The 57,098-nt window shown below is 72.8% G+C and carries 49 protein-coding genes (1 of these 49 running past the window's edge); 29 read left to right on the top strand and 20 right to left on the bottom strand.

Annotation, left to right across the window (positions count from 1 at the left end; translation table 11 throughout):
* Positions 1-61: 61 nt before the first annotated feature.
* Complete coding sequence (locus WJM95_RS06130; protein ID WP_339135378.1) at positions 62-751, top strand: transglycosylase family protein; 690 nt, start codon at positions 62-64, stop codon at positions 749-751.
* On the opposite strand, the gene WJM95_RS06125 is transcribed toward WJM95_RS06130, so the two are convergent.
* Genes WJM95_RS06125 through WJM95_RS06115 form a run of 3 tightly spaced genes read right to left on the bottom strand, consistent with a single transcriptional unit; the run spans position 639 to position 4,716 of the window.
* The gene (locus WJM95_RS06125) at positions 639-1,367 is read right to left on the bottom strand and encodes an ATP-binding cassette domain-containing protein (protein ID WP_339128456.1); all 729 of its coding nucleotides are present in this window, start codon (positions 1,365-1,367) and stop codon (positions 639-641) included. The genes WJM95_RS06130 and WJM95_RS06125 overlap by 113 nt on opposite strands.
* Positions 1,364-4,219, bottom strand: coding sequence for an ATP-binding cassette domain-containing protein (locus tag WJM95_RS06120; RefSeq protein ID WP_339128455.1), 2,856 nt, complete (start codon positions 4,217-4,219; stop codon positions 1,364-1,366). The genes WJM95_RS06125 and WJM95_RS06120 overlap by 4 nt, the downstream gene beginning before the upstream one ends.
* Positions 4,219-4,716: a hypothetical protein gene (locus WJM95_RS06115; protein WP_339128454.1), complete on the bottom strand. Its 498-nt coding sequence runs from the start codon at positions 4,714-4,716 to the stop codon at positions 4,219-4,221. Before WJM95_RS06115 ends, WJM95_RS06120 begins: the two co-directional genes overlap by 1 nt.
* 122 nt (positions 4,717-4,838) lie before the next feature.
* On the opposite strand from WJM95_RS06115, the gene WJM95_RS06110 reads away from it, so the two are divergent.
* From WJM95_RS06110 to WJM95_RS06095, 4 genes are all read left to right on the top strand, one after another.
* Positions 4,839-5,375 carry a hypothetical protein gene (locus WJM95_RS06110; protein ID WP_339128453.1) on the top strand — a complete coding sequence of 179 codons (537 nt, stop codon included), beginning with the start codon at positions 4,839-4,841 and terminating at the stop codon, positions 5,373-5,375.
* 6 nt (positions 5,376-5,381) lie between these two features.
* On the top strand, positions 5,382-6,662 hold the full coding sequence (locus WJM95_RS06105) for an ABC transporter substrate-binding protein (RefSeq protein ID WP_339128452.1): 1,281 nt from the start codon (positions 5,382-5,384) through the stop codon (positions 6,660-6,662).
* Between the two features lie 54 nt (positions 6,663-6,716).
* Positions 6,717-7,733 carry a YafY family protein gene (locus WJM95_RS06100; RefSeq protein ID WP_339128451.1) on the top strand — a complete coding sequence of 339 codons (1,017 nt, stop codon included), beginning with the start codon at positions 6,717-6,719 and terminating at the stop codon, positions 7,731-7,733.
* 358 nt (positions 7,734-8,091) lie between these two features.
* Entirely contained in the window at positions 8,092-8,307 is a 216-nt protein-coding gene (locus WJM95_RS06095; RefSeq protein WP_339128450.1) for an I78 family peptidase inhibitor, read from the top strand.
* A gap of 144 nt (positions 8,308-8,451) precedes the next feature.
* Here the strand turns inward: WJM95_RS06095 and WJM95_RS06090 are convergent, their stop codons facing one another.
* Both WJM95_RS06090 and WJM95_RS06085 read right to left on the bottom strand, forming a co-directional pair.
* Positions 8,452-9,471: a phosphatase PAP2 family protein gene (locus tag WJM95_RS06090; RefSeq protein WP_339128448.1), complete on the bottom strand. Its 1,020-nt coding sequence runs from the start codon at positions 9,469-9,471 to the stop codon at positions 8,452-8,454.
* 251 nt (positions 9,472-9,722) lie between these two features.
* The gene (locus WJM95_RS06085; protein ID WP_339128447.1) at positions 9,723-10,901 is read right to left on the bottom strand and encodes a glycosyltransferase family 39 protein; all 1,179 of its coding nucleotides are present in this window, start codon (positions 10,899-10,901) and stop codon (positions 9,723-9,725) included.
* 256 nt (positions 10,902-11,157) lie between these two features.
* Here WJM95_RS06085 and WJM95_RS06080 point away from each other — a divergent pair, with 256 nt between their 5' ends.
* On the top strand, positions 11,158-12,948 hold the full coding sequence (locus WJM95_RS06080) for an MFS transporter (protein ID WP_339128446.1): 1,791 nt from the start codon (positions 11,158-11,160) through the stop codon (positions 12,946-12,948).
* Between the two features lie 548 nt (positions 12,949-13,496).
* A complete protein-coding gene (locus WJM95_RS06075; protein WP_339128445.1) occupies positions 13,497-14,687 on the top strand; it encodes an acyl-CoA dehydrogenase family protein in 1,191 nt (396 codons plus the stop codon).
* Positions 14,688-14,738: 51 nt separating this feature from the next.
* On the opposite strand, the gene WJM95_RS06070 is transcribed toward WJM95_RS06075, so the two are convergent.
* A complete protein-coding gene (locus WJM95_RS06070; protein ID WP_037628578.1) occupies positions 14,739-15,176 on the bottom strand; it encodes a cell division protein SepF in 438 nt (145 codons plus the stop codon).
* A 262-nt stretch (positions 15,177-15,438) separates the two neighbouring features.
* Here WJM95_RS06070 and WJM95_RS06065 point away from each other — a divergent pair, with 262 nt between their 5' ends.
* The 6 genes from WJM95_RS06065 to WJM95_RS06040 all read left to right on the top strand — a co-directional run bounded on the left by WJM95_RS06065 (position 15,439) and on the right by WJM95_RS06040 (position 24,991).
* Positions 15,439-16,722, top strand: a complete 1,284-nt coding sequence (locus WJM95_RS06065; protein ID WP_339128442.1) for a DUF5685 family protein — start codon at positions 15,439-15,441, stop codon at positions 16,720-16,722.
* 84 nt (positions 16,723-16,806) lie between these two features.
* Positions 16,807-17,589 (top strand): DUF1684 domain-containing protein, encoded by a 783-nt coding sequence (locus WJM95_RS06060; RefSeq protein WP_339128441.1) that lies wholly within the window; start codon positions 16,807-16,809, stop codon positions 17,587-17,589.
* Between the two features lie 263 nt (positions 17,590-17,852).
* Positions 17,853-18,752 (top strand): S1 family peptidase, encoded by a 900-nt coding sequence (locus WJM95_RS06055; RefSeq protein ID WP_339128440.1) that lies wholly within the window; start codon positions 17,853-17,855, stop codon positions 18,750-18,752.
* A 488-nt stretch (positions 18,753-19,240) separates the two neighbouring features.
* Positions 19,241-20,323 carry a S1 family peptidase gene (locus WJM95_RS06050; protein ID WP_339128439.1) on the top strand — a complete coding sequence of 361 codons (1,083 nt, stop codon included), beginning with the start codon at positions 19,241-19,243 and terminating at the stop codon, positions 20,321-20,323.
* Between the two features lie 223 nt (positions 20,324-20,546).
* Positions 20,547-24,020, top strand: a complete 3,474-nt coding sequence (gene dnaE / locus WJM95_RS06045; RefSeq protein WP_339128438.1) for a DNA polymerase III subunit alpha — start codon at positions 20,547-20,549, stop codon at positions 24,018-24,020.
* Positions 24,017-24,991 carry a hypothetical protein gene (locus WJM95_RS06040; protein ID WP_339128437.1) on the top strand — a complete coding sequence of 325 codons (975 nt, stop codon included), beginning with the start codon at positions 24,017-24,019 and terminating at the stop codon, positions 24,989-24,991. Before dnaE ends, WJM95_RS06040 begins: the two co-directional genes overlap by 4 nt.
* Before the next feature lie 6 nt (positions 24,992-24,997).
* Here the strand turns inward: WJM95_RS06040 and WJM95_RS06035 are convergent, their stop codons facing one another.
* Entirely contained in the window at positions 24,998-25,372 is a 375-nt protein-coding gene (locus WJM95_RS06035; RefSeq protein ID WP_339128436.1) for a cupin domain-containing protein, read from the bottom strand.
* Positions 25,373-25,500: 128 nt separating this feature from the next.
* On the opposite strand from WJM95_RS06035, the gene WJM95_RS06030 reads away from it, so the two are divergent.
* A complete protein-coding gene (locus WJM95_RS06030) occupies positions 25,501-25,947 on the top strand; it encodes a MarR family winged helix-turn-helix transcriptional regulator (protein WP_339128435.1) in 447 nt (148 codons plus the stop codon).
* 170 nt (positions 25,948-26,117) lie between these two features.
* Positions 26,118-26,978, top strand: a complete 861-nt coding sequence (locus WJM95_RS06025; protein ID WP_339128434.1) for an alpha/beta fold hydrolase — start codon at positions 26,118-26,120, stop codon at positions 26,976-26,978.
* A gap of 237 nt (positions 26,979-27,215) precedes the next feature.
* Here WJM95_RS06025 and WJM95_RS06020 read toward each other — a convergent pair whose 3' ends face one another.
* On the bottom strand, positions 27,216-28,304 hold the full coding sequence (locus WJM95_RS06020) for a lytic polysaccharide monooxygenase (protein ID WP_339128433.1): 1,089 nt from the start codon (positions 28,302-28,304) through the stop codon (positions 27,216-27,218).
* A gap of 203 nt (positions 28,305-28,507) precedes the next feature.
* Here WJM95_RS06020 and WJM95_RS06015 point away from each other — a divergent pair, with 203 nt between their 5' ends.
* Positions 28,508-28,981, top strand: coding sequence for a GNAT family N-acetyltransferase (locus WJM95_RS06015; protein WP_339128432.1), 474 nt, complete (start codon positions 28,508-28,510; stop codon positions 28,979-28,981).
* Positions 28,982-29,051: 70 nt separating this feature from the next.
* Here WJM95_RS06015 and WJM95_RS06010 read toward each other — a convergent pair whose 3' ends face one another.
* The gene (locus WJM95_RS06010) at positions 29,052-29,186 is read right to left on the bottom strand and encodes a hypothetical protein (RefSeq protein ID WP_339128431.1); all 135 of its coding nucleotides are present in this window, start codon (positions 29,184-29,186) and stop codon (positions 29,052-29,054) included.
* 159 nt (positions 29,187-29,345) lie between these two features.
* On the opposite strand from WJM95_RS06010, the gene WJM95_RS06005 reads away from it, so the two are divergent.
* Complete coding sequence (locus WJM95_RS06005; RefSeq protein ID WP_339128430.1) at positions 29,346-29,969, top strand: class I SAM-dependent methyltransferase; 624 nt, start codon at positions 29,346-29,348, stop codon at positions 29,967-29,969.
* 65 nt (positions 29,970-30,034) lie between these two features.
* Here the strand turns inward: WJM95_RS06005 and WJM95_RS06000 are convergent, their stop codons facing one another.
* Both WJM95_RS06000 and WJM95_RS05995 read right to left on the bottom strand, forming a co-directional pair.
* Entirely contained in the window at positions 30,035-30,535 is a 501-nt protein-coding gene (locus WJM95_RS06000) for a DUF402 domain-containing protein (protein ID WP_339128429.1), read from the bottom strand.
* Positions 30,516-31,445, bottom strand: coding sequence for a GNAT family N-acetyltransferase (locus WJM95_RS05995; protein WP_339128428.1), 930 nt, complete (start codon positions 31,443-31,445; stop codon positions 30,516-30,518). Before WJM95_RS05995 ends, WJM95_RS06000 begins: the two co-directional genes overlap by 20 nt.
* A gap of 71 nt (positions 31,446-31,516) precedes the next feature.
* Here WJM95_RS05995 and WJM95_RS05990 point away from each other — a divergent pair, with 71 nt between their 5' ends.
* Positions 31,517-31,888, top strand: a complete 372-nt coding sequence (locus WJM95_RS05990) for a GntR family transcriptional regulator (protein WP_339128427.1) — start codon at positions 31,517-31,519, stop codon at positions 31,886-31,888.
* Between the two features lie 444 nt (positions 31,889-32,332).
* Here WJM95_RS05990 and WJM95_RS05985 read toward each other — a convergent pair whose 3' ends face one another.
* Positions 32,333-33,427: a DUF5925 domain-containing protein gene (locus tag WJM95_RS05985; protein WP_339128425.1), complete on the bottom strand. Its 1,095-nt coding sequence runs from the start codon at positions 33,425-33,427 to the stop codon at positions 32,333-32,335.
* A gap of 452 nt (positions 33,428-33,879) precedes the next feature.
* Here WJM95_RS05985 and WJM95_RS05980 point away from each other — a divergent pair, with 452 nt between their 5' ends.
* On the top strand, positions 33,880-34,686 hold the full coding sequence (locus tag WJM95_RS05980) for an SGNH/GDSL hydrolase family protein (protein WP_339128424.1): 807 nt from the start codon (positions 33,880-33,882) through the stop codon (positions 34,684-34,686).
* Between the two features lie 87 nt (positions 34,687-34,773).
* Here the strand turns inward: WJM95_RS05980 and WJM95_RS05975 are convergent, their stop codons facing one another.
* From WJM95_RS05975 to WJM95_RS05960, 4 genes are all read right to left on the bottom strand, one after another.
* Positions 34,774-36,414 carry a serine/threonine-protein kinase gene (locus tag WJM95_RS05975; protein ID WP_339128423.1) on the bottom strand — a complete coding sequence of 547 codons (1,641 nt, stop codon included), beginning with the start codon at positions 36,412-36,414 and terminating at the stop codon, positions 34,774-34,776.
* A gap of 45 nt (positions 36,415-36,459) precedes the next feature.
* Positions 36,460-38,457, bottom strand: a complete 1,998-nt coding sequence (locus WJM95_RS05970) for a nickel transporter (protein WP_339128422.1) — start codon at positions 38,455-38,457, stop codon at positions 36,460-36,462.
* Positions 38,454-40,052: a hypothetical protein gene (locus WJM95_RS05965; protein WP_339128421.1), complete on the bottom strand. Its 1,599-nt coding sequence runs from the start codon at positions 40,050-40,052 to the stop codon at positions 38,454-38,456. The genes WJM95_RS05970 and WJM95_RS05965 overlap by 4 nt, the downstream gene beginning before the upstream one ends.
* A gap of 112 nt (positions 40,053-40,164) precedes the next feature.
* A complete protein-coding gene (locus tag WJM95_RS05960) occupies positions 40,165-41,706 on the bottom strand; it encodes a DUF4331 domain-containing protein (protein WP_339128420.1) in 1,542 nt (513 codons plus the stop codon).
* A gap of 329 nt (positions 41,707-42,035) precedes the next feature.
* Here WJM95_RS05960 and WJM95_RS05955 point away from each other — a divergent pair, with 329 nt between their 5' ends.
* From WJM95_RS05955 to WJM95_RS05945, 3 genes are all read left to right on the top strand, one after another.
* Positions 42,036-42,578 carry a sigma-70 family RNA polymerase sigma factor gene (locus WJM95_RS05955; protein ID WP_339128419.1) on the top strand — a complete coding sequence of 181 codons (543 nt, stop codon included), beginning with the start codon at positions 42,036-42,038 and terminating at the stop codon, positions 42,576-42,578.
* A gap of 55 nt (positions 42,579-42,633) precedes the next feature.
* A complete protein-coding gene (locus tag WJM95_RS05950; protein WP_339128418.1) occupies positions 42,634-43,422 on the top strand; it encodes an anti-sigma factor in 789 nt (262 codons plus the stop codon).
* Between the two features lie 115 nt (positions 43,423-43,537).
* Positions 43,538-43,807, top strand: a complete 270-nt coding sequence (locus tag WJM95_RS05945; RefSeq protein ID WP_339128417.1) for a hypothetical protein — start codon at positions 43,538-43,540, stop codon at positions 43,805-43,807.
* A 159-nt stretch (positions 43,808-43,966) separates the two neighbouring features.
* Here WJM95_RS05945 and WJM95_RS05940 read toward each other — a convergent pair whose 3' ends face one another.
* The 4 genes from WJM95_RS05940 to hmgA form a co-directional block, all read right to left on the bottom strand.
* Positions 43,967-45,175, bottom strand: a complete 1,209-nt coding sequence (locus WJM95_RS05940) for a CaiB/BaiF CoA-transferase family protein (protein ID WP_339128416.1) — start codon at positions 45,173-45,175, stop codon at positions 43,967-43,969.
* A 125-nt stretch (positions 45,176-45,300) separates the two neighbouring features.
* Positions 45,301-46,515 carry a type ISP restriction/modification enzyme gene (locus WJM95_RS05935; protein WP_339128415.1) on the bottom strand — a complete coding sequence of 405 codons (1,215 nt, stop codon included), beginning with the start codon at positions 46,513-46,515 and terminating at the stop codon, positions 45,301-45,303.
* Positions 46,516-46,556: 41 nt separating this feature from the next.
* Positions 46,557-47,306, bottom strand: a complete 750-nt coding sequence (locus WJM95_RS05930; RefSeq protein WP_339128414.1) for a GntR family transcriptional regulator — start codon at positions 47,304-47,306, stop codon at positions 46,557-46,559.
* A gap of 49 nt (positions 47,307-47,355) precedes the next feature.
* Positions 47,356-48,696: a homogentisate 1,2-dioxygenase gene (gene hmgA / locus WJM95_RS05925; protein WP_339128413.1), complete on the bottom strand. Its 1,341-nt coding sequence runs from the start codon at positions 48,694-48,696 to the stop codon at positions 47,356-47,358.
* Positions 48,697-48,888: 192 nt separating this feature from the next.
* Between hmgA and WJM95_RS05920 the strand changes: the two genes are divergently transcribed.
* The 7 genes from WJM95_RS05920 to WJM95_RS05890 all read left to right on the top strand — a co-directional run.
* The gene (locus WJM95_RS05920) at positions 48,889-49,398 is read left to right on the top strand and encodes a hypothetical protein (RefSeq protein ID WP_339128412.1); all 510 of its coding nucleotides are present in this window, start codon (positions 48,889-48,891) and stop codon (positions 49,396-49,398) included.
* Between the two features lie 137 nt (positions 49,399-49,535).
* Entirely contained in the window at positions 49,536-50,153 is a 618-nt protein-coding gene (locus WJM95_RS05915; protein WP_339128411.1) for a TetR/AcrR family transcriptional regulator, read from the top strand.
* A 543-nt stretch (positions 50,154-50,696) separates the two neighbouring features.
* Positions 50,697-52,955 (top strand): molybdopterin oxidoreductase family protein, encoded by a 2,259-nt coding sequence (locus WJM95_RS05910; protein WP_339128410.1) that lies wholly within the window; start codon positions 50,697-50,699, stop codon positions 52,953-52,955.
* Positions 52,956-53,104: 149 nt separating this feature from the next.
* Positions 53,105-53,830: a hypothetical protein gene (locus WJM95_RS05905; protein ID WP_339128409.1), complete on the top strand. Its 726-nt coding sequence runs from the start codon at positions 53,105-53,107 to the stop codon at positions 53,828-53,830.
* Positions 53,817-54,581 carry a class F sortase gene (locus tag WJM95_RS05900; protein WP_339128408.1) on the top strand — a complete coding sequence of 255 codons (765 nt, stop codon included), beginning with the start codon at positions 53,817-53,819 and terminating at the stop codon, positions 54,579-54,581. The genes WJM95_RS05905 and WJM95_RS05900 overlap by 14 nt, the downstream gene beginning before the upstream one ends.
* Before the next feature lie 238 nt (positions 54,582-54,819).
* The gene (locus tag WJM95_RS05895) at positions 54,820-56,166 is read left to right on the top strand and encodes an ABC transporter ATP-binding protein (RefSeq protein ID WP_339128407.1); all 1,347 of its coding nucleotides are present in this window, start codon (positions 54,820-54,822) and stop codon (positions 56,164-56,166) included.
* A gap of 135 nt (positions 56,167-56,301) precedes the next feature.
* Positions 56,302-57,098, top strand: the 5' portion of a protein-coding gene (locus tag WJM95_RS05890) for an aldehyde dehydrogenase family protein (RefSeq protein WP_339128406.1). The gene runs 592 nt beyond the window's last position; only the first 797 of its 1,389 coding nucleotides appear in the window; the start codon lies at positions 56,302-56,304; the stop codon falls past the right edge of the window.

The raw sequence follows: 57,098 nt of genomic DNA, 5'->3' as shown, positions 1-57,098 counted from the left end.
TGCCGGGCGCGGGCTGGGCGGGCGGGCCGGACGCGCTGCTTAGCGTGGCCCGATGCCACTCATGCCGTCCCGGCGTACCCCGCCGGCCACACCCACCGTGTCCCGGCCGTCGAGCGGACGTGTGCGGTACGCGGCCGTCCTCGCCGCCGTACTGGCCGCCCTCGTTCCCCGCACCGCGGAGGCCGCGGCCCCGCCCCCGCTTCCCGGTCCGGGCGCGCTCCGGGGAGCCTACGACTGCGCGAACGACGAGTGGCCCTGGACCTGTCTGGCCCAGTGCGAGAGCAGCGGCCGCTGGCACGCCAACACCGGCAACGGCTACTACGGGGGACTCCAGTTCTGGCAGCCCACCTGGATCCGGTACGGAGGGCTCGCCTACGCCCCCCGCGCCGATCTCGCCACCCGCGCCCAGCAGATCAAGGTCGCCGAGAAGGTGCTGGCCGACCAGGGCTGGGGGGCCTGGCCCGACTGCTCCAGGTCGTACGGACTCCAGGGTCCCTTCCACGTGGTGAAGACCGGCGAGACGCTCGCCTCGATCGCCCGCAAGTACCGGGTGAAGGGCGGCTGGCAGACGCTCTACAACGTCAACAGGAAGAAGATCGGCAGCAGCCCGGGCCGACTGGTCAAGGGCCTCAAGCTCGTCATCCCGAAGGCGGCGGGCGCCTCCCGTACCGGAGCCCCCGCGCTGTTCGGCCCGCCGCTGGATCCGGCCGCGCGCCGCTCCGTACCGCTGTTTCCCGGCCTTCTCCGCTGAACACGACCGCGCCGCGGCGCAGTTCATGGACGTACGTCGTCCGGCCCGGCAGTCCGCGCAGCGCCGGCGGCAGCCGTTGCTCGGCGACCACCACACACGCGTCGAGGGCGCCCAGGAGCGCGTAGGTCCTGGCCGCGACCGCCGGCGACATGCCCTGCGCCGGTTCGTCGACGAGCAGTACGCGGGCCCGGGAGGACAGGGCGCGGGCCAGGGCCAGCACGCGCTGTTCCCCGCCGGAGAGGGTGCCCGCCCGGCGGGGCAGGAGCGGTTCCAGGGACGGGTAGGCGTCCAGGGCGGCCGGGAGGCGTGCCGCTCCCAGTTCCAGGTTCTCGCGGACGGTCAGTGAGCCGAACACGGCCCGGCGGTCGGGGACGAGGCACAGCCCGCGCCCGGCCCGCTCGAACGCGGGCAGCCGCGTCACCTCGGCGCCGTCCCAGACGACGGCACCGGCCGACAGCGGCACGGTTCCGGCGAGGGCGCGCAGCACCGTCGTACGGCCGGAGCCGTTGCGGCCCAGCAGCACGGTGAGTCCGGGGCCCGGCGCGACCAGGCTCACGCCGTGCAGGGCCTCCAGGGGGCCGTAGCGCACGCGTGCGTCGCGCAGGGCGATGCTCATGCGCCGGTCCTCGTGTCCAGTACGCGGTCGGCGGGACCCGAGGCGACGATCCGCCCGGCCGCCATGACATGGACGGTGTGGGCCAGGCCGGCCACCAGATCGAGGTCGTGCTCGACGACCAGGAGGGCCGTGCCGTCAGCGGCCAGCGCCCGCAGCACCCGGGCCAGTGCCGCCACCTCGCCGGTGTCGAGACCGGCCGCGGGCTCGTCGAGCAGCAGGACGCGGGGGCTTCCGGCGAGTGCCCGGGCCAGCTCGACCCGCCGCAGCGTCCCGGTCGGCAGCCCGGCCGCGGGCAGCGATCGCACCGGTCCGTCGAGGCCGAGCAGCCGCAACGCCCGCTCCGCCGCCCCGGGATCGGTGATCCGGCCCTGTTCCGCGCCCACGCGCACGTTCTCCGCCACGGTCAGCGACGGGAAGACCGCCAGCTCCTGGAAGGTCCGTGCGATCCCCAGCCGCGTCCGCGCGTGCGCGGCCAGCCGGGTGATGTCCCGCCCTCCCAGCAGCACCTGTCCGCCCGAGGGGCGCAGTGTGCCCGCGAGACAGTGGAAGAGGGTGCTCTTGCCGGCCCCGTTGGGTCCCACGACCGCGGTGACCCGCCCCACAGGGACGTCGAGCGTCACCCCGTCCAGAGCGGTGAACCCCCCGTGCTCGACCCGCAGCCCCCGACCCTCCAACGGCCGGGCGCCCAGGCCGCCGACGCGCCCGGGCCCACCCACCCGCGCTCCCGCCCCGGCACCGGGCGCGGTGGTCCCCGGCCCGCCGGACGCGACGGGCACCGGGCCGGGCCAGGCGCCCTGTCCGGGGCCGGCCGCCGGCGTCGCGTCCGGCGGCTGCGCGGCCCCGCCGGCGTCACGGACGGTTCCACCACTCGCCCCCCGCGCCCCTGCCCGTGGCGCGCCTCCCGCGCCGCCCCTGGCGGACCCGCCGGCCCCCCGCGCTCCCGCCCCGGTGCCGGTGACCGGGGTCCTTCCGACGCCGGACCCCGCCCATGGTGCCGCCGCCGCGCGCAGGCGGGTGCGGGTGCGGACGCCCAGGGGGGTCAGGGTCGCGTGGTGGGTGGGGCGCAGGTGGGACAGCGTGGTGCGCAGTGCCTCGTACGGGCCCTCGGGGAAGCGGCCGACGAGGACGGCGAGGAGTCCGATCAGGGCCGCGGCCACCCCGCCACGGGCTCCCGCGTCGAGCCCGACCAGCAGAGCGGCGGCGACCAGCGCGCCGAGAACGCTGTCGGCGCCCAGCACGACGACCGCCGCGAACCACAGGAGACTGCGCACCGGGTCGTACTCGGTGGCGTCGAAGGCGCGCAGGCCCATGCCGAGCATGCCGCCGCCCAGGGCGGCCAGCGCGGCCCCCACGACGAACGCCGTCAGTTTCAGGGCCGGGACACGGACGCCCGCGGCCGAGGCGCCCGCCTCGTGGTCCCGCATGGCGGCCAGGGCCCGGCCCGTCCGGCCCCGGCGCAGCGTGTGCGCGGCGAGCAGGGCAGCCGCGAGCAGCACGAGTTCGAGCGCGTAGTACGCGCGGTCGCCGCCGAACCCGGCCGGGCGGTCCAGGGTCAGTCCCGCCACCGCGTACGGCTGCTCGAAGACGAACCGGCTGACGCCCACGCCCACCGCGAAGGTGGCCACCGCGAGCGCCAGTCCGTGCCGTTCGATGGCCGGCCACCCGGTCAGCAGACCCAGCGGGGCCACCAGCAGCACCGCCACCGCCAGCGCCGCCAGCTCGGGCAGCCGCGGCAGCCCCGGGAACCGCCCCGCGGCCAGCAGCGCCGTGAACAGCGCGCCCAGACCGGCGTACGCGGCCTGCCCCAGCGAGATCTGGCCGCCCCGGCCGGTGACCACGACGAGCGACAGCAGGACGACCCCCAGCGCGGGCACCTGCACCGACGTGGACAGGTCCGAGCCCGCGAACCCCAGGGGGAGCAGGAACAGCACGACGGCGACCACCCGGGTCCCGGGCGGTGCCGGCACCCGGGCCGCCGCCGGACGCGGGAGCGCGTCACGGCCGCCGATGCCGGGCAGCACGAGCGCGGCGACGAGGAGCGCGACCACGAACAGGTTGGCGCCGACCGCCTCCAGCAGCGGCTCCGCCCAGCCGGTGGGGTGCAGCCGGGTCAGCTGGCTCTGGGCGACACCGATGCCGAGCGCGACCAGGACGGCGACGGGCAGACTGCGCATCCGGGCCGCCACCGCGACCGCCATCACCTCGATCACCAGCAGCGGCAGACCGTACGGGTCGAGCCGCACGTACGGAGCGAGGAGCACGCCCGTCAGGCCCGCGGTGAACGAGCCGAAGGCCCAGCCCGCGGCGGCCACCCGGTCGGCGTCGACACCGCCGAGCACCGCGAGGGGGCGGTCGTCGACGACGGCCCGCGACTCCGTGCCGAAGCGGGTCCAGCGGGTCACCGCGCCCACGCCCGCGGCCAGCGCGACGGCCACCGCGAGCTGCCCCCACGGATCGGCCGACACCAGCGTCGGCGCGTCCGCCCTGGCCCCGGTGCCCCACACGAGCGCGGCGCCGCCCACCAACAGGACGAAGACGCCGATGCTCGCGACCAGGGTCTGCGCCGGGTCGCCGCCGCGCAGGGACAGCGGCCGGAACACGAAGCGCTCCAGGGCCGTCCCGATGGCCGGGGCCACCACGAGCAGCGTCACCGCGGCGGCCGGCGCGAGCGGCCAGCCCCATCCGACGGTGAACTGGCGCAGCAGATACGCGCACACCATCGCGATCGCGCCGTGCGCGAAGTTGAGGACCCCGGTGGCCCGGTAGGTGACGATCAGCCCGATGCCGGTGAGCGCCGCGGCGGCGCCGACCGAGAGACCGGCGAGGGTGAGGTCGTACGTCAGCGAGGACATCAGTCGTCCGGACCGGCGGAGGGGCCGTCCTCGGTGTCGGGTTCGCAGATCGGGCACGGCCCCAGGTCCCCGCTCGCCAGGACACGGGAGTCGGCCGGCACGGCCTCCGGCTTCCCCGCCACCAGCGGGCAGTCCGCGCGGTGGTACAGGGTGCCGCCCGGCACCATGAGCAGATCGCCGCTGACGGCCACGGGCGCGGTGGCCGCCGGCCCCGGTTCCCCGGCGTCCTCGGCCCCGGCGGCCACCAGCAGCCCGTACAGCTCCTCGACACGGGCCGCCGCCGAGGCGTTCCTGCCGTGGGCCAGCAGCACCGCGCCGGCGACGATCAGCGCGGCACCGGGCACCGTGCAGGAGGCGAGGTAGGGCAGCTGGCGCTCCGCGTACCGCTCGCCCGAGACGCCGTACCAGCCGATCACGCACAACACCGCTCCGGCGGCCAGGGCGGCCCAGCCGGCCCACAGGAAGGGGTGCACGCTGCGCGGTCGAGCTGTCCGCATCCGGACTCCCACACGTCGGGTATCTGTCCAAGTCAGCCGATGGCTTGCACTATGCCCCCTGGAAGCCGACCCTGAAAGCGACGGGCGCATTCGGCCCGGACCGACACCCGGTGGTGAGCCAGATGGTTCTCGGGAGCGACCTCAGGCGGGGGAACGTCAGGGCGATGGCGGGTGCGGCGGTCCTGGTCCTCGCCGCCGCCCTCACGGCCTGCGCGGACAACGGCGGCGGGAGTTCCGCGTCGTCCACACCCTCGGCGCAGCAGTCCACCAGCCTGCCCTCCGCCACGGCTCCGGCCGATCCGGCCGCGGCCCGGAAGGAGATCCAGCAGAACTGGGAGAAGTTCTTCGACCCTGCCGTCTCCGCCAAGGAGAAGCAGGCCGTCCTGGAGAACGGCGACCGGATGGCCCCGGTGCTCCAGGGCTTCAACGGCGACCAGCGCGGGCAGCAGGTGAAGGCCACGGTGAACAAGGTCGAGTTCACCTCCCCGACCGAGGCGAACGTGACCTACACGCTGACCCTGAAGGGCGCGACCGCCCTGCCGAACGCCTCCGGCACCGCCGTCGAGCAGAACGGCACCTGGAAGGTCTCCGTCAACACGCTCTGCGCGCTGGTCCAGCTGAGCGGCAACGGGTCGTCGAGCCCCGTCCCGGGCTGCTGACCCGCGGTGCGGCACACGGCGACCGGTGCCGCCGTCGCGGGCCTGCTGCTCCTGCTCGGCACGGCCTGCGGCAGCCGGCTCCCCGAGAGCGACTTCGAGAACCGGGCCACACCCACGCCCGCGCGGTCCGCCGAGCCGATCCGGGTCGGCATCATCAGCAGTGCCACCAGCCCCGTCGGCGCCGCCGCCTTCACCGGACCGCGCGACGGGGCGAAAGCCTTCTTCGACCGGCTCGACGCCCACGGCGGCATCGGCGGCCGGCCCGTCGAGGTGCGGGTCTGCGACGACGGCGGCAGCGGTGTCGGCGACAGCGCGTGCGTGCACCGGCTGATCGACGAGGACAAGGTCGTCGCACTCGTCGCCACCACCGCCCTCGACTACGCGGGCGCCCCCCAGGTGTCCCGAGCGGGAGTGCCCGACATCGGCGGCCAGCCCATCGGCGCCGCCTACGACACCTACCCGCACCTGTACGGGATCTACGGCAGCCTCGCACCGCGCCGGGGCACGCCCGGCTGGAACGGCGAGCTCTACGGCGGCACCGAGGTCTACCGCTACTTCAAGCGCGTCCACGGCGCCCGCACCGCCGCCGTAGTCTCCTACAACCAGTCCGCCTCCGCCGCCTACGCCCGGCTGGTCACCCAGGGGCTCAGGACCGAGGGCTACCGGGTCGTCACCGAACAGGTCGACTTCGCGCTGCCCGACTTCCGCGCCGCCGCGGCCGACCTCAAGGCCCAGGGCGCCGACCTCGTCTTCGACGCCCTGGACACCCACGGCAACGCCCAGCTCTGCAAGGCCATGGACGGCGTCGGCGCCCGTGTCATCGCCAAGGTCACCAACGTCCAGAACTGGACCTCCACCGGGCCCGGGGACTACAAGGACGCGCCGCGCTGCCGCAACGCGCTGTGGGCCACGGGGGCCGGCCGCAACTACGAGGACGTCGGCGACCCCGCCGTACGGGAGTTCCGCGACGCGACCAAGGGGCTGCCGGTCCACTCCCAGTGGCAGCTGGAGGGATGGGCCGCGGCACGGTGGTTCACGGACGCGGCGAAGTCCTGCCCTCCGTCGGGCGTCACGCGGGCCTGCGTCGACGCGTTCATGAACCGGGGCAGGCCCTACACCGCGGGCGGGCTGCTGCTCCCCGTCACCTACGAGCGGCTGCCCGAGCCGCCGAAGACGCGCCGGACCTGTCTGTCGGTGGCCCGCTGGCGCGACGGCAGGGGCTGGGTCACCCAGGGCGACATGAACACGAACTGCTTCGACGTACCGCAGATCGCCTACCGCCCCTGAGGAACGTCCCCTCGCGGACAGGAGTTGTCCGCAAGCACTGGCAGACTCGGCGCCATGCTGGAGACCTCCGCACGACTGCTGCGCCTGCTCTCACTGCTCCAGGCCCACCGTGAATGGTCGGGCGCGGACCTCGCCGGGCGGCTGGGCGTGACCGCGCGCACGGTCCGCCGTGACGTGGAGCGGCTGCGCGAGCTGGGCTATCCCGTCAACGCCACCCCGGGCACGGGCGGCGGCTACCAGCTCGGAGCGGGGGCCGAGCTGCCGCCGCTGCTCCTGGACGACGACGAGGCCGTCGCGGTGGCCGTGGGGCTGCGCACGGCGGCGGGGCAGGGCATCGAGGGCATCGGCGAGTCCTCCGTACGGGCGCTCGCCAAGCTGGAACAGGTCCTGCCCGGCCGGCTGCGGCGCAGGGTCGGCGCGCTGAACGCCTTCACCGTGCCGATGCTGCGCGGGCCGCTGCCCTCCGCCGTCGACCCGGCCGTCCTCACCGAACTGGCCAACGCCTGCCGCGACAGCGAGCGGCTGCGCTTCGAGTACCGCGACCACGCGGGCTCCGCGACCCGCAGGAGCGTCGAGCCGTACCGGCTGGTGTGCACCGAGCACCGCTGGTACCTGGTCGCCTGGGACGTCGACCGCGAGGACTGGCGTACGTTCCGGGCCGACCGCATCACGCCCCGGCCGCCGCACGGACCGCGCTTCACGCCCCGTACACCACCCGCCGACGACCTGGCCGCGTACGTCTCCGAGGGAGTGTCCGTCGGCGCCTACGCCAGGAACGCCGTGGTGCGGCTGCTGGTGCCGCTGGAGGAGGCCGCCGCCCGGATCTCGCCCTCGGCCGGGACCCTGGAGGCCGAGGGGGACGGCAGCTGCGTCATGCGCGCCGGGGCGGCGAACCTCGACGTCATGGTCATCCACGTGATGATGACCGGCTTCGAGTTCGAGGTCCTGGAGCCGGCCGAACTCCGCGACACGATCAGGACCGCCCGGGACCGGCTGTCCCGGGCGGTGGAGCGGCCGGGGCCCGAACGGCGGGGCCCGGAGGGGGATCCGGGCCCCGCCCCTGTTCCGTAGAGCGGGTCCCGCCGTGAGCGTGCGGGGGTTCTGTGTTCGAGGCGTGTATTTCCTATGCGGCGTCAGCTTCCGCGGTGCGCGGCGGAATCGGGCGGACCGGAATGGGGAAATTACCGCCGGGTACGCACCGCCGCACCGCGGCACGCATTTCGCCGGGCTATTGGGGAGTGTCCGGGCGGTCACTCCGAATTACGTTCGAAGGCGTGCGGAACACGGAAGCGGCCCCTCAAACGGGTGATGCAGTTCGCCGAAACACATGTCGTGATCCTGTGACAGAAGCGTGACCGGCGGGGTACAGGTGACGCTTCGTCGCCGATCGGGCTTCCCCGGCCCCGGCGTGCCGCCTACCGTGGCGGTCATGGCACCCATTCCCCCCTCGCGCGCAGAACCGCAGGACAGTCCGGAGAGCTATGTCGGCCTGGAGGCGAGCCGTGCGCAGGAACGCGCGCACGAGCAGGGCTGGCCCACGGTCCGCTCGCTGCCGCCCGGCGCGATCGTCACCATGGAGTACCTGGTGGGGCGGCTGAACTTCGAGGTCACGGACGGTACGGTCACCCGCTGCTGGAAGGGCTGAGCGCCCGGCGGCGGACGACGGCCCGTTCGGACCGGGTCCGCCGTGTCGGGGACGCGCGGCCCGAGGACGTGCGAAGGCCCCCGGCTCGACGAGCCGGGGGCCTTCGCGATGCGGGGAGAGGTGTGCGTACCGGCCCCGCGGTTCTCAGCCGCCCGTCAGCGGGCGGGCCGAGGCGGCACCGGCCGCCGCGCGGGCGGGACGGTCCGGGTGCGGCGGGCGGCGGCTGCCCGCCGGGGTGACAGGCGTGCGCTCCGAGCGGGCGGTGTGCGGGCCCGGGGCCAGGTGGACGGGGGACCGGGACGGGCGGGACGCGACGGGCTCGCGGGCCGGCATCTCGCCGTCCACCGCGGCGGGCCGCGGCGACAGGACCGGTGCGTGGACCGGGACGGGGGCCGTACGGCGGCCGCGACGGTCGCGCCACAGGTCGCGCAGCGCGAAGATCCCGGCCTCGGAGCGGGCGATCAGCGGCTCGCACCAGGGCAGCGCCAGCAGGATCAGCAGGCCGGCGGCCCAGCCCAGCAGGACATCGCTCAGCCAGTGCGTACCCAGGTACACGGTGGTGAGGCCGACGCCGAGCGAGGTCACGGCGGACAGCGCCGAGAGCCAGCGTCTGGCTCGCGGGGTCGACGCCAGATAGGCCAGGATTCCCCAGGTCACGACGGCGTTGGCGGTGTGGCCCGAAGGAAATATATCGCCGCCCAGGCCCATCTCGTTCGAGCCGATGGTGATGGCGTAGTGCGGGCCGAGGCGGCCCATGCCCAGCTTCGCGGCACCGACGGTGATGTTGAGCAGCAGCAGGGACGCGCCCAGGGTGAGCAGCGGGCGCAGGGTGTGCTGGCGCCAGGAACGCCAGCCCAGCCACGCGGCGACCATCACGGCGGTGGGGCCGCGCTGGCCGAGCACCACGTAGTAGTCCAGGAACGCGTGGATCTCCGGCCACTGCTGGTAGGGCCGGAAGAACATGACCTGCCAGTCGAACCGGACCAGCCACGACGTGATCGCCACGGCCCACACGATCGCCAGATAGAAGGCCAGGGTCGCCGCGAAGAGGACGGCCCTGTGCCGGCTCATCTTCGGCACATCGATGTGGGCCGGTCGTTCCGGCTCACGGTCCAGCCGGGCGAAGACCCGGTCCAGACGGGTGAGGTTTCGTTCGGTACGCACTCAATCGACGTTACAGCGAGTGAGCTGCGTTCCAGGCCGATTCACTCGGTTTGTGATGACGATGTGATGTGGGATTCCTCTCAGGATCATGTTCATTTCCAATGAATCGCTAATACCGGAACGGTGGAGCCTTCAATTCCATTGATCGCCGAGAGGCCTCGCGTTTATGGCACTTTTATATTCGTTCACCGGGTGATGGCGTGGAATTCGCTGCCCGCTCACCGGTCCGGAGCGGGCCGCCGCGCGGCGGGTCAGGGAGGCCCGGAGCCGTTCAGCCAGATCGCGCCGTACACCGCCGAGGCCACCGCCAGACCCCCGAGCACCAGCGCCGACCTGGAAGGACGCAGCCGGGCCAGGGCCCTCGCCGGAGGGAACAGAAGCGGGAAGGCGGGCAGCAGCAGACGCGGCTTCGAGCCGAAGTAGCTCGACGCGCACAGGGCGAGAGCGACGACGATCCCCGCGTAGACCAGGAGCGCCGGCGGCTGGCCCTGGCGCACGCACGTCACGTAGAGCCACAGGACCAGCACGACCCCGGCGATCAGGGCGGCGCCGGCCAGGGCCGAAGGGAACGAAGTGAACTTTTCGGCCACGAAGCGCCCGAAGGCGTACCCGCCGTCGAAGCCGTTCCGCCAGCCCGCCTGGACGTCGAGATAACCGAACGGGCCCCTGCCCGTGCGGTGCCCCACCCACAGCACGTAACCGGCGGCGCCGAGCGGCGCGATGATCATGGCCAGGGCGCGCCGCCCCCCACGCGCGCCGTCCGTCCGGGGCGTGCTCCCGCCGCGCCGGCGTTCTCCCACGAAGGATGTAATCGCCGCCACCCACAGCGCCGCCACCACCGCCACCCCCACCGGCCGCGTCAGCCCCGCCAGCGCGGCGAGCAGCCCGGCGGTCGCCCAGCGGCCGGTCAGCACCGCGTACAGCGACCACGCGGCGAGCGCCGTGAACAGCGACTCGCTGTACGCCATCGACTGCACGACGCCGACGGGCAGCACCGCCCACAGCAGCACCGCGCACACCCCCGTGCGGCCGCCGTGGACGTGGTCGGCGACCGCGAAGATCCCCCACGCCGCGGCGAGCGAGGCCACCGCGGAGACCAGCAGACCCGCGTCCGCGTACGACAGCGGTGACACCGCGTGCAGGAACCCCTCCAGCCAGGGCAGCAGCGGGAAGAACGCGAGATTGGAGTGCACGTCCCCGTCCGGGAGGCGGACCTCGTAGCCGTAGCCGAGCCCGGCGACCCTGGTGTACCAGAGCGAGTCCCACCGCTCCGACAGCAGCCGGTGCGCGCTCGCGCCGTTCGCCGCGCTCCACACGGCGAGCGTGACCAGACCCAGCGCGCGCACCGCCGCGTACCCGAGCAGGGCGGGCGCGGCTCTGCGCAGGGCGCCCCCGGGGGGCGTCTCGGCGGGACTCTGCGGATCGGTCACGGGCTCGATTATCGGCAGAGCGCGGAACCGGCCGGGTGTGTACGGCGTGTCGACATGCGGGCGGCGTGGCGTACACCACATGCCTGGTCAGCGAACGTGAGAGGTCCGCCACGTGTCCCCGGAGAGAACTCGCGTACGCTGACGGCTCACTCGCCTTTGCTGCGTGGGCCCGGGACTCCGCTCTCCGGGCCGCAGCCCCAGGGAGTCCCCACCCTGCGGATCCGCAGAACGCGAGGGAACCTCTGGAGGTACGTACATGTCCGGGACGACCACGGCCGCCGCGCGATGCCGTCGGGAGACCGGAGCCGGTGCCAACCGCTGGGTCGTCCTCGTCGTCCTGTGCGTCAGCCTGCTGCTGGTCGCCCTCGACGCCACCGTGCTCCACGTCGCGGTGCCCGCCGTCACCGAGGACCTGAAGCCCGGCGCGATGGAACTGCTCTGGATCGTCGACGTCTACCCCCTCGTCTGCGCCTCGCTCCTCATCCTCTTCGGCACGCTGGGTGACCGGATCGGCCGACGGCGGGTCCTCCTCCTCGGATACGCCCTCTTCGGCGTCGCCTCCGGCATCGCGGCCTTCTCCGGGAACGCGCAGCTCCTGATAGGCGCCCGCGCCCTGCTCGGCGTCGGCGGCGCGATGATCATGCCCGCCACCCTGTCGATCCTGCGCGAGGTCTTCCCCGACCGGCGCGAGCGGGCGCTGGCCATCGGCATCTGGAGCGCCGTCGCCGCCGTCGGCGCGGCGGTCGGGCCGCTCCTCGGCGGTTTCCTCCTCGAACACTTCTGGTGGGGATCGGTCTTCCTCGTCAACATCCCGCTGATGATCGTCAGTCTGCCGATCGGACGGCTGCTGCTGCCCGAGTCCCGCGGCGACCGCGACGGCCCCTGGGACGTGGTCGGGGCGCTCATGGCCGCCGCCGGCCTGTTCGGACTCGTCCTCGGCGTCAAGCGTCTCGGCGGCGGCGAGGCACCGCTCAGCCCCTTCACCCTCGGTTCCCTGCTCGTCGGCGCGGTGCTGATGGCCGCCTTCGTACGACGGCAGCGGCGGCGCCGGCATCCCCTTGTCGACCTGCGCCTGTTCGCGCGCCCGGCCTTCAGCACGTCGGTGGGCTGCATCGTGCTCGCGATGCTCGCGCTGGTGGGCCTCGAACTGATCGCCGCCCAGTACCTCCAGCTCGTACTCGGCCTCTCCCCGCTCCAGACCGGGCTGCGGCTGCTGCCGCTCACCGTCGCCGCGATGGCCGCGGGTCTCGCGGGGGCGAAGCTGCTGCGCAGGTTCGGGCCCCGCGCGATGGTCTCCTTCGGGTTCTGTCTCACCGCCGCTGCCGTGGTCACGCTCACGCTGATGGGGGGGAACGACAACACCGGGCTGCTGCTCTTCGGCTTCGTGCTGCTCGGCTTCGGCCTGGAGACCACGCTCTTCGGGGCGTACGAGTCCATGCTGAGCGAGGCCCCGCAGGCGCAGTCGGGCGGTGCCGCGGCGATCGGCGAGACCTCGTACCAGCTCGGCGCGGGCCTCGGCATCGCGCTGCTGGGGAGCGTGATGAACGCGGCGTACGCCCCCGGGCTGTCGTCCGTCCCCGGGGTCGGGAGGGCCGATTCGACGGCGGCGGCACACTCGCTGGGCGAGGCGTACCAGGTCGCCGACCGGCTCGGCGGTGCCTCGGGCGGCGCCCTGCGGCACGCCGCCCGTGACTCCTTCGTGCACGGACTGCATGTGACGCTTCTGGTGAGCGCGGGTCTGCTGCTGCTGGGCGCCGTGATCGCGCTGCGGCTGCCACGGGTCATGGACTGCGGGGCACCGGCGGCGGACGTGTCCGGGACCCCGGCCCCCGCGACGGACGCCGCCGGCCTCCCGGCGCAGACTCCGGCTCCTTCCGGCCGTCCGACTCCGGCTCAGTCCGGCCTCCCCGCTCCGGCGATCCCGGCTCCGGCGACGGCTGCCGGTGTCCGCTCCGCCGCCGCGACTCCGGCGCCCGCGACGGACCCCGCCGGCATCCCGGCTCCCCGGGACGTCGCCGGGACCCCGGAGACCCGGGTCTCCGCCTAGCCCACGGCTTCCGGGCCCGCCGAGCGGCGCCGCGGGTGCGGCGGCCCGGTCCTCGGGCGGAAAGGCTCGTCGTGCTCGCTCGCGCAGTTCCTCGCGCCCCCACGGCGCCCCCGCAGGGGCGCGAGGAACTGCGCGGCCGAGCGAAGACGGCCCGCGGCCCGCAAGCGGCAGCCCGCTGGGCGTACCCGGCCGGATGGGTTGCCGGGCCGTGCTACGGGGCGCCCTCGCAGGGGCGCGAGGAACTGCGCGGCGCCCGCGGGCGGCCCGCGGGCGCCCACGGTCCGCAAGCGGCAGCCCCGTGGGCGTACCCGGCCGGATGGGATGCCAGGCCGCGCTACGGGGCGCCCCCGCAGGGGCGCGAGGAACTGCGCGGCCGGCCGAGGACGGCCCGCAGGCGCCCGCGGGCCGCGCGTGGCAGCCCCGTGGGCGTACCTGGTGGGCGGGCCGCCAGGCCGAAGTGCCCTGGACTTGCGGCGCACCGCGCCGTAACGTCGGGCCGAGATCCTTAACTAGCGGTGCTAGTTGTCACCCCTGCCGGAGGCTGTCGTATGTCCGCGTCCTCGAAGCTGCCGCCCTTCGACCCCGCCGACCCGCTGGGGATCGACGACCTGCTGGACGCGGAGGACCTGGCCATCCGCGACACCGTGCGGACCTGGGCCGCGGACCGCGTCCTGCCGTACGTCGCCGACTGGTACGAGAAGGGCGAGCTGCCCGGCATCCGGGAACTGGCCAGGGAGCTCGGCGGCATCGGCGCCCTCGGCATGTCGCTCCAGGGATACGGGTGCGCCGGGGCCAGCGCCGTCCAGTACGGCCTGGCCTGTCTGGAACTCGAAGCGGCCGACTCCGGCATCCGCTCGCTCGTCTCGGTGCAGGGCTCGCTCGCCATGTACGCGATCCACCGGTTCGGCAGCGAGGAGCAGAAGCAGGCCTGGCTGCCCCGGATGGCCTCGGGCGAGATCATCGGATGCTTCGGACTGACCGAGCCCGACCACGGATCCGACCCCGCCTCCATGCGCACCCACGCCAAGCGCGACGGCGGGGACTGGGTCCTGAACGGGCGCAAGATGTGGATCACCAACGGATCCGTCGCCGGTGTCGCCGTCGTCTGGGCCCAGACCGACGACGGCATCCGCGGCTTCGTCGTCCCCACCGACGCGCCCGGTTTCTCCGCCCCCGAGATCAAGCACAAGTGGTCCCTGCGGGCGAGCGTGACCAGTGAGCTGGTCCTCGACGACGTGCGGCTGCCGGCCGACGCCGTCCTGCCCGACGTCGTCGGCCTGAGGGGCCCGCTCGGCTGCCTCTCGCACGCGCGGTACGGGATCGTCTGGGGTGCCATGGGCGCGGCGCGCTCCAGCTTCGAGTCCGCCGTCGCCTACGCGAAGACACGTGAGCAGTTCGGACGCCCCATCGGCGGCTTCCAGCTCACCCAGGCCAAACTCGCCGACATGGCCGTCGAACTGCACAAGGGCATCCTGCTCGCCCATCACCTGGGGCGCCGTATGGACGCGGGACGGCTCCGCCCCGAGCAGATCAGCTTCGGCAAGCTCAACAACGTACGCGAGGCCATCGAGATCTGCCGTACCTCGCGCACGATCCTCGGTGCCAACGGGATCTCGCTGGAATACCCCGTCATGCGGCACGCCACGAACCTGGAGTCGGTGCTCACGTACGAGGGCACCGTCGAAATGCATCAGCTCGTGCTGGGCAAGGCGCTCACCGGGCTCGACGCCTTCCGGTGAAGACCCCGGTCGTGAAGCCCCGGTGAGGCGGGGCCGGTGAGCGGCCCCGCCTCAGCTCTGGTTGAAGAAACCGTCCGTCTGACGGCCCGCGGCCTCGCCGCTGACGATCTCCGTGTGCGCCGGGGTCAGCAGGAAGACCCGGGTCGCCACCCGCTCGATGGTGCCGCGCAGGCCGAAGGTCAGACCGGCCGCGAAGTCCACCACCCGCTTGGCGTCGGCGGCCTCCATGGACGTGAGGTTGATGATGACCGGGACGCCGTCCCGGAAGAGTTCGCCGATACCGCGCGCGTCCCGGAAGCTGTCCGGGGTGACCGTACCGATCCGGCGGCCCTTCTCCTCCGCCGTCTCGGAAGCAACCTTCACCCGCGGGTCGGTGACCCACGCGTCGCCGGAGTCCTGACCCTCGGCGTAGTCGTCGTCGTAGTAACGCTCGTCATCGTTGTCGTCGACGAGGCCAAGCCAGGCACTCGCCTTGCGCACCGATCCCATGGACGCCTCCTCTCACAGCGGTCTTTCGTGCTTCCGCATCCCCATGGTCGTCCATGATGCGGATGTCGCGCCAAGTGGATAGACGCCGCGTGGGGGTTTCGTGACGGTACTGGTGCACAGCGAATCCGTCGAGAGCCCGCGCCCCCCAAGGGTCGTACGGGGTAAGGCTGCTGACTGAGAGTGAAATATGATTTCTCTCGGCGACCGGGTGACGAGCGGTGCGTACGGGTGAACGGAAGGGTCGATACGATGCCGGACTTCAATGTCGTACGGGTCACGGGGGAGTGTCGTGTTCGGAATCGTGAGGCCCTGCGTCCACCGGCTCGGTGAAGGGCTCAAGGCGCAGTGGATGGCGCATTTGTGCGGGCTGTGTCTCGCACTGCGCGGGGACCACGGCCAGTTCGCGCGGGTGGTCACCAACTATGACGGCCTGCTGATATCGGTTCTGACGGAGGCTCAGACCGCGAAGGCGGCGGGAACGCGGCGCACCGCGGGGCCCTGCCCCCTGCGCGGTATGCGGACCGCATCGGTCGCGCAGGGCGAGGGCGCGCGGCTCGCCGCCGCCGTCTCGCTGGTCCTCGCCTCGGCGAAGGTGCGCGACCATGTCGCCGACGGCGACGGTCTCCTCGCGCGCAGACCCGTCGCGCTCGCGGCGCGCCGGGTCGCCACGAGCTGGGGCAGGGCGGGCGCCCGGACGGGAACCGCCGTGGGCTTCGACACCGCGGTGCTCGTCGACGCGGTGGACCGCCAGATCGGGATCGAGGCGCTGGCCGGGCCCGGAACGCCGTTGCTGACGGTCACGGAACCCACCGAGACCGCCACCGCCGCCGCGTTCGCGCACACCGCGGTCCTCGCGGGCCGCCCCGGCAACGCCGCCGCGCTGGCCGAGGCCGGGCGGCTCTTCGGGCGGCTCGCCCATCTGCTGGACGCCGTGGAGGACAGGGAGGCCGACGCGGCGTCGGGGGCCTGGAACCCGCTCACGGCCACCGGGACCCCGCTCACCGAGGCCCGCAGGCTCGCCGACGACGCCCTGCACGGGATACGGCTCGCCCTGCGCGAGGCCGAGTTCACCGACAGCGGGCTGGCGCACATGCTGCTCGTCCACGAACTGGGCCGCTCCGTCGACCGCGCGTTCGGGACGTCGGGGTGCGGGCACACGGGGGGCGGAGCGCACGGCTCCGCCGGGTCCGGTGTCCTCCTCGACGCGACGGGCTCCGCACTGGTGCCGGGGCCCGAGGGGTCCTTCGGGCCGCCCCAGCACGGCGGGAACCCGTACGCCGGCGGTGGGAACCCCTTCGGCGGCGGCCCCGTCCTTCCGCCGCCTCCCGGCAAGCGCGGATTCTGGGCGGGCTGCGCCGCGGCCGTCGGGCTGTGCTGCACCTGCAAGGTGTGCTGCGCCGACCAGTACGAGGGCCCGTGGTCGCGCAAGAAGCGCGAAGGGTGCCTGAACAGCTGCGACTGCGACGGCGGTTGCTGCGACGCGTGTGAGTGCTGCGAGTGCTGCGAGTGCTGCGAATGCTGTGAGTGCTGCGACTGCGGATGCTGACCGCGCGCGGGGGCGATGTCCCGTCATGACACGGGGCCGCTCCCGTACCCCGGTCAGGCGAGCCCGTGTGCAAGGGTTGATCACATGACGACGGACGCACCCGAGGACTGGAAGCGCTGGCAGGAACACCGTGTGGCGACGGTGTCCGCGCCCTACGGCCCGCTCGCCCTGATCGCGACCCACTGGATCGAGGACTATCCGGAGGGGCGACTTCCGGACATCCCGGGGCATTGGGCCGTCAAGGGCGACGGAGTGGCTCTGACGGCGCTGGCCGAGGAAGGGCTCACGGTCGACGGCGAGCCGTTCACCGGCGACATCGTGCTGGACGCGGACTACGGACCGGCCGGCGACGCCCGCCTCGGGCGCGGAGGGCGGCGGTTCGTCGTGCTGGTGCGCGAGGAGATCTGGGGCGTCCGCGCGTACGACCCCGAGTCGCCCGCCCGGAAGGCCTTCGCGGGCATCGAGGCGACCCCGTACGACCCGCGCTGGTCGGTGCCCGGACAGTTCACCCCGTACGGCGAGGGCCGTACCGTGCGCGTCGAGAACGCCGACGGGGTGACCCGCGGGCTCCCCCTCGGCGGAGTCCTCGCCTTCACCCTGGACGGCCAGGACCTCACCCTCCAGGTGTCGGTGGAGAGCGACGGCTCGCTGTGGGCCGTGTTCGCCGACACCACCAGCAGGGACGGCAGTTATCGCTTCCGGTTCCTGCGGCCGGCCGCGCCCGACGCCGAGGGACGCACGACGGTGGACTTCAACCGGACCCTGCTTCCGCCGTGCGCGTTCGCCGATCATTTCGTCTGCCCGTTCCCGCCGCCCGGGAACACGCTGCGCGTCGCCGTCGCCGCGGGGGAGCGCCGACTGGCCTGAGGCTCCCGGGACTTCCGGGGGCGCGCGGGACATCCGGTGCCTTCAGTGGTCCGATGATCAACCTCCGTTGCATGAGGGCAAGTTGAACGCTGCACGGCCGAAAGGCGCCCTTGCGTCTGTCGGCCGCGCAGCCGAATACTCCCCCTCAGCGCCTTGTCAGGGGCATGCCTTGTTCGGAATCCGGACGAGCGGCTCCCGGCTGCGCCTCACGGGCCCCGACCCCACGAGATGGGGCCCCTAACTTCCCTTCGGAGGAATGAAACGTGAGGATCAAGCGCACAACCCCCCGCGGCGGCATCGCGAGACGGAGCCGGCTGATCGCCGTGGCCACCGGACTCGTCGCCGCGGCAGCGTTCGCGGTCCCCAGCGCGAACGCGTCCGACGCCCACACGTTCAGTGCGACCCAGCTGAGCAGTGCCGGGAAATCGGTGCTCAAGTCCGACATCGCGGGCACCGCCTGGGCGGTCGACGCCAAGACGAACCGCGTGGTCGTCACCGTCGACAGCACGGTCTCGAAGGCGGAGATCGCGAAGATCGGGCGCGAGGCGGGCGGCAACGCGGCCGCCCTCACCATCAAGCACACACCGGGCACCTTCAAGAAGCTGATCACCGGCGGCGACGCCATCTACGGCGGTTCCTACCGCTGTTCGCTCGGTTTCAACGTGCACAGCGGGAGCACCTACTACTTCCTGACCGCCGGCCACTGCGGTCAGGTCGCCTCCACCTGGTACTCCAACTCGGGGCACACCACGACGCTGGGCACGAACGTCAGCTACAGCTTCCCGACCAACGACTTCGCGCTGGTCCGCTACACCAACTCCTCGGTCGCGCACCCGAGCGCGGTCGGCAGCCAGACGATCAGCAGCGCGGCCACGCCCAGCGTGGGCACGACGGTCTACCGGCGCGGCTCGACCACCGGTACGCACAGCGGCAAGGTCACCGCTCTGAACGCCACGGTCAACTACGGCAGTGGTGACGTCGTCTACGGCATGATCCAGACCACGGTCTGCGCCGAGGGCGGCGACAGCGGCGGCCCGCTGTACGGCGGCAGCGTGGCGTACGGTCTGACCTCCGGCGGCAGCGGCAACTGCACCTCCGGCGGCACGACCTTCTTCCAGCCGGTCACCGAGGCGCTGAGCTACTACGGCGTGAGCGTCGGCTGACCTTCCGGTCGCGCGACGGACCGGCCGTTCATCGACTCGTCGACTCCTCGACCGGTCGATCCACCAGGCCGGCACCCCCCACGGGTTTCCGCGCGACCGGACCCACGGCAGACCGAACGGCGGGCGAGCCCCCGCACGCAACCGGCGTGCGGGGGCTCGCCTTTTTCATGTCACCCAAGGGCGATTTCAAGACACCCCAGGTCCCGCCGACCGTGACGATGTTATGTGCGCGCTGTGTTTGCGGTGCGAATCCCCGGGTGTGACCACGCATGGTCAAGACGTAGAACGCGTACGGCTGTTGTCGTACGGACGTCCTGAAGTCGACCTTGTGTGTTCCCTGTGCGTCTCGGAATAGTGGTCCGAGGAACAACTGACATGGACGCGACGGTACGGACTTTTCGCCGTGCTCGGAGCCCGTGTCCCAACGCCTTCAGGTCCCGGGGGGTCCCCACAACCTCCCGGACCGACCCCCCACAGGAGGACGTGAGTTGAAGCACCGACGTATATCCAAGAGGCCTGCGCTCGTGACGGGTGCGGGCATCGCCGCGCTGGTCGCCGCCGGAGTGACGTTCCAGACTGCGAACGCGAGCGAGGTCCCGAAGAACCCCGAGCCGCACACCCTCTCCGTCACGGCGGCCGGAAAGCTCGCCTCGACCCTGGGTGAGGACCTGGGGTCCGGCGTCGCGGGAACGTACTACGACACGAAGTCCCGGCACCTCGTCGTCAACGTGCTCGACGAGAGCGCGGCCGACGCGGTCGCGGCGGCCGGGGCCAGGCCGAGGATCGTCGAGAACTCCCTCGCCGAGCTGACGAGCGCCCGCGCCACGCTCAAGAAGGACGCGACCGTCCCCGGTACGTCCTGGGCGACCGACCCGCGGACCGACAAGGTCGTCGTCACCGCCGACCGCACGGTCTCCGACGCCCAGTGGGCCAGGCTCGCCAAGGTCGTCGACGGTCTCGGCGCCAAGGCCGAACTCAGGCGGACCAAGGGGGAGTTCAAGCCCTTCATCGCCGGTGGTGACGCCATCAGCGGTTCCGGCGGGCGCTGTTCGCTCGGCTTCAACGTGGTCAAGGGCGGCCAGCCCTACTTCATCACCGCCGGGCACTGCACCCAGGCGATCTCCACCTGGTCGGACTCCAGCGGCAAGCAGATCGGCACGAACGAGCAGTCCAGCTTCCCCGACAACGACTTCGGCCTGGTCAAGTACACGGCGACCACGGACCACCCGAGCGAGGTCGACCTCTACAACGGCTCCACGCAGCCCATCACCAAGGCGGGCGACGCCACCGTCGGCATGAAGGTGACCCGCAGCGGCTCCACGACCCATGTGCACGACGGCACGGTCAAGGGTCTGGACGCCACCGTGAACTACGGCAACGGCGATGTGGTCAACGGTCTCATCCAGACCGACGTCTGCGCCGAGCCCGGCGACAGCGGCGGCTCGCTGTTCTCCGGCGACACCGCGATCGGCCTCACCTCCGGCGGCAGCGGGGACTGCACCGCGGGCGGCGAGACCTTCTTCCAGCCGGTACCCGAGGCGCTCTCGGCCTTCGGGGCCCAGATCGGCTGACGGCCGCACCGGGCCCGCCGACGGCCTTCCCGGCCGGCCTTCCCGGGAGGGCGGAGCCCCGTCCCCGCGCGTGTCGCGGGGACGGGGCTCCCGGCGTTCGCGCAGGTGGCACCGGGTCCGGGCGGATGTCGTACAAGCGTTCGAGAATTGGTCTATGGTGGGGGTGAGATAGATGGGAACGAATGTTCGAGAGCCGTAAAGGCTCACAGGTCGGGAGGTGTGCGTGCCGGGATTCACGCATCTGCACACCGCCTCCGGGTTCTCCCTGCGGTACGGGGCCTCGCACCCGGAGCGCCTCGCCGAGCGCGCCTCCGAGCGGGACATGGACGCCCTCGCGCTCACCGATCGGGACACCCTCGCGGGCTCGGTCCGGTTCGCCAAGGCCTGCGCGAAGGCGGGCATCCGGCCGCTGTTCGGCGTGGACCTGGCGGTCGGCGAGCCCGTACGGGGAGAGCGGCGCCGCACCCCGGTGCGCGGCGGCGCCTTCGTCGACGAGTCGGCACCCCGTGCGACCTTCCTCGCCCGGGACGGCGCCGACGGCTGGGCCGACCTGTGCAGAATCGTCACGGCGACGCATGCGGGCGGCAAGGCGGACGGCCCCCCGCTGCTGCCCTGGTCCGACAACCACGCCGAAGGCCTTGTCGTGCTACTCGGCCCCGGCTCCGACGTCGGCCGCGCGCTCGCCGCGGGCCGCCCCGACCGCGCGGCCACGCTGCTCGCGCCCTGGCGGGAGATCTACGGCGACGCCCTGCGCCTCGAAGCCGTCTGGCACGGCCGCCAGGGCACCGGCCCCGGCTCCCTGCGCCTGGCCGCCCGCACGGTCGGCTTCGCCGCCGAGCAGCGGGTGCGCCCCGTGCTCAGCAACGCCGTCCGGTACGCCGACGCGGGACTCGGCCCCGTCGCCGACGTCCTGGACGCCGCCCGCCGGCTCGTCCCCGTCGACCCCCGGGGCGAACTGGACTCCGGCGAGGCCTGGCTCAAGGACGAGGCCGCCATGCTGGCCGCCGCCGAACGGATCGTCGAGGCGGCGGGCTACCGCCGTGACACCGCGCTCCGGCTGCTCGAACAGACACGGGCCACCGCCGCGGCCTGCCGTGTCGACCCCGAGGGCGACCTCGGCATCGGCGGCGTCCGCTTCCCGGAACCGCGTCTCGTCGGCGCGGACCGGCGTACCGCCCAGCGCGTCCTGGCCTCCCGCGCGGCGGCGGGCATGGTGCTGCGCGGCTACGCGGGCCGGCGCGCCTACTGGGAGCGGATGCACCACGAGCTGGACATCATCGCCCACCACAACTTCGCCTCCTACTTCCTGACGGTCGCTCAAGTGGTGGACGACGTCAGGGAGATGGGAATTCGGGTCGCGGCCCGCGGTTCGGGGGCCGGCTCCCTGGTCAACCATCTCCTCGGCATCGCGCACGCCGACCCCGTCGAGCACCGGCTGCTGATGGAGCGCTTCCTGTCCAAGCGCCGCCCGGTACTGCCCGACATCGACATCGACGTGGAGTCCGCCCGCCGTCTCGAGGTCTACCGCGCGATCATCGGCCGGTTCGGCACCGAGCGGGTCGCGACCGTCTCCATGCCCGAGACCTACCGCGTCCGGCACGCCGTCCGTGACGTGGGCGCCGCCCTCTCGCTCGACCCGGCCGAGATCGACCGGATCGCCAAGGCGTTCCCGCACATCCGGGCCCGTGACGCCCGCCTGGCCATGAAGGAACTCCCCGAACTGCGCGAGCTGGCGGGGGAGAAGGGCAGATACGGCAAGCTGTGGGACCTCGTCGAATCCCTCGACGCCCTTCCGCGCGGTATCGCCATGCACCCGTGCGGGGTGCTCCTCTCCGACGCCTCCCTGCTCGCCCGTACGCCGGTCATGCCGACCAGCGGCGAGGGCCTGCCCATGTCGCAGTTCGACAAGGAGGACGTCGAGGACCTCGGCCTGCTGAAGCTCGACGTGCTGGGCGTGCGGATGCAGTCCGCGATGGCGCACGCGGTGGCCGAGGTGGAGCGGGCCACCGGCGACCGGCCGGACCTCGACGCGGTGGCGCCGGGCGACCCCGCGACGTACCGGCTGATCCGGTCCACCGAGACGCTGGGCTGCTTCCAGATCGAGTCGCCGGGGCAGCGCGACCTGGTCGGACGGCTTCAGCCCGCCACCTTCCACGACCTCGTCGTCGACATCTCGCTCTTCCGGCCGGGGCCGGTCGCCGCCGACATGGTGCGGCCGTTCATCGAGGCGCGGCACGGCCGGGCGCCGGTCCGCTACCCGCACCCGGATCTGGAGGGGCCGCTGAAGGAGACGTACGGGGTCGTCGTCTTCCACGAGCAGATCATCGACATCGTCGACATCATGACCGGCTGCGGACGCGACGAGGCGGACCGGGTGCGGCGCGGGCTGTCCGACCCCGAGTCGCAGGCGCGCATCCGGTTCTGGTTCGCGCAGCACGCGGCGGTGAAGGGGTACGACGCCGAGACCATCGCGCGCACCTGGGAGATCGTCGAGGCCTTCGGGTCGTACGGCTTCTGCAAGGCGCACGCCGTCGCCTTCGCCGTCCCGACCTACCAGTCGGCGTGGCTGAAGGCCCACCACCCGGCCGCCTTCTACGCGGGGCTGCTGACGCACGACCCCGGGATGTACCCGAAGCGGCTGCTGCTGGCGGACGCGCGGCGGCGCGGGGTGCCGATCCTGCCGCTGGACGTGAACCGGTCGGCGGTCGCTCATCGTATCGAACTGGTGTCCGACCCGAAGGGGGATGGTTCCACCGGTTCCGCCGTCTCCCGTGGCCGGTGGGGCGTCCGGCTGGCGCTCTCCGACGTGCACGGCATCAGCGAGGCCGAGGCGGCGCGGATCGCGGACGGGCAGCCGTACGCCTCACTGCTCGACTTCTGGGAACGGGCCCGGCCGAGCCGGCCGCTCGCCCAACGGCTCGCGCAGGTCGGCGCGCTGGACGCGTTCGGCGCCAACCGCCGTGATCTCCAGCTGCACCTGACCGAACTGCACCGCGGGTCCCGGGGCGCGGGCGGCGGCCAACTCCCTTTGTCCGGAGGGCGGAACACCGCCTCCGCCGGGCTGCCCGACCTGTCCCCGGCGGAGCGGCTGAGCGCCGAACTGGGCGTGCTCTCGATGGACGCCTCGCGCAATCTGATGGACGACCACCGCGCGTTCCTCGGGGAGTTGGGCGTGGTCACGGCCCGTCGGCTGCGCGAGGCACGGCACGGTGAGACGGTCCTGGTCGCGGGTGCCAAGGCGGCCACCCAGACCCCGCCGATCCGGTCCGGCAAGCGGGTCATCTTCAGCACGCTGGACGACGGGACGGGCCTGGTCGACCTCGCCTTCTTCGACGACTCCCACGACGCCTGCGCCCACACCGTCTTCCACTCCTGGCTGCTGCTCGTACGAGGAGTGGTCCAGCGCCGCGGCCCGCGCAGCCTCAGCGTGGTGGGCGCGGCGGCCTGGAATCTCGCCGAACTGGTCGAGTTGCGCGCCGAGGGCGGCCTCGACGTGGTGGCGGCGCGTCTGGCCGAGCCCGCGCCGGAGCGGCAGGGGGAGCCGGGCGGTCCGGGGGAGCCGGGGGAGTCCGGGAGCCGGACGATCCGGATGTCCACGGGGTACGAGATGAATCCCTGGGCCGATCTGCGTCCCGCGGGCGAAGGGCCCGCGGGGGGAAAGAAGTTGTGGCACCAGAGCCCGGGGAGTGCGGGATGACCGTCCTTTGTGTACGTTTCCAGCTGCCGTCGATGCACGAGGCCGCCCTGCCCCGGCTCCTCGGCGTCCTGGGGGAGTTCACCCCCGTGGTCGAGGCGCTGCCGCCCGACACCGCCCTGCTCGATCTGCGGGGCGCCGAGCGGTACTTCGGGCGCGGCGCCGTCGAGTTCGCCTCGCTGATCCGGGTGCGGACCCTCGCCCTGTACGGGATCGACTGCGTGATCGGCGCAGGGCCCGGACCGATGCTCGCGCGGATGGCGCTGCGGGACGCCGTACCCGGAGTGCCCCGGGTGGTGTCCCAAGAGCCGGACGCCGTAACGGAGTTCCTCGCCGACCGGCCCGTCGCCGCGCTGCCAGGCGTCGGCGGCGCCACCGCCCGCACCCTGTGCGAGTACGGCCTCGACACCATCGGCAAGGTCGCGGCCGCGCCCCTGTCCACGCTCCAGCGTCTCACCGGCGTCCGGCCCGGCCGCGAACTGCGCGAGAAGGCGTCCGGCGTCGACCGCGGCCGGGTCGTACCGAACGCCACCTCACGCTCCCTGGCCGCCGAACGCACCTTCCCGCACGACGAGTTGGATCCCTCCGGGCATCGCAGGGCCCTGCTCTCCGCGACCGAGGAACTCGGCACCCGGCTGCGTTCCCTGGAGAAGGTCTGCCGCACGCTGACCCTCACCGTGCGGTACGCCGACCGCTCCGCGACCGTCCGCGGCCGTGCTCTCAGGGAGCCCACCGCCCACTCCTCGACGCTGACCGGCACCGCGTACCGCATGTACGAGGCGCTCGGCCTCCAGCGCGCCCGGGTCCGGGTGATCGCGCTGCGGGCCGAGGGGCTGACCCCCGCGGCACAGGCCTCCCATCAGCTCACCTTCGACCCGGTCGACGAGAAGGTCCGCCGGATCGAGGAGGTCGCCGACCGGGCGCGGGCCAGGTTCGGCCCGCATGTGATCGGCCCGGGGACGCTGGCCGCGTGAACGGCGTCAGTTGGCCCAGGGCGGAGTGAGGGACGAGCCGTCGGCCAGCTCGGCCCGGAGGCCGACGGACGTGGTGACCCAGGCGAGCGCGGTCTCCTGGGCCGGGTTCTCGATGCCGAAGGCCACGCCCGGGGTGACGATCACGGTGTCGCCCGAGGAGACCCGCTCGGTGCTGCCGCCGAGCGTGACCAGCAGCTCCCCGGAGAGGAGCAGGAAGATCTCCTCGCGGTCGACGGTGTGCACGGGGGCCTGATGCCCCGCGGGGATCTCCACGCGCCAGGCGCACAGCTCCTTGCTGCCGCTGCGGGGAGAGGCGTACGAGAGGAAACGGCCGCCGTGGATCTCGTGGACGACGGCTTCGGACGAACGGACGACGGGCACGGGGGCCTCCAGGATCAGGGTTCGCGGGGCGGTCGGGCGCTCGACATATGGTCAAGTTGCTTGACTATGTTCTGCGAGATTATGGTCAAGCAGCTTGACTGAATAGTCAAGGGTGTTTCAATGCGTGCGTGCAGAATTCCGAGGCCATGGCCCTGTCCGCCGCCCTGCTCGCCGCCGCCGGCGAGCTGACGCAACGTATCCACGAAGGTGTCGTCGCCCGCGGATTCGAGGGGTTGCGGCCCGCGCACGGCTTCGCCTTCGCGCGGCTCGCGCCGGACGGGGCGACCGTCACCGACGTCGCCGCCCATCTGGGGGTCACCAAGCAGGCCGCAAGCCAGCTCGTCGAGGAACTCGTCCGCAAGGGGTACGTCGAGCGGCGGCCGCACCCCGAGGACGCGCGGGCCCGGCTCGTGGTGCTGACCGAACTCGGGTGGGCCTGCACCCGCGCGGCGGAAGAGGCGGCCGCGGACGCCGTGGGGGCGTGGGTCGAAGTGCTGGGCGAGGGTGAGATGCGCGCGTTGCGCACGCGTTTGACGCGTATCGCGCCCTACGGTCCGATCAGGCCCACCTGGTGACGTTCCGTCACCGGTGGTGACCGGCGTGGTTATCACTGGAAGTTTTTACTGACGCGTAACTTCACACGTCTGCTACTCGACCGTAACTTGACGAGTGAACAGCATCCTCGTGATCCGGATCACAGGGCGTACACCCCCACAACTCCCTTGAGCCGCAAGGAGATCACCCGATGCTGCCCTGGAAGCGAGTGCTCAGACCCCTGGCCGCGCTGCTCCTGACCGCCACGGTCGCGATCGTCCCCGCCGCCGCAGCACAAGCTGATTCCGCCCCCAGCAGTGGCTGGAACAACTACTCCTGCAAGCCCTCCGCCACACACCCGCGTCCCGTCGTGCTCGTCCACGGCACCTTCGGGAACTCCGTCGACAACTGGCTGGCCCTCGCCCCCTACCTGACCAGCCGCGGGTACTGCGTCTTCTCCCTCGACTACGGGCAACTGCCCGGCGTCCCGCTCTTCAACGGCCTCGGCCCGATCGACGCCTCGGCCGCGCAGCTCCAGGTCTTCGTCGACAAGGTGCTCGCCGCGACCGGCGCCGCCAAGGTCGACCTGGTGGGTCACTCGCAGGGCGGCATGATGCCCCGCTACTACCTCAAGTTCCTCGGTGGAGCGGCCAAGGTGAACGCCCTCGTCGGCATCGCCCCCGACAACCACGGCACGAACCTCAACGGGCTCACCAACCTGCTCCCGTACTTCCCCGGGGCCAAGGACCTGCTGTCCGCGGCGACCCCCGGACTCGCGGACCAGATCGTCGGCTCCGCGTTCCTGACCAAGCTCAACGCGGGCGGCGACACCGTGCCCGGCGTCCACTACACGGTCATCGCCACCAAGTACGACGAGGTGGTCACCCCGTACCAGTCCGAGTTCCTGAGCGGATCCGACGTCCACAACGTCCTGTTGCAGAACCTGTGCTCCCTGGACCTGTCCGAGCACGTGGCCATCGGGATCCTCGACCGGATCGCGTACCACGAGGTGGCGAACGCGCTCGACCCGGCGCACGCGTCCACCACCACCTGCGCGTCCGTGTTCAGCTGACCGGCTCGGCGGACCACTCGTCCATGGTGGTCCGCCCGAGCATGCCGGCGTGATCGTCCGTCCGTCCGTGCTCCGCCCGCATGCGGAGCGCGGACGGCGGACCACGCCGCCGGGGGCTGTCCGGCCTGAGCCGCCGGTCAGCCCCCGGAGTCGTTCCGGCCTTCCGGCCTGGTCTTCCGGCCTTCCGGGTCCCTCGGGTCCTCGGGTACTCCGGGTCCCTCGAGCCTTCTGGTCGTCCTAGCGCCCGTGTCCGTGTCCGCGACGGCTGCCCGGTGTCGCGCGTCGCCGCACCGAGGCGAACAGCGCCGCGGCACCGAGCGCGAGCGCGGCGGCACCGCCGATCGCGACGTACGAGGTGGAGGAGTCGCCGCCGGTCTCGGCGAGGCTCCGGGGCGAACCGGCGGCCTCCGGCCGGCTCTGCGCGGAGTCCGCGGACCCGGCGGAATCGGTGGTGTCCCGGGTCTCCCCGGCCGGTTCGCCCGACGCGGTGTTCCCGGCCGCATCGGCCTCGGCCGCGTCCGAACCCGCGGCAGGCTCCGCGGAGGCGCCGGCGTCCTCGTGACCGTTGCCGTGATCGTGGTGCACGGTCGACTTGCCGTTGCCGTCCTCGATCTGCCTCTCCGACGGAGCCGAGGCGCTCGGCGCGGGAGCGCTGCCGCCGCCCGAGCCCGAGCCCTTGCCGCCGCCCGCGCCCCCGAACGCCACGTCGGAGCAGGAGTAGAAGGCCTCCGGGCTGTCCCAGCGCTGCCAGACCGCGTACAGGAGCTGCTTGCCCGAGCGCTCCGGGAGTGTGCCGGAGAACGTGTAGAAGCCGCCCGAGGCCGTCGGGTCGGTGGCCGTCGCGACCGGACGCGCCAGGTCGAGATCGCCCCAGGCCAGCGGTCGCGACGGGTCGTAGCCCTGCTTGGTCATGTAGACCTTGAACGTGCCCTTGTGGGGCGCGGTGACCCGGTACCTGAAGGTGTACGGGCCACTGCTCACGCGCGTCGCGGGCCAGTCGGAGCGCGCCAGGTCGAGCCCCTTGAACTCGGCGTTGCCGGCGCTGCACAGCTTGCCGTCCGGGATCAGCTGTTGGTGCCGCCCGTTCGCGTCGCCGATGCGGATGCCGTTCCAGTCGTACAGCGCCTGCGTTCCGCCCGCCGCGACGGCCGCCTTGCACGCGGCCGACCTCGGGTTCTCCGGGCCCTCCGCGTAGCACTGGGACACCCGGCTCACCGGGTCCCCCATCGAACCGTGCGCCGAGGCCGGCACCGCGGCCAGCGCGGACAGGGCGAGCGGTGCGACACCGAGGACGGCGACGCCGGCGGCCTTGCGGCGTGCGGACATGGGGAACTCCTCGAACGGTCCTGATACGTGGGGCGAGTCCCCGCACGGCGCTCCGTGCGGGGATCCCGTGGGGGATCCCGTGGGGGTGATCAGAAACTAGCCCGAAGAAACCGAGGAATCGCCTGCTGGAGCCGGGGGACGGAGATCCTTATGGTGGCTTTAAGGGAGTGCTGAGACTGCGATCAGGTAGGTGGGGTGTGGGTATGGGCCCGGTGTCCGGAGGGGCCGTCGAGGGGTTTGGGGTGCGGGGGGCCGTTGCTGCTGATGTGCCTGCCGTGAAAGCCGTGATCGATGCCGCGTTCCAGCCCTATGTGGAGCGCATCGGGCTCGTGCCGGTGCCCATGGAGGCGGACCACGCGGCGAACGTGGCGGCGGGGCGGGTGTTCGTCACGGGGGAGCCGGTCCTCGGGCTCGTGGTCGTCGAGGAGCGCCCCGACCATCTGTACCTCGACATCATCGCGGTCCGGCCCGAGGCGCACGGCCGGGGCATCGGCGGGCTGCTGCTGCGCTTCGTGGACGCGCACGCGCGGGCGCTCGGGCTGGACGAGATCAGGCTCTACACCAACGCGATGATGTGGGAGAACCAGAAGATCTACCCGCGGTACGGGTACGAGACGACCGACCGGCGCATGAACGGGCCCTACGACCGGATCCACTACCGCAAGCGACTGGTCTGACGCGGGCCGTCGCGGGCTGCCGGGGCCCGCTGGGGCTTTCGGCACGCGTTCGGCGACGGCCCGCGGTGGCTCAGCCGTCCGGCCACCAGGTGCGCGCGATGTCCTTCCGGACCTCGGGGCGCTCGGCCGGGCGCTCGTCGGGCTCGTCCCGTACACGGCGGGATTCGGGCTTTCTCAGGGGCTTCTGCATGGTCACACGGCGCATGGCTGCCTCCTCGTGTCCACCTGAATCCGCGGTTGTACGGAGGTAGACCGTTCCGGGGAGAGTTCCTCATCGGTCGCGAAATGTCTGTGGCGCCGGTCACCCTCGGGCCCTGTGGCGGGCGCGGGCCGATTGTCAGTGGCGGGTGACATGGTGGAACGCATGGTGAACGAGGGCGGGACGAATCCAGGGGCGGGCGTCGACTGGGACGCGGAGTCCGGAACCTTCGACGAGGAGCCCGACCACGGGCTGCGCGACCCCGAGGTCCGTGGGGCCTGGGCCGCGCGGCTGCGGGACTGGCTGCCCGGGACGCCCGGTGATCTGCTCGACGTGGGATGCGGCACCGGCAGCCTCTCGCTCCTGGCGTCCGAACAGGGGCACCGGGTCACCGGGGTCGATCTCGCCCCACGCATGGTCGACCTGGCCCGGGCGAAGCTGGCCGGGCGGGACGCCGCGTTCCTCGTCGGCGACGCGGTGGCACCGCCCGTGGGCGAGCAGCGCTTCGACGTCCTGCTCAGCCGACACGTTCTGTGGACGCTGCCCGATCCCGGGCGCGTGCTGCGGCACTGGCGCGGACTGCTGCGCCCGGGAGGGCGGCTGGTGCTCGTCGAAGGGGTGTGGGGAACCGTGAGCCCGGTCGGGATATCCGCCGATCAACTGGCCACCCTGCTCCGGCCCCTGCTGTCCGACACCGCCGACCTGCGCGTGGAGCCGTTGTCGGACGACGGGCTGCTGTGGGGCCGGAAGGTCGACGACGAGCGGTACGCGGTGGTGGCCCGCTTCTGACAGCGGCGTCCGCCGAGTGGAACGGTGGCCGTCGCGGGCCCTGGGCGGTGTCCTGGGACACCCACCTAGGTCAGGAGTGCCTCGAAGCCGCCCTCGCGGGCGAGGCGTTCGAGGTCGTCCAGGGCCTTCTCGGCCGCGGCCGCGGCGGCCGGGTCGGTGGTCGACAGACCGCTCTCCGCGAACTCGTCCTCGTCCAGACGCAATACGTCCGTGCCGTCGGCCGAGCGCCACAGGTCCAGGTCGAGGTCCTCGACGACCAGCCGGCCCTCGGAGACGGTGGCCGGGCGGGTGATGTCGCAGTACCAGCCCTTGCGTTCACCCGTGGAGTCCCGGACCTCCTTCACCGAGTACCAGCGGTCCCGCCAGTAGTACTCGGTGAAGACGTCGCCCTTCTCGAACCGCACGAAGCCGAAGTCGCGGACGCCGTCTCCCGCCCAGGGGGCCCGTACGACCACCCGGGTGCCGTCGTCGGCGAGCAGCTCGGCCGGGTAACTGATCTTCGTACGGCCCGCCTTGACGAGCACGACCTCCAACGAGCCGGGCGTGTCAGCCGAGGTCACGGACATACTGCACCTCCGTTGCGCGGATTTCGTAGCCGAACCAGGCGTTGATCGCCAGCATCGGTCCGTTGCCGGCGTCGTTGCCGGTGAGTGCTTCCGTGAACCCGGCCGCGCGGGCCCGGTGCAGGGAGTGGTTCTTGGCGAGCTTGGCCAGACCGCGGCCCCGGAAGGCGCGGCCGGTGCCCGTCATGACGGTGGCGTAGCGGGTACCGCCGTCGGTGCGGGCCGCGCTGAACGCCGCCGGGCGGCCGTCCACGAGTGCCACGGACGTGAGCTCGTGGCTCAGGAGGGGGTGGTGCCAGGTCTCCGTCAGCCAGGCGTCGTAGTCCGTGAACTCGCGGTCGATGTCGCTCGGTTCGTCGCGGAGCGTCTCGGCGTCGAGCCTGAACAGCGGCCGGGGGTCGTCCGCGAAGTCGGCTCCGCTGCGCAGCTCCACGCCGTCCGGCGGGGGCTGAAGGGGTGGCAGGGTGCCGTGCTCCAGGTCGAGACGGAGGAAGTGCGCCGAGCGGGAGGCGCGGTAGCCCCGCTTCTCGGCGAAGGCGCGGCAGCCGGGTTCGTCCAGCACCCAGCTGTGCAGCCGGGTCGCGCCGAGGGCGGCCAGCCTCTCCTCCGCGGCGCGGGCCAGCAGCGAACCGGCGCCGCGTCCCTTGCGGTCAGGGCGCACGTAGATGTTGAGGCTTGCCTGACCGGGGTCCGGGCTGTCGTACACGAGGCTCACCTGCGCGGTGCCGATCGGCTCCCCGTCCTCCTCGGCCAGCAACGGCTGATAGTGGGCGTCGGGATGGGTCCGCTCCAGGTCGTACGCGATGGACTCCGGGGTGAAGAGGATGAACGGGAGGGCCTGTTGACGAATGCGCGCGAACCCCGCCGTGTCGGCCGGGTCGTCGTGCCGCAGTTCGCGAACGATCACGGTCATGTGATCGCACGTTACGCGGGCGCCGCGGGCGGATGCCTCTCATTTTCGCGTGGGTACGGGACAATCGCCGCGTGACCCTGAAGATCCGCATCGCAGAGGGGGCCGCGCCGTACGAACAGGTGCGCGCCCAGATTTCCGAGCAGGCCCGGTCCGGCGAGCTGCCGGTCGGCTACAAGCTGCCGACGGTACGGGGGCTGGCCGAGTCGCTGGGCCTCGCGGCCAACACCGTCGCCAAGGCCTACCGTGCCCTTGAGTCGGACGGGGTGATCGAGACGCGGGGCCGCAACGGCACGTTCGTGGCGGCCGCCGGGGACGCGGCGGCGCGCGAGGCGGCGTCGGCCGCGCAGGCCTACGCCGAGCGCGTACACCGGCTCGGCCTGACCGAGGCCACCGCGCTGGCCGCCGTACGAGACGCACTGCGGGCCGCGTACGAGGCCGCTTAACCGCACGCCACGCAGTCCGGCCCGGGCGGCCCCGACCCAGGGCTCAGCCCGAGGCCGCGATTGGCCCCGAGGCTGACCCGATCCGGGCTGAGCCGAACCCGAGCCGAGGCCGAGCCGGGCCCGAACCCGAGCCGGCCCCATGGCTGAGCCCGAGCCGGGCCGAACCCGAAGCTGAGCCGAACCCGAGTCCGAGGATGACCCGATCCGAGACCGGGCCGAGCGTGGCCGGAAGCTGAGTCCGAAGCCGCGCCGAGCCCGAACCCGAGCGTGGGCCGAGCCCGAGCGTGGGCCGAGCCCAACCCGAGGCGGGCCGGCCCCGAGGCTGAGCCCGAGCGTGAGCCGAGCCGGGCCGAACCCGAAGCTGGACCGAACCCGAGCCCGAGCGTGAGCCGGGCCCGAAGCTGGACCGAGCCCGAGCTCCAGCCGGGGCGGTCGTGGCTTCCGCTACAGGTACAACCCCGCATCCGCCCCCTCGCGTTGGTCCGGGACCGATGTCGGGGTCGTTCCGCGGCGCAGTGCGTACAGCTCTGCCAGGGTCGCGCCCTCGCGGGAGACTCCTTCCTCGGTGCCCAGCCAGCCCACCGCCTCCCGGCGGGTGAGCGCTCCGACCTCGATCCGGGCGAGGCAGCGGCCGGGGCGGACGACCGCGGGGTGCAGACGCTCCAGGTCCTCGTTGGTCGTGACGCCGACGAGGACGTTGCGGCCCTGGCCGAGCAGCCCGTCGGTGAGGTTGAGCAGCCGGGACAGGGCCTGGCCCGCGGTGTGCTTCGCCTCGCCGCGGATCAGTTCGTCGCAGTCCTCCAGCAGGAGAAGCCGCCAGCGGCCCTTGCCGGTGCCGTCCTCCTCGCCGATCGCGATGTCCATCAGATAACCGACGTCGGAGAAGAGCCGCTCGGGGTCCAGCACACAGTCCACCTGGCACCAGTCGCGCCAGGAACGGGCCAGTGTGCGCAGTGCGGAGGTCTTCCCGGTGCCGGGCGGCCCGTGGAGCAGCAGCAGCCGGCCCGCGATGTCCTCCGGGGTCGTCTTCATCAGCCGGTCCATGGCGTCCGCCACCGGCGCCGTGTAGTTGGGGCGGACCTCCTCCCAGGTGCCCGCCGAGATCTGCCGGGTCGTGCGGTGCGGTCCCCGGCGCGGCGACACGTACCAGAAGCCCATCGTCACGTTCTCCGGCTGCGGTTCCGGTTCGTCCGTGGCGCCGTCCGTGGCCTGCTTCAGTACCTTCTCGGCCAGCTCGACGCTGGTGGCCGTCACCGTGACGTCGGCGCCGCGGTTCCAGCGGGACACCAGAAGCGTCCAGCCGTCGCCCTCGGCGAGGGTGGCGCTGCGGTCGTCGTCGCGGGCGGAACGCAGCACCCGGGCACCGGGCGGGAGCAGGGTGGCCCCCGACCGTACGCGGTCGATGTTCGCCGCGTGCGAGTGCGGCTGCTCGCCCGTCGCGAAGCGACCGAGGAACAGCGCGTCGACGACGTCCGACGGCGAGTCGCTGTCGTCGACGTTGAGCCTGATCGGCAGAGCGTCGTGTGGGTTCGCAGACATGCCGCCATGATCTGCCACCCGGGCGTCCCGTGCACCCGGTTTCCGCTGTGCGTCGCGTGTGTCGCGCCCGGTCCCGCTCTTCCGGTGTACCCCGCACCTCCCCTCCCGGGGCGTGCCACGACGAGACCCGGCCCGCGCCGAACGTCTCCCGCTGTCCGGGTTCGGAAGCGCGGGACGCGCAACTCCTGCACGGAGAAGTGGAGTTGGAACTCCTCGGGGGAGAGCCGGCGGGCCTGCCTCCGATCCGCCCCGACCGTGCCCTTCGGGAGTTGACGCGTAACCGTGCTCTGTAACCCTGCCGCTGCCCGATCGTCATGGGCATGAAATGACATAGGTGATGAACAGTCATATATCGGCTGGTTGATGCATAAGAGTCTTGGCATGGACACTTCCTGTCAACACGCGTAGCTGCTACCAAAGTTGTGGCAGAGATCCTGCTAAAGGGAGGTTCCATGAGACGTCCCAGATTTTCGGCATACGTGACCTCACTCCTCCTGGCCGCCGGCCTCGCCCTCACCGGGGCGGCGGCGGCTCAGGCGCAGACAGCGGCGGCCACCGGCTATGTGGCCCTCGGCGACTCCTATTCCTCCGGTGTCGGCGCGGGCAGCTACATCAGCTCCAGCGGCTCCTGCGACCGCAGCACGAAGGCGTACCCCTATCTCTGGAACGCCGCCCATTCACCCTCGTCGTTCAACTTCACCGCCTGCTCGGGCGCTCGTACGGGTGATGTCACGGCGAACCAGCTCGGCCCGCTCAGCTCCTCCACGGGCCTGGTCTCCATCACCATCGGCGGCAACGACGCCGGGTTCTCCGACGTCATGACGACCTGCGTCCTCCAGTCCGAGAGCACCTGCCTCTCACGCATCGCCACGGCGAAGGCGTACGTCGACTCCACGCTCCCCGGCAACCTCGACTCGGTCTACTCCGCGATCAGCGCCAAGGCCCCGGCCGCCCATGTGGTCGTCCTCGGCTACCCCCGCTTCTACAAGCTCAACGGCAGCTGCCTGACCGGGCTTTCGGACACCGAAAGGTCCGCCATCAACGGCGCCGCCGACTATCTCGACAGCGCGATCGCCGCCCGTGCCGCCGCCCACGGCTTCACGTTCGCCGATGTGCGCGGCACCTTCACCGGCCACGAGATCTGCTCCGGTGACGCCTGGCTGCACAGCCTGAACTGGCTGAACATCGGCGAGTCGTACCACCCGACCGCGGCCGGCCACTCCGGCGGCTACCTGCCGGCCTTCTCCGGAGCCGTCTGACCTCCGGGCCCCCACCCCGGAACCCTGCGAGAGAACACCGTCCCGGCGGGGAGAACACCCGCCCCGCCCGGGACACCGCCCGCCCCGTCAGGGGGATGCGGACACGGATGCGGAGGCCCCGTCCGTCGGGGTCTCCGTCGTACACGTGATGACGAACGGAACGGAGTTCGAGGTCACGCGCACCGGACTGCGCACCTCCACGCCGATCGAGTTGGCGAACTCCCCGCTCGTGTCGTACGTCGTCGCCACCACCGTCCTCTGCTGGGTCCTGCCGCCGCCCGCGGGGAACGACAGCGTCTTCCAGCTCGGATCGGTCACCTCGCCGGTCTGCGTCACCCAGCGGTACGCGACGTCCACCGGAACACGGCCCACCGTGAACGTCACCGTGAACGAGGGAGCCTGCGCGCTCGACGGCGGACAGCTGCCCGTGTAGTGGGTGTTGTGGCCCTCGACCGTCACCCGGACGGACTGCGCGGGCGGAGCGGAGGTCGAACTCCCGCTCCCGGGAGCGCTGCTTGAGGGGCTCCGGCCGCCGGTCGCCCCGGCCGTGGCGCTGTCGCTCGTCCGGTTCCCTGAAGCCGTGCCCCCGTCGGTGGTGCCGGTGCCCCCGCTGCTGCTTCCCCGACCGGTGTTCCCGGAATTCCCCTTGTGCTGGTCGAGCAGGGCGTACGTCAGCCCGCCGAGGGCGAGTGCCAGCGCGACCAGGCCCGCGATCAGGGCGACGGCAGCCCGGCGGTTGCGGTCGGGCCCCGCCGCCGGAGGGGCCGAGGGCACGGTCGCGGGAGCCGGTCCGAACCCCTGCGGCGGCGTCGGGGAGGACGACGCGGGCGGGCCGAACGCGCCGATCGTCGGCGCCTCGGACGAGCGGGCGACGGCACCCAGGGGACGCGTCGGCGCCGTACCGCCCGCCGCGACCACGCGCAGCTCCCGCTCGGCCGCCTCGGCGCTCGTCCGCTCGGCCGGGTCCTTGGCGAGCAGCCCCTCGATCACCGGGCCGAGCGGGCCCGCTCGGCGGGGTGCCGGCAGCGGTTCGTCGACGATGGCCCTCAGGGTGCTCAGCGGAGTGGGCTGCCGGAAGGGCGAGTTGCCCTCGACCGCCGCGTACAGGAGCACCCCGAGCGACCACAGATCCGACTCGGGCCCGGGGGTGCGCCCCAACGCCCGCTCCGGCGCGAGGAATTCGGGGGAACCGATGACCTCGCCCGTCATGGTCAGGGCGGAGCTGCCCTCGACCGTCGCGATGCCGAAGTCGGTCAGGACGACCCGTCCGTCATTCGACATCAGGACGTTGCCCGGTTTGACGTCCCGGTGCAGGACCCCCGCCTCGTGCGCGGCGCGCAGCGCGGCGAGCACCTCGGCGCCGATCTGGGCGGCACGCCGCGGATCGAGCGGCCCCTCGGCGTCCAGAAGATCGGAGAGCGCGATGCCGCGGACCAGCTCCATCACGATCCAGGGCCGGCCGTCCTCGGTGGCCACGTCGTACACCGTGACCACGTTGCGGTGGGAGATACGGGCTGCCGCCCAGGCCTCCCGCTCCAGGCGCGCGTACATCCGCTCGACCTCGGAATCGGGAAGCCCGGCCGGGGCGCGGACCTCCTTCACGGCGACCTCGCGTTGCAGCACCTCGTCGCGGGCGCGCCACACCGTGCCCATTCCGCCCTCGCCCAAGGGTGAGAGCAGACGGTAGCGCCCCGCGATCACACGTTCACTGCCCGGATCTTCGGACACGTGCGTCCCCCATTCGCATCCGCGCGATTTCTCCCCAAAAGTAGCTCAGCCGACGACGGATGCCGCCCCCTTGAGCACCAATCCGGCCCCGAGTGCCACGACGATCAGCGCCGATCCGAGGGGTGCGGTCCTGCGGACGAGGAGCACGAGACGCCCCTCGGCCCACTGCCGGCGTCCGGCCAGGGCGCGGTTGACGCCGCTGCCGAGCTTGACGACGGCGAAGCCGGCCGCGGTCAGGGTCAGGGCGAGCCCGACGCCGTACGCGAGCACGAGAAGGAGACCGAACCATGCCTGTCCGAGCGCCGAGGCGCCCACGAGCACGACGACCGCCGACGGACTGGGCACGAGCCCGCCGGCGAAGCCGAGCAGGATCGTTCCGCGGACGGTGGGGGCGATCTCGTGGGTGTGGGTGAAGCCGCCGTGGGTGTGTTCGAGGGTGGGGGAGTGGGGGGCGCGGCCCCGGCGATGGTCGTGCCCGTGGCCCTGGTCGTGTTCGCGGCCCTGCCCGTGGCCCTGGTCGTGGCCTTCGTGCGTGTGGCTGTGGTCGTGCGGGTGCGGGTGCGGGTGCGGGTGCGGGTGCGGGTGGTCGTGGGTGTGGGGCCGGGTTGCCGTCGCCGTCGCTGTGGGGGCGGTGGTCAGGACGGACGCGGTGGCGTGGGCCAGTACCAGGGGGCGCGCCGAGTCCGCGTGGACGTGCTCGTGGTCGTGCTGATGGTCGTGACCGTGGTCGTGCTCGTGCTCGTGGTCGTGTGTGTGGGGGAGGGCGGGCGGGTGTTCGTGGTCGTGGGGGTCGCCCGGTCCGTGGTCGTGGGTGTGGTCGTGCGCCGGGGCCCGGTCCGGGCCGTGCTCGTGCGCGTGGTCGTGTCCGTGAGCCGAGGCGTGGACGTGGTCGTGCGGGTGGCTCGCGTCCTGCGGGTGTCCGTGCCCGTGCTCGTACCCATGCGCATGACCGTGCCCGTGGTCGTCCCCATGACTGTGGTCGTGGTCGTGCTCGTGCCCATGGGCGGAGGGCCGGTTGCGCCAGGCCCGGCGCAGGAGGGTGACACCCGCCCCGGTGACGAGGACGCCGCTGGACACGCCCAGCCAGGCGATCACGGACGGGGCCGCCGCCGAGCCCGCCGTGACCAGCAGGCCGAGGGCCACGACCCCGAGGGTGTGGGTGACCGTGACCGACGCGGCCAGGGGCAGCACGTCCTTGAACCGGGCCCGGCCCCCGCGCGCGGCCGCCGTCGCCGCCATCAGCGTCTTGCCGTGGCCGGGCGCGAGCGCGTGCAGGGCACCCAGGCCGACGGCGATGACCAGGGCCAGCGAGGCGAAGCCGAAGGTCAGGTGGTGCCGGGCCACCAGGTCGTTCAGGTACTGCGTCCAGCGGTCGGCGCCGCGCGGGAGCACGGAGGCGGCCGGAGCCGCACGGTGCTCCTCGACGAGGGCCGGGCCGCCGGGGCGGATCCGAAGCGAGGCGGTCGCGGTGTCGGAGGGCGAGGAGAGCAGCGCCTTGGGGTACCGGGTCAGTTCCGACGACACGGACTTCCGCGGTACGTCCGAGGAGGTGAGGGTCATCCGGTCGCCGCGGGCGGTGATCTCGCGCCAGCCGGGGCCGTGGTCGGTGCCCGCGCTGTGGAAGCGCACGGTCACCGCGCCCTTCCGGGACAGCGGTGCCGTCAGCCGGCACTCCACGCGCAGCGTGTGGAGTCCCGCCTGCCCCGGCCGCAGCTGGGCCCGGCTCGCGCCCGCCGCGAGCGTCACCGCCCGCCCGTCCACCGTGACCTCGCTGCCGTGCGCGGCGGTCGCGCACCGCTGCCGGGCCCACTCGGACATGCCGAGCCGCTTGATGTCCGGCTCGGCCTGGGTGGCGGGGATCTCGGCCAGGTCCTCGACGTGGTCGACGCGCAACTGCCCGGGTGCGGCGACGAGACCGTCGTAGCGGTTGACGGTGAAGTTGCCCAGCGGATGCGCGCTCGCCGGCCCCGTCGGGCCCAGCACGAGCGCGCAGGCCGCGGTCAGGACCGTGCCGCAGAGCGCGAGGACCCTGGGCGCCCTCACTTCGACGCCCCCAGTGCCTTGCGGGCCTCGCGGGCGCCCAGCGGGGAGAAGCCCGGGTTCAGGTCCAGGGCCGCCTTCAGCGCGGAACGGCCCTTGTCGGCGTGGCCGTTGGCCCGCTCGATGACGCCGAGGTGGTAGAGGAAGGAAGCGTTGCGGTAGCCGGTCGCGGTGGCCCGACGCGCGTACGGCAGGGCCTCCGCGTCGCGGCCCGACACGTGCAGGGCCCAGCCGAGCGCGTCCGCCGTGTGCACGGTGTGCCGGCGGGCCCACTCGGCGCGGGCCGCGGTCAGCGCGGCCTTGTGATCGCCGTGGTCGGCCGCGGCCAGCGCGGTGTCGAGGTCGGCGTTGACGCCGTAGGCGTGGGCGAGGGCGATCCAGGCGTTCACCAGCTTGTACTGGTCGTGGGCCTTCCGCTCGTCGCCCGCCGCGCCCCTGGCCTCGTACAACTCACCGAGTTCGACAAGGGGTTGGGGCAGCGGGTAGCGCTGTACGACCAGTTCCATCCCCTTGATCGCGGCCGCGCGGTCGCCGAGCGCGGCCTGGGTGCGGGCCCGGCCTTCGAGGGCGGGGAGATAGTTGTCGTCGGCCGCGAGCGCTCGCGCGTAGTAGGCGAGCGCCGCGTGGTAGTCGCCCTGGTTCCAGGCGAGTTGGCCGAGCGCGGAGGTCACGTAGGAGATGTCGCCGCGGCTGGTCGCCGTGTCCAGCGCCTGCTTCAGGACCCGTTGGGCCGTCTTCACATCGCCGCGCAGCTCGTGGACGTAGGCGTACCGGGTGAAGACCGGGACGCCCGGCCGTCGCGAGTCGGCCAGGTCGGCGGCCTTCGACGCCTCGTCGTAGCGGCCGAGTTCGACGAGCGCGTCGATGCGGGAGGACAGGGCGCGTTCGCTGTAGGGGTTCTGCTTCAGGGCGAGGTCGGCGTACTTCAGGGCACCGGCGAATTCGTGCCGGGCCGCCGCGAGGGCCGCTCGTCCGGCGAGGGCGGGATCGTAGTCGGGGCGCAGCTTCAGGGAGCGGTTGAGAGCTTCCTGCGCCTGGGGGTAGCGCGAGGGGTCGCCCTTGGTGCGGGCCTGCTCGACATAGGCGAGACCGAGCGTCGCCCAGCCGCCGAAGTCCTTCGGCTGGGTGCGGAGATGGGCCTGGAGGGAGAGGATGCTCGCGTCGAGGTCGCCGCTCGCCAGCAGTTGGGGTGACACGCCGTTGGACACGGCCGCGACGGCGGGAGTCGTCGCTCCGTCCCGCAGGGCGCCGAGCACCACCGCGCCCGCGGTCATGGCGACGGCCAACGCGGCAGCACAGAAACCGAGTTGGGCGGCCCGCCAACGACGCTGCGACCGCGAGAGCCGCCGCACGGCCGCCACCCGCTCGTCGCCCGTGTCGCTGGTGCCGCTGTCGGAGGGACCATCGGCACCGTCCTCACCGGCCGTGTCCTCGGCCGGTGCCGCCGCGCGGGCCCCCTCGGCGGGCGTGGCGTCCGGCGTGCCCCCGTCGGGCGGGGTGTCCACCGCGTCCTCGGCGGGGCCGGCTCCCGCGGTGTTCTCCTCGGGCGTGGCCTTGTCGGCGTCCGGCGTCGCGCTGTCGTTCGTACGCGGGGACATGCCCTCTCCTCAAAGTCCTTGGCGAAACGGTCGTCGTGGGGGTGGGGGCGGCGCGGCCCGCACCGTGGGGGGTTGGTTACTGCGTGCGGGCCGCGCCAGTCGGGGAGCCGGGTCAGTAGGCCCGGTTGTACATCCGTCGGCGCCACCACAGCAGACCGGAGCCGATGAGCAGGATGCCGGCGGCACCCGCCGCGGCGGAGCCCGCGATCAGCACGGTGTCGGTCCCGCCACCGGAGCCGGTCCCGGCGGGCTGGAGCGCGTCACCGAGCTGGCTGCGCACGTCGGTCCCGCTGGTCGTGCCCTTGGCGAGCGCGCCGCGCGAACCCGAGGTCGGCTCGGCGACGTACGGGAACGACTTCTCGAAGCCCTTGTCGTTCTTGTCGACCGCGTCGCCCAAGTCGTTCTTGGAACCGACCAGTTCACCCTCGACCACCTGGAGCGAGGCGTCGATCACGTCGTCGGTGAGCCGGCGGCCGTTCGGGAAGCCCGCGTTGTCGCCGTCGAGGACACCGAGCCGCTTGGGGTGCATGGCCGGCTTGATCGAGGTGTTGAGGCGCAGTTCCTCCGCCGGACGCACGTGGGGCGGCTGGTTGAGGCCCTTCACACCCTTCAGGAACACGTCGACCAGGTCGTTGCGGGGCTCGGCAGGGGCCTTGATCTTGTAGATCGACTCGATGAGCTTCGGCAGCTCGGGGTTGGTGACGTTCTTCAGGAACTGCGCGTCGTCCCAGGGCGCGGACGCGTTGAACTTGTCCTTGTCCTTCTGCGGGTTAACGACCTCGTTGACCAGCGGCATGCCGAGGCGCGAGACCTGGCGGTAGCGGCCGCTCGCGTCCCTGCGCTGCGTGGTGGACCAGATGCCGACGATCGGCTGCCCGGCCGACTCACGGATCATGTCGTTCGGGACCTGGAGGGCTATGGAGTTGACGTTGTAGCCCTTGAGCGTGTCACGCCCGACCTCGCTCAGGTTCCCGCCGTACAGCAGGTCGAAGACGCGCAGGTCCAGGAAGAACGGGTCGTCGGCCTGGCCGGCGAACGTCGTCGAGCCGCCGGCGAGCTTGGACACCGCCTGGTAGCGCAGCTTGGCGTAGTCCGGCATCGAGGCCTTGCCCACGTTGGACGGAGCGACGGGGACGTCGTCCGCGACCTTGGTCTTCGACACCAGCCGCTGGTTGTGCATCCGCAGCAGATCGATGTCGTAGGTCTGCGTGATGTTCAGGTCGGGGTCGTCGAGGCTGGTGACCGGACCCGTGTTGTACAGGAAGGTGTTGCCGTTCTTGCGGTGCGTCTTGAAGGTGTAGCGGTAGATCAACTCACCTTGTGCGTCACCGTTGTTGTCGATGTGGATGTCGTACTGGGCATCGTCGGCGAACGTGTAGAAGTTCGGTCCGCCGGCCGGTTCCTCGAAGGGGATCCAGTTCGCCACGATCGTCGTCGTGTCCGGCTTGTCCGGGCTGACGAAGGCGTACACGTCCGTGTTGTCGTACTGGGGAGTGCCCGAGATCAGCGGTGCCTCCCGGTGGCTGGAGGCGGAGGCCGCCCCCGGCGCCAGCGCCGTCGCACCGGCGGCCGCGAGCCCCCCGGCAGCCAGCGCACCGCATACGAGGGTCACGAGAGTCCTGCGACCCGCGCCGCTCCTGGAGATAGGTGTCATGCCGTCCGTCCTCTGTCCAACTTGCCTGACGCACGCCATTCGGAGCGGTCGCCGGGGTGGATTGGTCGAATCCCAAACGTGTTTACGGCGGTTGTCGCGGCTTGTTTCACCGACGGCCCGGCTTCTTCGCCGGCGGGCTCCGGCGCCGGCCCGCCCCGACGCGCGTGGGTGCCGGCGGCGGACGGGGGACAGACCGGCCGCGGAACACACGAACTGATCCGTGCCGGACACGCGTTTTCGGCTCGCTGATCCGTAACCCATCCAGAGACGGGTTCGCTGCGAAGACGTAGGGGAAAGGACGGGCCGTGCAAGGCCGGAGAGGGGGACGGGTGGAGGCTGACGAACTACTGGTACTGGTGGCCGGAGGTGACCAGTACGCGTTCGAGGAGCTGTACGGACTGGTGTCCGGGCCGGTGTTCGGACTGGTGCGCCGTGTGGTGCGCGACCCGGCACAGTCGGAGGAGGTGTCGCAGGAGGTCCTGCTCGAACTCTGGCGCTCCGCACCGCGGTTCGACCCCCGGCGCGGCAGCGCCCTGTCCTGGATCCTCACGCTCGCGCACCGCCGGGCCGTGGACCGGGTGCGCAGCGCCCGCGCGGCCACCGAGCGCGAGCAGCGCGAGGGGCAGCGCAACCATCATCCCGCGTTCGACCAGGTCGCCGAAGAGGTCGAGGCCGGCCTCGAACGCGAGTGGGTCCGCCGTTGCCTGGACCGGCTCACCGCTCTCCAGCGGCAGTCCGTCACCCTCGCCTACTACGACGGCTACACCTACCGTGAAGTCGCCGAGCGGCTGTCCCTGCCGCTGGGCACCGTCAAGACCCGTATGCGCGACGGGCTCACCCGCCTGCGCGACTGCCTGGGAGGGGTCGCGTGAACACCGACGACCGCCCGCCGGGCCGTGATCCGCACGGAAGAGAGGGGGGTGCCGCATGAGCGTCCTCGACCGACTGCTGGGCCGCGATCTGCACTCCCTCGCCGCCCCCTACGCCCTCGACGCGCTGGAGCGCGAGGAGAAGCGCCGATTCGAACGCCATCTGAAGGGCTGTGACCGCTGTGCCGAGGAGGTACGGGCATTGACCGAGGACGCGGTACGGCTCGCCTGGTCCACCGCCGCGGCCCCGCCGGCCGCGCTGCGCGAGCGGGTGCTGGCCGCCGTACGGACGACACCTCAGGAACAGGCCGCCCGGGACCTGCCCCGCGCACGGGCGCCCCAGCAGTCCAGCCGGGCGCGTGCCCCGAGGCTGCGTCCGCTGTTCGCACCGCTCGCCACCACCACGGCCGCCGCGGCCCTCGTCGTCGCCGCGCTCTTCGCGGTGCAGGCGACCCAGGCGCGCGACGACCTGAACCAGGAGCGTGCCCAGGCACGTGAGATCGCCCACGTCCTGGCGGCTCCCGACGCGCGGGCGACCGGTGAACGGGACGCGCGGGGCCAGGGAATCGGAGTAGTGGCCTCCGCGTCGCAGGGGCGCGCCGTCGTGACACTGAGCGGACTCGGCACGCCCTCCGGCGGGCGCGTCCATCAGCTGTGGCTCATGCGCCCCAAGGAGAAACCGCGTTCTCTCGGTCTCTTCACCGGCGACACGCCCCTCGTCGCCGACGGACTCGACAAGTCCGCGACGTCACTCGCAGTGACGGTCGAGCCTCACGGGGGCTCAGAACAGCCCACTACCTCGCCCGTTGTCCAACTCGCCCTGGAAACGCTTGGATTCGGAGAGTAACCGTCAACCTCCTTGTGGGGAAGGTGAATCCTTTGTCCGAGATACACGCGCGCCACGAGGGGGCGATAGGGTTAGTCTGCCCGGGCCGGGTGGACTTGTACGGGTGGGGAGTGACATGGAACAGATAACAGTGCGCAGCAGGGCACGCGTCCCTGCGATCACGTGCGGGAGCAGCGCGACCAGTTCGCGCCTCGACCGACATCTCGCGGTGCTCGGCGGTCCCGCCATACCGCAGCGCGAGACGCTCGAGGCGACCTCGCTGATGCGTGAGCTCACGACGCGTGACCACGCGCACGACAGCGGCTCCAGGGTCGCGCGCGTGCGGCGGGTCTCGCTGTTCGCGCCGCTCAGGCGGCTGCGCCGCTCGCTGTTCGGCGACCGCTGACCGGCTGTCGGCACCGGCCTTCTCGACCCGCGCTCCGGCGACTCCACCGAACCGGCGCAACGCCGCTCCTCCGCGTCCGTCATCCCCACGGCGGGCGGCGGTGCCCGGTGATCACCACATCCGGAGCGCGGGTCACCACCATCACCGAGTCCTGAGGGCTCAGCGCACCACCCCGTCCCGCCGCAGCTCGGCGACGTCCGTGTCCGTCATGCCCAGCGCCCTCAACACCACCCCCGTGTGCTCTCCGAGCCGCGGGACGGATCCCATGCGCGCCTCCTCCCCGCCCGGCAGCGTGATCGGGGGCAGCAGCGCCCGTAGCGGCCCGGCCGGCGATCCCACCTCCCGCCAGCGGTTCCTGGCCGCGAGCTGAGGATGTTCCGCCACCTCCGTCACGTCCCGCAGCCGTGCGCAGGCGATGCCCGCGGCCTCCAGGCGGGCCACCGCCTCGTCGGCGCCGAGGGCGCCCAGGGCCTTCCCCACCAGCGCGTCCACCCGTTCCCGGTTGGCCACCCGCGCCGCGTTCGTGGCGAAGCGCGGATCGTCCGCTGCCCCGGGCCGCCCGACCACCTGCTGCGCGAGCCGTCGCCACTCCCGGTCGTTCTGCACCGACAGCAGGACGTGCCGGCCGTCAGCCGTCGAATAGACGTCGTAGGGGACGATGACGGCGTGGGCGAGGCCGGTGCGTGCCGGCGGGGTCCCGTCGTGCATCGCGTGGTGCAGCGGGTGCCCCATCCACTCCGCGAGCGCGTCCAGCATCGACACCTCGACCGGACCACCGCGTCCGGTCGTGCCGCGCCGCACCAGAGCCGCGAGGACCCCCGAGAACGCGTACATGGCCGCGGCGATGTCCGCGGCCGGGATCCCGGCCTTCACCGGCTGTTCGGGCGTCCCGGTCACCGACACGAGCCCCGCCTCGCACTGGACGAGCATGTCGTAGGCGCGCTTGCCGGCGTACGGCCCCGACGGCCCGTATCCGGAGATGTCCACGGCGATCAGCCGGGGATGCTCGGCGCACAGCGTCGCCGCGTCCAGGCCGAGCCGGGCCGCAGCGCCCTGGGCGAGGTTCTGCACGAACACGTCCGCCCCCGCGACGAGCCGGCGTACGACATCGAGCCCGCGCGGATCCTTCAGGTCCAGGGCGACGGACTCCTTGCCCCGGTTGCACCACACGAAATGCGAGGCCAGGCCCTGGGCCGCGGTGTCGTAGCCGCGGGCGAAGTCCCCGCCGTCGATCCGCTCGACCTTGACGACCCGGGCGCCGAGATCGGCGAGCTGCCGGGTCGCGAAGGGCGCGGCGACGGCTTGTTCGACGGCGACGACGGTGATGCCTTCGAGGGGCAGGGGCTCTGGCTGCATGCGATGGATCATGGACCCTGGACATACATTTGTCATGCACTGATTTCCCCGGAGCGGGCCGGTCGGCCCTCGGCGGGGCGTGCGGACCGGTGCCGCTCGCCCCTCGTCGCCGGGCAGGCAGATCTTGCGAACACGGCCTAGATCAGCGCGAACTGGCCCTCGGGGCCCTCCTCGTGGTGGTCGAGGACCGAGGCGGGGCGACGGGCCGCGTCGGGGACCGGGAGCACTCCGGCCGTGCGCAGGTCCGCCCGGGTGATCGGTGACCCTGGCTCCAACGCGGCCTGCTGGGGCCGCAGTTCGGCCAGGAGTGCGAGCACCGTGATGAGTTCGAGGAGCTCGGAGGTCCACGCCTGCGGCCAGCCCGCGGGGCCGATCGCCTCCAGCGTGCCCGGCTCTCCCGCCCCGGTCCGCGCCGCGAACCACTGTTCCAGGACGCGCACGCCGCCCACCTCGAAGTCCCAGGCTTCGGGCGGTACGGGGGAGATCCTGCCTTCGCCGAGGTGCAGGGACTCCTCGTCGCGGTCGTAGTACGGGTCGGTGAGCAGGGGGCCCGTGGCGGGCGTCGACCCCTTGGGTGGCGTGGTCAGCGGCGCGCGCACATAGGGCCGCCGGCCGCCGGGGAGTTTGGGGCGCTCGCCGTCGCGCCGCATCAGCCGCAGCATCCGCCGGCCCAACTCGACTCCGTACGACCACACTTCGGGGTCGGCGGTGAGCGGGACCACGCAGCCGTCCCGGCTCCGCCGCGCGGCGGCCATCGTCCAGGCGAGGACGTCGACGGGGTCGGGCGAGAGGCCGAGCCGGGAGCCCAGGTGCTCCAACAGGCCCGGAGCCAGGTTCGGTTCGAGGCCGCCGGGGCGCCGGTAGAGCGGCCGGACCCGACCGCCGCGCCCGGCGGTCAGCGGCAGCACGGACGCGGCCAGCAGGGCGGGACCGGACGTCTCGGGCACATGTGTCTGCTCGACCGCGAACACCTGCTCCCGGCCCGCCACCCGCCACAGCTCGGGGCGGGCCGCGTCGATCAGCCGGTGATCGGGAATCAGCCACTGCTCGTCGAAGGGGGCGCTCAGCACCCGGACCGGCGGCGGACACGGGTCCGACGCCCGCGCGAGACGGCCGGTCCCGCCGGACTGGCCCGGCAGCTGGGCGACCGCGGAGTGCGTCGTGCGTGCCCGCGTCGGCCCGAACAGCGTCTCGCGGTCGGCCCCTTGGGCCCGTACGAGGGCGTCCCAGCGGGCCTTCAGGGAGGCGGCGTCGGGGGCCGTCGGCCACCTCCGGCCCAGCCTCGGCGGTGCGACGGACCACGGCATGAGGTCCGCGAGCAGCGGAGCGGCGTCGGGCGTCACGCTCGGCATCGTACGACGAGGGCGTCGCTCGCCGTCCCCGTATGCCGTCGTCAGTGTGCGTCGAGGGTGACCGTGAACGAGAAGCGGTCGCCCCGGTAGTGGATGACCGCCACGTCCAGCGCCTGCCCGTCCTTGCCGTGGATGACGCCCGTGTAGCGCAGGATCGGGCTGAGCAGCGGCACCTGGAGCAGGCGTGCCGTCTCCGGGTCCGCGAGCGTGGCCTCCACCGTGTCGGTGATCCGACTGATGCCGACCCCGAGCACGTCCCGCAGCACCTTGGTCATCGGCCAGCGGATCAGGTCCTCCCGGTCGATGCGGTCGGCCAGCTCGGGACGGAGATAGTTGCGCGCGTGGTTCGTCGGCTCGCCCGTCGTCTCGTCGCTGCGCAGCCGGTGGTATGTCGCCACCTCGTCCACGTCCGGGAAGAATTCCGCCAGTTCACCGGAAACGGGCGTCTTGCCCTGGTCCAGCAGCTCCGTCGTCATGCCCGACTGCTGGGCCACGATCGCGTCCACCGAGCCGAGCAGCCGCACGGGCGCGCCCCGCCGGGCGCTCGGCTCGATGAACGTGCCCCGCCGGCGGTGCCGGGTGATGAGTCCCTCGGCCTCCAGCTCCTTGAGCGCCTGCCGCATGGTCAGCACGCTCACCCCGTAGTGCCCCGCGAGCTGCTCCTCGGTGGGCAGGCGCAGGGGGTCCTGGGGGGTGCGGCCGAGTATGGAGGCACGCAGGGACTGCGACACCTGATACCACAGCGGCAGCTTGCGGTTCAGGACGATCGAATCGGGAGCGAAGGAGGTCACGAGGGTATCCGTACCGGTCGCGGGCGGGGAAGGCAACGGCCTGCGTCGTTCAGCCGGCCGGACGGAAGTGCCGCCCGAGCCCCTTCCACACCTCGTCGTAGCCGCGCTGGAGGTGGTCCGCCCCGGCCGCCTGGGCCGTCGCGGTGACCGGCCAGCGCGTCTCGAACATGAACGCCAGACCGTCGTCGATCTTCTGCGGCTTCAGCTCGGCGGCGCTGGCGCGCAGGAAGGTCTCCTCGTCCGGGCCGTGCGCCGACATCATGTTGTGCAGCGAGCCGCCGCCCGGCACGAAGCCCTCCGCCTTCGCGTCGTACGCGCCCTCGATGAGCCCCATGTACTCGCTCATCACGTTCCGGTGGAAGTACGGCGGCCGGAACGTGTCCTCGCCCACGAGCCAGCGCGGAGCGAACACGACGAAGTCGACACCGGCCAGGCCCGGGGTGTCGGACGGCGAGGTGAGCACCGTGAAGATCGAGGGGTCCGGGTGGTCGTAGCTGATGGAGCCGATCACATTGAAGCGGTGCAGGTCGTAGACGTACGGCACGTGGTTGCCGTGCCAGGCGACGACGTCCAGCGGCGAGTGGTCGTACGTCGCTCGCCAGAGGTTGCCGCAGAACTTGTTCACCACCTCGACCGGGCCCTCGACGTCCTCGTACGCGGCGACCGGGGCGAGGAAGTCACGGGCGTTGGCGAGGCCGTTGGCGCCGATCGGGCCGAGGTCGGGGAGCCGGAAGGGCGCTCCGTAGTTCTCGCACACATAGCCCCGGGAGCCGCGCCCGCGCCCGCCCTCCTCCGCCGTGTCCAGCAGCTCCACCCGGAAGCGCACCCCCCGGGGGATCAGCGCCACCTGGCCCGGCTCCACGTGCAGCAGCCCGAACTCGGTGCGCAGCAGCAGGCCGCCGCGCTCCGGGACGATCAGCAGCTCGCCGTCGGCGTCGCTGAACACGCGCTCCATCGACGCGTTGGCGTGGTAGAGGTGCACCGCGATCCCGGTGCGCTGAGCGGCGTCACCGTTGCCGCCGAGGGTCCACAGGCCCGCGAGGAAGTCCGTGCCGGCGGGGGGCTCGGGCAGCGGGTTCCAGCGCAGCCGGTTCGGGTCGGGCACCGTCTCCGTGAACGGGGCCGTCCGCAGGGTGCCGTTGTCGGTGCGGGTGAACGCGGGGTGCGCGGCCGAGGGCCGGATGCGGTACAGCCAGGAGCGCCGGTTGGACGCCCTCGGCTCGGTGAACGCCGAGCCGCTCAGCTGCTCCGCGTACAGACCGAGCGGTGCCCGCTGCGGGGCGTTGCGGCCGTGCGGCAGGGCCCCGGGCACCGCCTCCGAGCTGTGTTCGTTGCCGAATCCGGAGAGGTAGGCCAGCCCCTCGGCCGTCTTCCTCGCGTCCCCGCTCATGATCGCTCCCTCGCGCCTGATTCCTATGCATCACCGTAGGATTCAGGGCCGTCCCGCGCAAGAGGCCGTCGGGGGCACGGAGAGGGTTGGCCGGATGTGCCACGGGACTAGTCCCCGAGGATGTGCGCGGGGCCCAAGAACCCGACTCCAGGGGGATCCGGCCGACAGGGGCCTTGTTCTACGCTCCCGGACATGCGGTGGACGTGTGGACTGCTCGCCGCGCTCGCGGTCTGCGCCCTGCTCGGCGCGGCAGCGGGCTGCGGCACCGGGGACGCGCGCGATCGGGGGACCACGGTCTCGGCCTCGCCCGTGGGAACCCTGCTCGACGCCACGGACGAGGACGGACGGCTCTACCGGGAGGTGGGCAGGAAGGGGGCACCGGAGGTCGCGATCGAGATTCGGCCGGACTCCGGCGACGGCTGGGACGTGCGGCTGACCGTCCGCAACTTCCGCTTCTCGCCCCGGGGTTCACGGGCCGTACCGGTCGCGGGGCGCGGTGTCGCCCGGCTCTACGTCGACGGCCGCGCGGTCGCCCGGCTGCGCACGGCCGAGTACCGCCTGGCCGGTCGGCTGGTCCCGCGCGGCACCCATCACGTCACCGCGCGCCTGTACGCCGACGACGGCACCGTGTGGGCCGTCCGCGGCAGGCCCGTCGAGAGCACCGCCGACATCACCGCCTCGGGTTCCGCCGCGCGGGGCTGACGCCGGCGGCCTCGCGGGGGCGGTCGCGGGGTACGACGCGTGGTCACGGCACGCGGCCGCCCGCCGGAAATGAGTGGTCACGGCACGCAGCCGCGTACTCATGGGCGAGGTTCACCGGACCCCGGCGGAAAGGCATCATGAAGAGCGTGCCCCATGCGACCTCGCTCCGCAGAGCGCCCGTGCAGCGGCGTAGCGCAGAACGACTGACCCGAATCCTCGACGCGTGCGCCGACCTCCTCGACGAGGTGGGCTACGACGGGCTGAGCACGCGGGCCGTGGCCCAGCGCGCCGGTGTGCCCATCGGCTCCGTCTACCGCTTCTTCGGCAACAAGCGGGCCATGGCCGACGCGCTCGCCCAGCGCAACCTGGAGCTCTACACCGAGCGCGTCACCGGGACCCTGCGCGAGACGGAGGGGGGAGACTGGCGGGCCGCGATGGACGCGGTGCTCGACGAGTACCTCGCCATGAAGCGCACCGCGCCGGGCTTCTCCCTGGTCGACTTCGGCAATCAGATTCCCGTGGGCGCCCGGTACGCCGAGCCCAACACGCGGGTCGCCGACCGCCTCACCGACCTGCTGTCCGGCTATCTCGACCGGGAGCCGGACGACGATCTGCGCCGCTGCTTCCTGGTCGCCGTGGAGAGCGCCGACACCCTGGTCCACCTCGCGTTCCGTGTCGCTCCCGAGGGGGACGAACGGATCATCGAGGAGACCCGCGAACTGCTGCGGGCGTATCTGTCCCGAGTCCTCGACTAGGGGTATCCGTCCGGGTCCTCGACTAGGGGTGTCCCGTCCGGGTCCTCGACCTGGGCCGTATCCCGCCCGGGTCCTCGGCCAGGGTCTGATCCTGCCGGGCTCTAGGCTTGGGCCGTATCCCGCGCGGCTCCTCTCCCCGGGCCTGATCCCGCCGGGTCCTTGGCTTGGGCCGTATCCCGCCCGGCTCCTCTCCCCGGGCCTGATCCCGCTGGGTCCTCGACCAGGGCCGTACCCAGCCCGCCTCCTCGACCAGGGCCTGATCCCGCCGGGGCCTCGACCAGGGCCGTACCCAGCCCGCCTCCTCGACCAGGGCCTGATCCCACCGGGGCCTCGCCTGGGGGCGTGTCCCGCCCGGCTCCTTGGCTCGGGCCGTGTCCCGGCCGGCTCCTCGACCGGTCCGAGGCGAAGCCCGGTCCGGTGCCGTCGCCGTCCGTGGGCGGAAATCCGACGTGACCACCCTTCCGCCCTCCCCGTCATGCCTACCGGTCGGTATGCTCGCTCACGTCCGTGTGCGCCCAAGCCACCGCCCCTCCGGGAGGACCCGTGTCCCGCACCTCCGGCACCACCCCCGACTCCCGCACCGCGCTGCGCGTCTGCCCCCTGTGCGAGGCCACCTGCGGGCTGACGCTGACCATCGAGGGCACCCGGGTGACCGGCGCCCGCGGTGACCGCGACGACGTCTTCAGCAAGGGCTTCATCTGCCCCAAGGGCGCCTCCTTCGGCGCCGCCGACGGCGACCCCGACCGCCTCGGCGGCCCCCTCGTCCGCGAGAACGGCGAACTGCGCGAGGCCACCTGGGAGGAGGCCTTCGACGCGGTGGCCGCCGGACTGCGCCCGGTCGTGGAGCGGTACGGGCCGCACGCCCTCGGCGTCGTCCTCGGCAACCCGAACGTGCACACCATGGCAGGCGCCCTCTATCCCACCGTGCTGCTCGGCGCCCTGCGCACGCACAGCGTCTTCTCCGCCTCCACGCTCGACCAGATGCCCAAGCACGTGTCGAGCGGCCTGCTGTTCGGCGACGCCAACGCGATCCCGGTCCCGGACCTGGACCACACCGACCACCTGCTGCTCATCGGCGCCAACCCGCTGGAGTCCAACGGGAGTCTGTGCACCGCCCCCGACTTCCCCGGCAGGCTCCGGGCGCTGCGGGCCCGCGGCGGCACGCTCACCGTCATCGACCCGCGCCGCACCCGCACCGCCAAGCTCGCCGACCGCCATGTGGCGATCCGCCCCGGAACCGACGCCATGCTCCTCGCGGCGATGGCGTACGTCCTGTTCGAGGAGAAGCTCGTCGACCTCGGCGCCCTCGCCCCGCACGTCCAGGGCGTGGACGAACTCCCCGACGTACTGAAGGACTTCACCCCCGAGGCCGCGGGCGCCGCCTGCGACGTGGACGCCGGGACCATCAGGGAACTGGCACGCGAGCTGGCCGCCGCCCCGACCGCCGCCGTCTACGGCCGCATCGGCAGCTGCACCGTCCCGCACGGCACCCTGGCCAGCTGGCTGGTGGACGTCCTCAACATCCTCACCGGAAACCTCGACCGGCCCGGCGGCGCCCTCTTCCCGACGGCCGCCACCGACCGGACGCCCCGCCCGGCGGGCCCCGGCCACGGCTTCGCCCTCGGCCGCTGGCACAGCCGGGTGAGCCGGCACCCGGAGGCCAAGGGCGAACTGCCCCTGGCCGCACTGGCGGAGGAGATCGACACCCCGACCGAGGACGGCAGTCCGGTCCGTGCCCTCGTCGTCGTCGCCGCCAACCCCGTCCTCTCCGCGCCCGACGGCCTGCGTCTCGACAAGGCCCTCGAATCGCTGGACTTCATGGTCAGCGTCGACCCCTATCTGAACGAGACCTCGCGCCACGCCCACGTCGTGCTGCCGCCGCCCCCGCCCTCCCGCGGCGCCCACCACGACTTCGCCTTCAACACCCTCGCCGTGCGCAACCAGGTCCGCTACAACCGTCCCGTCATCCCCCTGGAGACGGGCCGGATGGCCGAGACCGAGATCCTCGCCCGGCTCGTCCTGGCCGCGACCGGCATGCACGGCGCCGACCCGTCCGCCGTGGACACCATGGTCATCGAGGGCACCCTCGGCAAGGCGGTGAAGGACACCGCGTCGCCGGTGCACGGGCGCGACCCGGGCGAACTCGCCGCCGCCCTCACCGGCGAGAACGGCCCTGAGCGCCGGCTCGACATGATGCTGCGCCTCGGCCCGTACGGGGACGGCTTCGGCGCACGTCCCGACGGCCTGACCCTGGACAGGCTGCTGGAGCACCCGCACGGCATCGACCTCGGGCCGCTCGCCTCCTGCCTGCCGCGCCGGCTCAAGACCCGCAGCGGGCGGATCGAGCTGCTGCCCGGGCCGATCGCGGGCGATCTGCCCCGGCTGCGCGACGCGCTGCGGGAACGCCCGGCGGCGATCGTCCTCGTCGGCCGCCGCCATCTGCGCTCCAACAACAGCTGGATGCACAACGTCCCCGCGCTCACCGGCGGTTCCAACCGCTGCACCCTGCACATCCACCCCGAGGACGCCGCCCGGCTCGGGCTCGCCGACGGGTCGGCCGTGCGCGTCAAGGGTGCCGGGGGAGAGGTGACCGCCCCGGTGGAGATCACCGACACCGTCCGTCGCGGGGTGGTGAGCCTTCCGCACGGCTGGGGGCACGACCGCCCCGGCACCCGGATGAGCCACGCGGCCCTCGACCCCGGCGTCAACGTCAACCAGCTCCTCGACGGCTCGCTGCTCGACCCGCTGTCGGGGACGGCGGTCCTCAACGGCGTGCCCGTGGAACTGACGGCCGGTCCCTGAGCCGGGGCGGCCCGGGGATGTCGTTGCGCCGGACGAGCGATCCCTGAGGGGGGACCGGGCGCAGTTGCGCCCCTTTGTGGATCTTCTGTGAGAACTAGTCAGATGACCTGAAATTTGTATGAAAATCATCTGACTCGGAGGAGTCCCGCATGTCCACCTCGTCCCACCTCACGCCACGTCGCGGCGCCGGCGCACTGGCCGCCCTCGCGGTCGCGGGCACCGCCCTCCTCGGCGCCCCGGCCGCCGTCGCCGCCCCCGGCGACAACGGTGACGTCAAGGTCCACGACGCGAACACCGGGTTCGACGATCAGCGGGACGATCCGAAGGTCTGCCACTTCTATCTCGACGGCTTCGGATTCGACGGCGGACAGCGGATCACCTGGTCGATCGCGACCCAGCCCCAGGTCACGGGCGGCGCCACCCTCGCGGGCACGCTGTTCACGTCCGCGACCGGACGCGGCCGGACCGGCGATCTGACGCTGCCCGACGGCCAGTACAAGGTGACCTGGAACCTCCAGGGCGCGAACGGCGCGGGCAAGACGAAGGTCTTCAAGGTCGACTGCCCGGTCAGCGCCCCGACCCCGTCGCCGTCCACGACCGGCGGGCCGAGCACGTCGCCCGGTCAGCAGGGCGGCCCCGGCGGCCCGGGCGGCGGAACCGGCCCGAGCCGGACGGGCGCTCCCGGCGGACAGCAGGGCGGCCCCGGACAGCAGGGCGGCCCCGTCGGCCCCAACGGAGGACCTCCCGCGGGCGGCGGCGGTCTCGCCCACGCGCAGAACTTCTCCCCGGTGGCCGGTGCGGCGGCCGCGGGTCTCGTAGTGGCCGGAGGAGTCGTGTTCCTGCGGCTGCGCCGACGCGGCAATGGCGCCGCGTAGACGACGCAGGCCCTGGTACCGGACGCGCGCCTACCGCCTGACGAGGACCCTGGTGGTCACCGTCGCGCTGGTGGTGGGCGGCGTCTGGTGGGCGGGGGACGGCGAGCCCGCCGGGACGGTGGCGTCCGGCGCCGTACGCGACGACGGCGCCGCCTCCCGTGCCCCGGCCGGGGCGGCGGGCGCCGGACACGCGGCGGACACCCGCCCCGGCGGCGCGTCGCGCGGCCCGGCGGACCCGTCCCCGGCCGCCCGCCGGGCGGCCGCGCCCGCCCCGCTGTCCCGCTCCCGGGCCGCCTCGCTGCGCATTCCCTCCCTGGGCGTCGACGCACCGGTCATCGGTCTCCGGCTGGACCCCGGGCACCGGCTCACCGCACCGCCCGTTGACGATCCGAAACCCGTCGGCTGGTACACCGAAGGACCCACGCCCGGCGAACGCGGCACGGCCCTCGTCGTCGGCCATCGCGACACCCGGACGGGACCCGCCGTCTTCGCCCCGCTCGAACGGATCCGTACCGGCGCACGCGTCGAGGCGCGGCGCGTGGACGGACGGACCGCCGTCTACACGGTCTACGCGGTACGCACGTACGCGAAGGCCCACTTCCCCGACCAGGAGGTGTACGGGGACCGCGGGCGGCCCGAACTCCGGCTGATCACCTGCGGCGGCGCCTACGACCGCGGCACCGGCTACGCGGCGAACGTCATCGCCTTCGCCCACCTCACCGAGGTCCACGGGCGGACCGGGAGCCGCTGAGACGAACGGCGGGACGGCGGACGGGTATCGGGCCGGAAGCGCGGCATCCGGCCCCGCCCCGACCGGTATCCGATCATCCGTTTCCGCCCGTACCGAACCCGGCCGTCCGATACCGCCCCGTGTCTTCCCCCGGGCGTGCGCGGTCCGTTAGCTTCCGTGACTCAAGGTCCCGTACGACCCGTGCGGGACGACCGGCCGCGGAGCACCAGCGCCTTGCACGCCCCCGGGGGCACCTGTCATGACACGCGCCATCTCCCTGCACCACGTCAGCAAGTCGTACGCCCGCGGGCCCCGCGCGGTGGAACGGTTCTCGCTGGACATCCGGCCCGGCGAGTTCCTGGTCCTGCTCGGCCCCTCGGGCTGCGGCAAGTCGACCGTGCTGCGGATGATCGCGGGACTCGAGGAGGTCTCCGAGGGTGAGGTGCGCCTGGACGGGGAGTACTCCAACGACCTGCCGCCCTCCGAACGGAACATGGCGATGGTGTTCCAGAACTTCGCCCTCTATCCGAGCATGACCAGCCGCGACAACATCGGCTTCCCGCTGCGCATCGAGGCGCCGGGCGAGGACCCCCGGGCCCGGGTCGACGCCACCGCCCGGATGCTCGGCATCCAGGACCTCCTCGACCGCTTCCCCAACCAGCTCTCCGGCGGGGAGCGCCAGCGCGTCGCGATGGGCCGGGCGATAGCGCGCCACCCGTCCGCCTTCCTGATGGACGAACCGCTGTCCAACCTCGACGCCAAGCTCCGCAACCATCTGCGGGCCGAGATCTCCAAGCTCACCAGGGACCTGGGCGCCACCACGGTCTACGTCACCCACGACCAGGCCGAGGCCATGTCGCTCGGCGACCGGGTCGCCGTCATGCGCGGCGGAGTCCTCCAGCAACTGGGCACGCCCCGAACGGTCTACGCGCTGCCCGCGAACGTGTTCGTCGCGGCCTTCATCGGCACCCCCCGGATCAACCTGCTGCGCGGATTCGTCCGGGCCCCGCTCGACGGCGCCATGACCATCAGTCTCGGCAAGCAGTTCCTGCGGCTGCCCGAACCCCTCTGCCTCGACCACCAGTTGCTCCGGGTGCAGCAGGGCCGCGAGGTGATCGTCGGGCTGCGCTCCGAGGCCGTACGGCTCGCCAGGCCGTCGGAGGCCCGCCCGGGCGAGGTGGCGATCACCGGTCTGGTCGAGCACGTGGAGTTCCAGGGGCACGAGGTCCTCGTCCACTTCAACACGGGTTCGCGGCCCGCCCTCGTGCCCGAGCTGGAGTCACCGCGCCCCACCCGTCCCGCGCGCCGGCGGCGCCGGGAGGGCGGCACCGTCCTCGACCGGCTGCGGGGGCGGGCCGGGGCGCTGCGGGCCGGACCGGTCGTCGTCCTCGACCATCCCTCCGACGACGGGTCCGACGACCTCGGGCCCACCCCGCCGGAGGGGCGGCTGCCCGGCGATCTCGTCGTGCGCACCACCCCCGACATCGAACTGCGTCACGGCATGCAGATCCCGCTCCTGGTGGACCTCGCCCATCTCTTCGTCTTCGACCACGCCGGCGAACGCATCTGCCCGGCTCCGGAACGGCTGCCCGACCTGGACGAGTGACGGTCCCGGGGCCATGCCCCGGAGCGGCCGTCCGCAGGGTTCGTGACCCGTCGTGCGGCAGGTCACCCTGGCGCCGCAAAACTATCATCGCTAGTTTAGGTCCCGGACGACGTTGCCCCGCCCGGGAGGAACACGATGCAGGCACATGACGGCATGTACATCGACGGGGCCTGGCGCCCCGCCGCCGGACGGGACACGATCGAGGTCGTGAACCCGGCCGACGAGAAGGTGATCGGGCGGGTTCCCGCGGGCACGGCCGAGGACGTCGACACCGCCGTGCGCGCGGCCCGGGCCGCGTTCCCCGCCTGGGCCGCGACCGCGCCGGCCGAACGGGCCGCCCGCCTGGCGGCCCTCAGGGACGTCCTGGCCGCCCGCGCGGGCGAGATCGCCGAGACGGTCACCGCCGAGCTCGGGGCGCCGCTCGCGTTCTCCCAGGCCGTGCACGCGGGCGTCCCGGTGCTGGTCGCCGGCTCCTACGCCGAGCTGGCGGCGACGTACGCCTTCGAGGAGAAGGTCGGCAACTCGACCGTCTACCAGGAGCCCGTCGGCGTCGTCGGCGCGATCACCCCCTGGAACTACCCGTTGCACCAGATCGTCGCGAAGGTCGCCCCCGCGCTCGCGGCCGGCTGCACGGTGGTGCTCAAGCCCGCCGAGGACACCCCGCTGACCGCCCAGCTCTTCGCCGAGGCCGTGGCCGAGGCGGGGATCCCGGCCGGTGTCTTCAACCTGGTCACCGGCCTCGGCCCGGTGGCGGGCCAGGCGCTCGCCGAGCACCCGGACGTCGACCTGGTCTCCTTCACCGGCTCCACGGCCGTCGGCCGGCGCATCGGTTCCATCGCGGGCGCCGCGGTCAAGCGGGTGGCGCTCGAACTCGGCGGCAAGTCCGCCAACGTCATCCTGCCGAGCGCCGACCTCGCCAAGGCCGTCAACGT

This window comes from Streptomyces sp. f51, assembly GCF_037940415.1.
In the GTDB taxonomy this organism is placed as follows: domain Bacteria; phylum Actinomycetota; class Actinomycetes; order Streptomycetales; family Streptomycetaceae; genus Streptomyces.
This window is presented reverse-complemented; position numbering and strand designations above follow the sequence as displayed.

Excerpts from the sequence above, each read along its gene's own strand:
- WJM95_RS06130 (WP_339135378.1), top strand. The coding sequence starts at position 62 with ATGCCGTCCCGGCGTACCCCGCCGGCCACACCCACCGTGTCCCGGCCG.
- WJM95_RS06125 (WP_339128456.1), bottom strand. The coding sequence starts at position 1,367 with ATGAGCATCGCCCTGCGCGACGCACGCGTGCGCTACGGCCCCCTGGAG.
- WJM95_RS06120 (WP_339128455.1), bottom strand. The coding sequence starts at position 4,219 with ATGTCCTCGCTGACGTACGACCTCACCCTCGCCGGTCTCTCGGTCGGC.
- WJM95_RS06115 (WP_339128454.1), bottom strand. The coding sequence starts at position 4,716 with ATGCGGACAGCTCGACCGCGCAGCGTGCACCCCTTCCTGTGGGCCGGC.
- WJM95_RS06110 (WP_339128453.1), top strand. The coding sequence starts at position 4,839 with ATGGTTCTCGGGAGCGACCTCAGGCGGGGGAACGTCAGGGCGATGGCG.
- WJM95_RS06100 (WP_339128451.1), top strand. The coding sequence starts at position 6,717 with ATGCTGGAGACCTCCGCACGACTGCTGCGCCTGCTCTCACTGCTCCAG.
- WJM95_RS06095 (WP_339128450.1), top strand. The coding sequence starts at position 8,092 with ATGGCACCCATTCCCCCCTCGCGCGCAGAACCGCAGGACAGTCCGGAG.
- WJM95_RS06080 (WP_339128446.1), top strand. The coding sequence starts at position 11,158 with ATGTCCGGGACGACCACGGCCGCCGCGCGATGCCGTCGGGAGACCGGA.
- WJM95_RS06075 (WP_339128445.1), top strand. The coding sequence starts at position 13,497 with ATGTCCGCGTCCTCGAAGCTGCCGCCCTTCGACCCCGCCGACCCGCTG.
- WJM95_RS06070 (WP_037628578.1), bottom strand. The coding sequence starts at position 15,176 with ATGGGATCGGTGCGCAAGGCGAGTGCCTGGCTTGGCCTCGTCGACGAC.
- WJM95_RS06065 (WP_339128442.1), top strand. The coding sequence starts at position 15,439 with ATGTCGTACGGGTCACGGGGGAGTGTCGTGTTCGGAATCGTGAGGCCC.
- WJM95_RS06060 (WP_339128441.1), top strand. The coding sequence starts at position 16,807 with ATGACGACGGACGCACCCGAGGACTGGAAGCGCTGGCAGGAACACCGT.
- WJM95_RS06040 (WP_339128437.1), top strand. The coding sequence starts at position 24,017 with ATGACCGTCCTTTGTGTACGTTTCCAGCTGCCGTCGATGCACGAGGCC.
- WJM95_RS06025 (WP_339128434.1), top strand. The coding sequence starts at position 26,118 with ATGCTGCCCTGGAAGCGAGTGCTCAGACCCCTGGCCGCGCTGCTCCTG.
- WJM95_RS06020 (WP_339128433.1), bottom strand. The coding sequence starts at position 28,304 with ATGTCCGCACGCCGCAAGGCCGCCGGCGTCGCCGTCCTCGGTGTCGCA.
- WJM95_RS06015 (WP_339128432.1), top strand. The coding sequence starts at position 28,508 with ATGGGCCCGGTGTCCGGAGGGGCCGTCGAGGGGTTTGGGGTGCGGGGG.
- WJM95_RS06010 (WP_339128431.1), bottom strand. The coding sequence starts at position 29,186 with ATGCGCCGTGTGACCATGCAGAAGCCCCTGAGAAAGCCCGAATCCCGC.
- WJM95_RS06005 (WP_339128430.1), top strand. The coding sequence starts at position 29,346 with ATGGTGAACGAGGGCGGGACGAATCCAGGGGCGGGCGTCGACTGGGAC.
- WJM95_RS06000 (WP_339128429.1), bottom strand. The coding sequence starts at position 30,535 with ATGTCCGTGACCTCGGCTGACACGCCCGGCTCGTTGGAGGTCGTGCTC.
- WJM95_RS05995 (WP_339128428.1), bottom strand. The coding sequence starts at position 31,445 with ATGACCGTGATCGTTCGCGAACTGCGGCACGACGACCCGGCCGACACG.
- WJM95_RS05985 (WP_339128425.1), bottom strand. The coding sequence starts at position 33,427 with ATGTCTGCGAACCCACACGACGCTCTGCCGATCAGGCTCAACGTCGAC.
- WJM95_RS05980 (WP_339128424.1), top strand. The coding sequence starts at position 33,880 with ATGAGACGTCCCAGATTTTCGGCATACGTGACCTCACTCCTCCTGGCC.
- WJM95_RS05965 (WP_339128421.1), bottom strand. The coding sequence starts at position 40,052 with ATGTCCCCGCGTACGAACGACAGCGCGACGCCGGACGCCGACAAGGCC.
- WJM95_RS05960 (WP_339128420.1), bottom strand. The coding sequence starts at position 41,706 with ATGACACCTATCTCCAGGAGCGGCGCGGGTCGCAGGACTCTCGTGACC.
- WJM95_RS05950 (WP_339128418.1), top strand. The coding sequence starts at position 42,634 with ATGAGCGTCCTCGACCGACTGCTGGGCCGCGATCTGCACTCCCTCGCC.
- WJM95_RS05945 (WP_339128417.1), top strand. The coding sequence starts at position 43,538 with ATGGAACAGATAACAGTGCGCAGCAGGGCACGCGTCCCTGCGATCACG.
- WJM95_RS05940 (WP_339128416.1), bottom strand. The coding sequence starts at position 45,175 with ATGATCCATCGCATGCAGCCAGAGCCCCTGCCCCTCGAAGGCATCACC.
- WJM95_RS05935 (WP_339128415.1), bottom strand. The coding sequence starts at position 46,515 with ATGCCGAGCGTGACGCCCGACGCCGCTCCGCTGCTCGCGGACCTCATG.
- hmgA (WP_339128413.1), bottom strand. The coding sequence starts at position 48,696 with ATGAGCGGGGACGCGAGGAAGACGGCCGAGGGGCTGGCCTACCTCTCC.
- WJM95_RS05920 (WP_339128412.1), top strand. The coding sequence starts at position 48,889 with ATGCGGTGGACGTGTGGACTGCTCGCCGCGCTCGCGGTCTGCGCCCTG.
- WJM95_RS05915 (WP_339128411.1), top strand. The coding sequence starts at position 49,536 with ATGAAGAGCGTGCCCCATGCGACCTCGCTCCGCAGAGCGCCCGTGCAG.
- WJM95_RS05905 (WP_339128409.1), top strand. The coding sequence starts at position 53,105 with ATGTCCACCTCGTCCCACCTCACGCCACGTCGCGGCGCCGGCGCACTG.
- WJM95_RS05900 (WP_339128408.1), top strand. The coding sequence starts at position 53,817 with ATGGCGCCGCGTAGACGACGCAGGCCCTGGTACCGGACGCGCGCCTAC.
- WJM95_RS05895 (WP_339128407.1), top strand. The coding sequence starts at position 54,820 with ATGACACGCGCCATCTCCCTGCACCACGTCAGCAAGTCGTACGCCCGC.